Genomic DNA, 44,845 nt, shown 5'->3' on the forward strand with positions numbered 1-44,845 from the left:
CCCCCCCCCCCCCCCCCCCCCCCCCCCCCCCCCCCCCCCCCCCCCCCCCCCCCCCCCCCCCCCCCCCCCCCCCCCCCCCCCCCCCCCCCCCGGGCGGTTACGTGCCCTGGGGCAGGCCGCCCACAACGCCGAGGCGCCGGCCGTTTGAACCGCGGTGTGACCTGAGCCGGAAGGCGCGCCCCGCCGGGCGCGCCTTCCGCGCAATCCGACACCGGTACTCCCATGCTGTAGGGCGCAGGAAGTCCGACCGCCGACCAGAGGGAGCAGCCAGTGACGTCGTCCCCGCCCGAGGAGGGCGCCGGCGCGGAGCGCACGGCCGCCGAGGCCGCCGCCCCGGACCCCGAGCGGCCCGCCCGCCCGCTGGAGATCGCCGTCTTCACCGGCCCCGAATCGGCCTTCTTCGCCACCTCCACCCTGATCCTCGGCGAGCGGACCGCGATCCTGGTCGACGCCCAGCTCACCCGCAGCGCCGGCCGCGAACTCGCCGAATGGGTCGCCGGCAAGGGCCGCCGACTGCTCGCCATCGTCGTCACCCACCACCACCCCGACCACTACTTCGGCGCCGAGGAGGTGCTGAGGCTCTTCCCCGACGCCCGGCTGCTGGCCGCGCCCGCCGTGGTCGACGGCATCCGGCGCACCGCCGCCGCCAAGGTCGCCCAGTGGAAGCCGGTCTACGGCGACGACATCCCGGACCACCCGCTGATCCCCGCCCCGCTGCTGCCGCAGCCGCTCATGCTCGACCGCCAGGTCATCCCCGTGCTGCTGCTCGGCCAGGCCGACTGCGGCGACTCGACGGTCGTCCACGTGCCGAGCATCCGGACGGTGATCGCCGGGGACTTCGCCTACAACGGCACCCACGTCTGGACCGCCGACACCACCCCGGCCCAGCGCACCACCTGGGGCCACAACCTCGGCCGGATCGCCGACCTCGGCGTGGACCGGGTCATCGCCGGCCACCGCGCCCCCGACCAGGGCGACGACGCCGCCCGGGTGCTCGCCTTCACCGGCGAGTACCTCCAGGACTTCGACCGGCTGCTGGCCGAGCACCCGCACGACCCGGAGGCACTGGTCACCGCGATGAACGAGCGGTACGGGGAGCTGACGCTGCCGGCCATCCTGGAACTGGGTGCCGCCGCCAACACCGCCCGGGCGGCGCGAGGGGGCGAGATCGTCGAGGCGGAGATCGTCGAGGACGACATCATCGAGGCGGAGATCGTCGAGGACGAGCTCGTCGAGGAGCCCGAGGAGTCCACGGAGCCCGAGGGGCCCGGGAAGTCCCCGGAGCGCGGGACGGGCGGAGCCGAGTAGGGCGGATACTGGCCGCATGACGCCCTACGACGTGATCGTCCCGGCCGGCGGGGGCGCCCGTCGCCTCGGCGGGGCCGACAAACCCGGGCTGACCGTGGGCGAGACCACCCTGCTCGACCGGGTGCTCGCGGCCTGCGCGGGCGCCCGCACCACCGTCGTGGTCGGCCCCGGCCGGCCGACCGCGCGCACCGGCGTCCGCTGGACCAGGGAGCAGCCGCCGGGCGGTGGGCCGGTCGCCGCCGTCGCCGCCGGACTCGACCTGGTCACCGCGCCGACCGTGCTGCTGCTCGCCGCCGACCTGCCGTTCCTGGACCGGCGGACCGTCGACCGGCTGGTCACCGCCCTCGCCGAGGCAGGCCCGGCCGTCGACGCCGCCGTCCTGGTCGACGCCGGCGGGCGCGACCAGCCGCTCGCCGCCGCCTACCGCACCGCCCCGCTGCGCACCGCGCTGGCCGCCCTCGGCGATCCGGCCGGTCTCCCGCTGCGCCGCCTCACCGGCGGTCTCGCCCGGCAGTTGGTGGCCGACACCGACAACGTCGCCTACGACTGCGACACCTGGGAGGACCTCGAACAGGCCCGGGAGCGCGACCGGTCGTAGGGGCGCCCTCCGGGTCCGTGTTCACGGCCCGCGCGGGTGTCCGTGCGGGAAACGACGCGCGCCGCACACGGGGCGAACACTCCGGGGAAACCGCCGATCAGGCAGCATGGGCGCATGGAGCGCACGCTGGAGGACTGGATCGCCGAGGTCAGGGCCGACCTGGGCATCGACCTGGACGTCGACGTCCGGGGACTGCTCGACCTCGCCCGGGTGGTCGCGCACGGGGTGGCCCGCCCGGCCGCGCCGCTGACCGCCTTTCTGATCGGCTACGCGGCCGCCCAGCAGGGCGGCGGGCCGGAGGCCGTGGCCGAGGCCGCCCGGCGGACCGCCGCGCTCGCCGAGCGCTGGAGCGCCGACGCCGGGCCGGGCGAGCCGTGAGCGCCGTCGGCCAGACCACCGTGGCCGCCCCGCCGACCGGCCCCGGCGTGCTGAGCTGGGCGCAGGCCCGCGAGGCCGCCCGCCGGGCCGGGCTGCGTCCGCTGCCGGCGGTCGGGCTGCCGCTCGCCGAGGCACTCGGCCGCACCCTCGCCGAGCCGCTCACCGCGCTGACCGACCTGCCCGCCTTCGACACCTCCGCGATGGACGGCTGGGCGGTCGCCGGGCCGGGCCCCTGGCGGGTCGCCGGGCGGGTGCTGGCCGGCCGGGCCGCGTCCGCGCCGCTGGCCGACGGCGCCGCCGTCGAGATCGCCACCGGCGCCCAACTGCCGCCCGGCGCCACCGCCGTCCTGCGCCGTGAGCACGGCCGCACGGACGGCACGCTGCTGCACGACTGCGGCCACCAATCGCTGACCACCGGTCAGGACGTCCGCCCGCGCGGCCAGGAGTGCCGCCGCGGCGAGGCGTTGCTGCCCGGTGGCGCCCTGGTCGGCCCGGCCGTGCTCGGCCTGGCCGCCGCCTGCGGTCACGACCGGCTCGCCGTGCGCCGTCGCCCGGTGGTCGAACTGCTCGTCCTCGGCGATGAGTTGCTCGCCTCGGGCGTCCCAGGTCCGGGCCTGGTCCGGGACGCGCTCGGGCCGCTGCTGCCGCCCTGGCTGCGGGCGGCCGGTGCCGAGGTGGCCGAAGTGCGGTCCGTCCGGGACGACTTCGGGCTGCTCCGGGACGCGCTGCGGCACTCCACCGCCGACATCGTGGTCACCACCGGCGGAACGGCGGCCGGCCCGGTCGACTTCCTGCACCGGGCCCTCGCCGAGGCCGGGGCCCGGCTGCTGGTGGACGGCGTGGCCGTCCGCCCCGGACACCCGATGCTGCTGGCCGAACTCCCGTCGGCCGCATGCCCGTCAGCCGGCCCCGCCCGGAGCGGGCTTCCGGGCGGGGACCCAGCCGGGCTTCCGGGTGGGCTTCCGGGCGGGCTTCCGGGCGGGCGGCACCTGGTGGGCCTGCCCGGCAACCCGCTGGCCGCCGTCGCCGGGACGGTCACCCTCGCCCTGCCGCTGCTGCACGCCCGCAGCGGGCGGTCCGCCGTCACCCCGGCCCTCGCACCCACCGCCGTCGGCCTGCCCGGGCACCCGGTGGACACCCGGCTGCTGCCCGTCCGGCACACCGCCGACGGCGTCGTCCCGCTCGCCTTCGACGGGCCCGCGATGCTGCGCGGCCTCGCCCGGGCCGAGGCGCTGGCCGTGGTCCCGCCCGGCGGCGCGGCGGCCGGCGAACCCGTCGAACTGCTGGAGGCGCCGTGAACGGGCCCACCGGGGCGTGCGCGCCCCACGACAGCGGGGAGGTGGCCGCATGAGCAGGATGCGGGGTGCGCCCGCCCCGGGGACCGAGCCGTGGTCGGACGCCGGGATCGTGCTGCCCGCCCGGCGGAGCGCGCCGGCCCTCCGGCAGGTCGGCTCCCGGCTGCTGCTGGCGCTCGCCGTCCTGGTCGCCACGACGCTGATCGTCTACGTCGACCGGGACGGTTACAACGACAACGCGGGCGACGGGGTCAGCTTCCTGGACGCGGCGTACTACGCCACCGTGACGCTGTCCACCACCGGGTACGGCGACATCACCCCGTACAGCGACGGCGCCCGGCTCACCAACATCTTCGTGATCACCCCGCTGCGCGTGGTGTTCCTGATCATCCTGGTCGGGACCACGCTGGAGGTGCTCACCGAACGAACCCGCCAGCAGTGGCGGTTGAACCGCTGGAGGTCCACCGTGCGCGAGCACACCGTCGTCATCGGGTACGGCACCAAGGGCCGCAGCGCCGTCGACACCCTGCTCGGGCAGGGCGTGAAGAAGGACGAGATCGTCGTCGTCGACCCGCAGCGCAAGGTGATCGACCAGGCCGCCCGGCACGGGCTGGTCGGCGTGGTCGGCGACGCCACCCGCACCGACACGCTGCTGCGGGCCGAGGTGCCCACCGCCGCCCGGGTCGTGGTCGCGCCGGAACGGGACGACACCGCCGTCCTGGTCACGCTGACGGCGCGCCAGCTGAACAAGGGCGCCACCGTGGTCGCGGCCGTCCGGGAGGACGAGAACGCCCCGCTGCTGCGGCAGAGCGGCGCCGACGTCGTCGTCACCAGCTCCAGTTCGGCCGGGCGGCTGCTCGGCCTGTCGATGCTCAGCCCGCACGCCGGCGCGGTGATGGAGGACCTGCTCACCTACGGCAACGGCCTGGACGTGGTCGAGCGCCCCGTCACCCGGGCCGAGGCCGGGCACAGCCCGCGCGCGTGCGAGGACCTGGTGGTCGCGGTGGTCCGCGGCCGGCGGGTGCTCAACTACACCGAGCCCGAGGCCGCCGTGCTCCAGCTCACCGACCGGGTGATCGTGATCAAGTCGACCGGCTGACGCAGGCCTTGCCCGCTCCTCGCCATGACGCGCAGTAGGTTCGGGGCATGCATGCGATGACGATTCCCGTACCCGGTGGTCCCGAGGCACTCGTGTGGGCGGAGGTGCCCGACCCGGTGCCCGGCGAGGGCGAGGTCCTGGTCGAGGTGGCGGCCACCGCCGTCAACCGCGCCGACCTGCTCCAGCGGCAGGGCAACTACAACCCGCCGCCCGGCGCCTCGCCCTACCCCGGGCTGGAGTGCGCCGGGCGGATCGTCGCCCTCGGCCCGGGCGTGTCCGGCTGGGCGGTCGGCGACGAGGTGTGCGCGCTGCTGTCCGGCGGCGGGTACGCGCAGCTCGTCGCGGTGCCGACCGGGCAGCTGCTGCCGCTGCCCAAGGGCCTGGGCTTCGAGGAGGCCGCCGCGCTGCCCGAGGTCGCCTGCACGGTGTGGTCCAACGTGTTCCTCACCGCCCACCTGCGGCCCGGCGAGACGGTGCTGCTGCACGGCGGCGCGAGCGGCATCGGGACCATGGCGATCCAGCTGGCCAAGGCGGTGGGCGCGCGGGTCGCGGTGACCGCGGGCAGCGCCGGGAAGCTGGCCCGGTGCGTCGAACTCGGTGCCGACATCGCGATCGACTACCGCGAGCAGGACTTCGTCGAGGTGCTCAAGGAGGCCACCGGCGGGGCCGGGGTGGACGTGATCCTGGACATCATGGGCGCCAAGTACCTGCAGCGGAACGTGGACGCGCTGGCCGTCAACGGGCGGCTGGTGATCATCGGGCTGCAGGGCGGCGTGAAGGGCGAGCTCGACCTCAACGCGCTGCTGCGCAAGCGCGCCGCGGTGATCGCCACCAATCTGCGCGGGCGCCCGTTGGCGGAGAAGGCGGCGATCGTGGCGGCGGTGCGCGAGCACGTGTGGCCGCTGGTGGAGTCCGGGGTGGTGAAGCCGGTGATCGACCGGGTGCTGCCGCTGACCGACGCCGGCGACGGGCACCGGGTGCTGGAGGCGGGGGAGCAGGTCGGCAAGGTCGTGCTGCGGGCCTGATCCTGGTCCGAGGGCCTGCGGCCCGAGGCGGGACGTCCGAAATGCCCTGATCGTCGGATTGTGTGAGGCTGGTTCGGAGCTGTCCCGCCGCCGACCCCGCCGCGCGCGGTCGGCCGTCGGAAGGACCTCCGACCGTGGCCGCACCAACGCACCTCCTCGGGCCGCTGCCCGCCGCGCCGCACCACCGTCGTACCCGCCGTACCCGCCGTACCGGCCCGGGCCGGGCCCAGCGACTGATCGCGGCGGCCGTGCTCGGGCTCACGCTCCCGCTGGCCGCCGCTTCGGCGGCCGCCGCCGTCGGGCCGGCGGCGGCGTCGCCGTCCCCGTTCACCGCTGAGCCCGCCGCCGTGGGCAGGCCGGAGCCAGCGGCCGTTCCGGCGGTCGGGCCGCCGCGGCACCCGCGCCCCGGCCGGGGCGACGGGGTCTACCGGCGCTGGGCGGTGTGGGCGCCCGAGCGCGCCGACAGCGCCCCGGAGCGGGCGCCGGAGCGGGCTCCCGAGCAGAACCCCGAGCAGAACCCTGCGCAGGTTCCCGAGCAGAACCCCGACCAGGTTCCTGACCGGAGCACCGGGCAGGCCGGTGCGGGGGACCAGCCCGAGGCCGACCAGGGCACCCCGGACGCGGCGGCTCCCGGCGCCGACGCCGCACCGGACGCCGCCACCGCGGCCGCCCAAGCCGTCGCCGCCGCCGTCCCCGCCGTCCTGCCCGCCCGCTGGCGGGACGCCTCGACCGTCCAGTTCCCGCTGGGCGCGGGGCTGGGGTTGATCGGCTGCGGCCTGGGGTTGATCGGGTTGCGGCTGCGCCGGGGGTGAGCCGCGGGGTGGGGGCGGCGGCGGGGTAGGTTCCGTGAGGGGTGTGTGCACGCCCCAGGGAGCCGGGGCGTGCCGGGAGCTGAGTATCCGTACGGATTCCGGGGCGGCGCCCGGGGGCGTACCGTCGTCAGCGGTGGCTCAGGACGGCGGTTGTACGGGGGCTTCCGCCCGACCAACCCCAGTGAGAGAGAATGTTGTTCATGACGAATCCGATGAACGAGCGCTCGTTTCAGCAGCCATTCCAGGCCGCGGGCGGGCAGTCGCAGGACGGCCAGAAGGTGCTGATCGTCGGACCGGACGGGCTGCCCGTGGGCCAGGGGTTCGCCGGCTCGGCGGGGGACGAGGACGAGGGCGACCTGCCGCGGGAGCTCCCGGTGACCGAGATGGTCGAGCAGCCCGCGAAGGTCATGCGCATCGGCAGCATGATCAAGCAGCTGCTGGAGGAGGTCCGGGCGGCGCCCCTCGACGAGGCCAGCCGGGCCCGGCTGAAGGACATCCACGCCAGCTCGATCAAGGAGCTGGAGCTCGGTCTGGCCCCCGAGCTGGTCGCCGAGCTGGAACGGCTGTCGCTGCCCTTCACCGAGGACAGCATTCCGACCGAGGCGGAGCTGCGGATCGCCCAGGCCCAGCTGGTCGGCTGGCTGGAGGGCCTGTTCCACGGGATCCAGACCGCGCTGTTCGCCCAGCAGATGGCGGCGCGGGCCCAGCTGGAGCAGATGCGGCGGGCGCTGCCGCCCGGTCTGCACGGCGGCGAGCCGGACGAGGACGAGCCGGGCCAGGGCCGCGGCATCCGCTCCGGCCCGTACCTGTAACGGGCCGCCGACACCGGACGTACCACGACGGTCCGCCCCGGGCCGGGGCGCCGCCGGAGGGCGCCCCGGCGGTCCGGGGGCAGGACCGGCCCTGGACCGATCACCGTCGGCGTCAGCCGGTACCCTGACCCCTGTCGCAGGCCGGTCGCACCGCCGCGGCAGGGGTCCGCCAGGCCCGCGGGCCCGGCCCACCACGCACGGACGAGACCGAACGTCACGGTCGCGGCGCCACGGCCGCGCCGAGGGGGAGCAGAGGACCATGAGCGAGCACGGCAACGCGGCGGTCGGGGGCTCCTCCCTGGGCAACGGCCGCTATGTGCTGCAGCGGCTGCTGGGCGAGGGCGGCATGGCCTCGGTGCACCTCGCGTACGACAGCGTGCTGGACCGGCAGGTCGCGCTGAAGAGCATGCACAACGAGCTGGGCCGGGACGCCTCGTTCAAGGAGCGGTTCCGCCGCGAGGCGCAGGCGGTGGCCCGGCTGGAGCACCCGAACATCGTCACGGTGTACGACAGCGGCGAGGACGTCGCGCCGGACGGCTCCAGCACCCCGTACATCGTCATGCAGCTGGTCGACGGCAAGGGCCTGCGCGAGGCGATCAACGAGGCGGTCGCCCAGTACGGCGCGATGCCGACCGAGGAGGCCCTGCGGGTCGTCGTCGGCGTGCTGAACGCGCTGGAGGCCTCGCACGACATGTCCCTGGTGCACCGCGACATCAAGCCCGGCAACGTCATGTTCGATCGCAAGGGCAACGTCAAGGTCATGGACTTCGGCATCGCCCGGGCGCTGGAACCGGGCGCCACGTCGATGACGCAGACCGGCATGGTGGTCGGCACCCCGCAGTACCTGTCGCCCGAGCAGGCGCTCGGCAAGCCGGTGGACGCCCGCTCCGACCTCTACTCGGTCGGCGTGATGCTCTTCGAGATGCTCACCGGGCAGCTGGTCTTCGACGGCGACTCGGCGTTCTCGATCGCCTACAAGCACGTCCAGGAGGAGCCGCCGGCGCCGTCCACCCTCAACCGGTCGGTCACCCCGGCGGTGGACGCCTTCGTCGCCCAGGCGCTGCGCAAGGACCCGGCGCACCGGTTCCAGAGCGCGGCGGCGATGCGGGACGAGGCGGAGCGGCTGATCGCGGCCGCGAAGGGCGGCGGCAGTGGGCACCCGTTGCAGGCCAGTACGCCGCTGGTGATCAACGAGGGCCCGCGCTCGGTGCACGCGGCGCCGCAGACCCCGCAGACCCCGCACCCCCAGTACCTCCAGCAGTCTCCGCAGCAGCCTCCGCCGCCGCAGCAGCCGCAGTACCGGACCCCGCCGCCGGCCTTCCAGCCGCCGCGTCCACAGGGGCCGCAGACCCCGCACCCCCAGTACCTCCAGCAGCCTCCGCCGCCGCAGCAGCCGCAGTACCGGACCCCGCCGCCGGCCTTCCAGCCGCCGCGTCCACAAGGGCCGCACACGCCGCACCCCCAGTACCTCCAGCAGGCCCCGCCGCAGCGGGCGCACACCCCGCCGCCGCAGCCGATGCCGCCGTACCAGCAGCCGAAGGCGCCCAGCGGCGGCGGCTGCTCGACGGCCGCGGTCGTCATCGTGATCATCGTCGGCGTGCTCGTGCTGGCCGGCATCATCATCGCGATCGTGGTCAACAAGGCGCAGGACACCAAGTCGAAGACCAAGACCGGGCACACCACCGGTGAGCGGCCCGCAGTGGTGCTGGTGGTTGACCTTCCGGTCGACCGGAATGGCCTGCTCTGACGCTTTCCGGCCGGTTCGGGCGTGCCACGGGCCCGCGCCGGAGGCGGTAGCGTTCGGGGATACGAAGCGACAGGGCACCGCGATCCGAGCGAACGCCCGGGGCGAGGAGCGATGGCACAGACGCAGCAGCCGGATGACGGAACGGGTGCCGGAGCTGACGGCCGGACCGGCGGGACGCCGAGGATGCCCGGACCCGGCAGCGACGCCGCGACCAGCGCGTTTCCCCCGGTCGGGCCCGGCGGCCCGCAGACCCCCGGCCGCGGTACGGCCGCGCCGCTGGGCACGGTCGGCGACGGCCGCTACCGGCTGACCTACCGGCTCGGCCGCGGCGGCATGGCCGAGGTGTTCGCGGCCGAGGACGTACGGCTGGGACGGACGGTCGCGGTCAAGCTGCTCCGCGGCGAGCTGGCCCAGGACGACATCGCCCGGCTGCGGTTCACCCGCGAGGCACACGCCGTCGCGGGGCTCAACCACCACTCGATCGTCGCGGTCTACGACACCGGCGAGGAGTACGCCGGGGACGAGTCCACGCCGTACATCGTGATGGAGCTGGTCGAGGGCCGGACCGTCCGCGAGCTGCTGGTGGACGAGGACGCGCCGCCGGTCGACCAGGCGCTGATCATCATCGCCGGGGTGCTGGAGGCGCTGGCGTACAGCCACCGCAACGGCATCGTCCACCGGGACATCAAGCCCGCCAACGTGATCATCACGACCGCGGGCGCCGTCAAGGTGATGGACTTCGGTATCGCCCGGGCGCTGACCGGCACGGCCAGCACCATGACCCAGACCGGCATGGTCATGGGCACCCCGCAGTACCTCTCGCCCGAGCAGGCCCTCGGCAAGCCCGTCGACCACCGCTCCGACCTGTACGCGGCCGGCTGCATGCTGTACGAACTGCTGGCGCTGCGCCCGCCGTTCACCGGCGACACCCCGCTCTCGGTGGTCTACCAGCACGTCCAGGACATGCCGGTGCCGCCCTCGCAGGCCAACGGCCGGGTGCCGGTCGGGCTGGACCAGCTGGTGCTGCGCTCGCTGGCCAAGAACCCGGACGACCGCTTCCAGGACGCCGACGAGTTCCGCGCGCACGTCCAGCACGCGCTGCGCGAGATGCACGGCGCGGGCGGCGCGGGCTGGGCCGGCACCACGGCCGGGCTGGCCGCCGCGGGGCAGGGGAACACCGACGCCACCCAGGTGATCCGGCCCGACCAGACCGCGGCCACCGCGGCCTTCGGCGCGATCGGCCCCGGCGACCAGACCTCGGTGCTGCCCTACCAGGGGATGGGGGGCCCGGGCGGCCCGCACACCCCGTCGACGCCCTACCCGGGGGCCGGCGGCCCCTACGGCGGCGGTGGCGGCGACGACGACGGCGGCTCCGGCCGCCGGCGCGGGCCGTGGGCCTGGGTGGCCGGCGCCGCGGCCGTGCTGCTCGCGGCCGGGGTCGGCATGGCGTTCGCGTTCAGCGGCAACGAACCCGGGAACTCGCACACCGTGCCGCCGACGCCGCTCCCGGCGGTCAGCACGACCGAGCCCAGCACGCCGCCCCAGAGCGGCTCGCAGAGCCCGCCCGCGTCCAACACCGGCAGCCGGCGCCCGACGCAGCCGACCGAGAACGGCAGCAACGGCGGCGGCTACAACAACGGCGGCAGCGGCGGCAACAACAACGGCAACAACAACGGCAACAACAACATGTCGCCGTCGCCGGGTTCGGGCAAGCACTCGACGCCCGCGTCGCCCAGCCAGACCCCCAGCCACACGCAGCCGCCCACCACGGCGCCCGGCACGCCCAGCACGGCGCCGACCACCCCGAGCACGGGAAGCGGCGGCAGCACGGGGGCGGCCACGCAGCCGCCGGCGACCAAGTCGAACCCGCCGGCGACCCAGCCGCCCGCGACCCAGCCGCCGGCGACGCCCTGATCGGGCCGCGCTGACACCGGTCAGTTGGCGAAGGCGTCCAGGACCTGTTCGTACTCCTGGCACCACCACGTCAACTGGCCGGCCGAGGCGGGGTAGAGCGGGTCGGCCCGGTGGTCGGCCCGCTGGTAGCGCCACTGGAGCATCCAGAAGTCGTTCAGCCGCTCCCACCAGACCCGGTGGACGGCGGCGGCCAGGTGTTCGGCGGTGGCGGCTCCGGTGGCCCGGTAGGACTGCGAGTAGTGGCGGACCCGCACCAGGTCGAGGGTGCCGGACGCCCGGTCGTTGAAGAGCAGCGTGGCGGCGCGGACGGCCTCCTCGGCGCGCGGCTGTGGGCCGAGCTTGTCCCAGTCCAGGACGGCCGCGACCGGGCCGCCGTCGGGGCCGTCGCCGTACAGCAGGTTGAGTCCGTGGAAGTCGCCGTGGGTCCAGCCGGTGGGCGGGGCGGTCTGCGGGGCGGGGCGGCGGTGGGCGTGTTCGGCGAGCAGTTCCAGCCTTTCGGTGAGCCTCCGTTCGACCAGCGCGTCCAGGTCGCCGTACGGGCGGTGGGCGCGGGCGTGGCGCCGCAGGTCGCGGGCGAGGTCGGCGCTGTCGAGGGGGTCGGCGGTGCGGTAGCCGGGGGGCTGTTCGAAGGGGGCGCATACGTCGTCGAGCGCGCCGTGCAGTCGGCCGAGCAGCGCGCCGAGCGCGTCGCACTGCGGCGGGGAGAGGTCGGTACCGTGCCGGTGTCGGCCATCCACCCAGGGGAACAGCGCGAACAGCCGGCCGCCGTAGCCGGCCACCGTGCCGGCTCGTTCGGCGCAGGTCAGCGGGGGTGCGACGGGCAGTCCGAGGGCCTGGAGCCCGGCCATCGCCCGGTGGTGGGCGACGATCTTCGGGCGGCTGGCGGTGGCGGCGTCGACGTAGCACTTCAGGAAGTACGCGCCGGTCTCGGTGGTGACCCGGTACCCGCGGTTCAGCAGGCCTTCGGCGACCGGTTCGGCGGTCAGCAGTCCCCCCACCCGATAGCGGCCCAGGACCTCGGCGAGTGCGGCGCGCGGGACGGGCGGACTGAGGGTCCCTATCGGCGGCGCGGAGAGGTCGGGGCGGGCCGGGGAACAGGAGAGGGTCTGGCTGAAAGTCACAGCCAGAGGTTAGGGCCCCCGTGCGGGGGCCCTTGACAAGTCGTCAGTTCTGTGATCGCTGTTCTGATCAGTGCTGCTGGTCCGCCTGGTGCCGCGCCACGAAGGCCGCCGCCTGGGTGCGTCGCTCCATTCCCATCTTGGCGAGCAGACTGGAGACGTAGTTCTTCACCGTCTTCTCGGCCAGGTGCAACTCGTTGCCGATCTGACGGTTGGTCATCCCCTCGCCGATCAGATCGAGGATCCGGCGCTCCTGCTTGGTGAGTTGCGCCAGCCGCTCGTCCTCCTTCTCGCCGCCGTCGCGCAGCCGGGCCAGGACCCGGCTGGTGGCGACCTGGTCGAGCAGCGACTTGCCGGCCGCGACGTCCCGGACGGCGGTGATCAGGTCGGTGCCGCGGATCGCCTTCAGGACGTAGCCGGACGCGCCCGCCATGATCGAGTCGAACAGCGCCTCGTCGTCCGAGAACGAGGTCAGCATCAGGCACTTGATCTCCGGCAGCCGGGACCGGATCTCCCGGCAGACCTCGACCCCGTTGCCGTCCGGCAGCCGGACGTCGAGCACCGCGACGTCGGGGTGGACCGCCGGGATCCGGGTGAGCGCCTCGGCGGCGGTGCCGGCCTCGCCGACCACCTCGATGTCGTCCTCGACCGAGAGCAGGTCGTGCACGCCCCGCCGGACAACCTCGTGATCGTCGAGCAGGAAAACCCTGATTTGTCCGTTATCAGTCACGTCCAAAGCCTCCCATATCACCGTACGGAAGACCTATCGTCCCTGGTGCCGCAGTCAGGCGGTCCGGCCGGGGCGGTCCAAAACCGATACCGAGAACCCCCTTACGTACGGGCTCGCGCCCGGATAACGTGCGCTGGTGTCCTGAAGGCGCCCGAATTGAGAGCTGCGTCACGCGGTCCGTCACCCCCACCCTTCCGACGGCGCGCTGCCCGCGGCACCCTCGGGGTTGTAAGCCCTGAACAAGTAGGACGTCCTAGCGCAAGCGCGCCAAGGGCGGACGCTGGGTAACGTTCTCGTGAGGGACGCCGTCGGAACAGGATCACCACCTGCCCCGCAGTAGGAGCGCACACCCACGCGCGCCCCGCGAGGCGGTGACCGGACCGGTCACCGGCGACCCCGGGCGGCCGGACAGACCGAGGAGTGAACGTGACCGTCAAAAGCACGGCGAGGGCCCGCAAGAAGGCGGCCCCCGGCGTCCCTGACACCCTCCGCGCCACGGGGAAGGACACCCAGCCGGAGCTCGTACAGCTGCTCACCCCGGAAGGCGAACGGGTCGAGCACCCGGACTACCCGCTCACCACCACCCCGGAGGAGCTGCGCGCCCTCTACCGCGACCTGGTGCTGGTCCGCCGGTTCGACGGCGAGGCCACCGCACTCCAGCGCCAGGGCGAGCTGGGCCTGTGGGCCTCGCTGCTCGGCCAGGAGGCCGCCCAGGTCGGCTCCGGCCGTGCCATGCGCACCGGCGACTACGCCTTCCCCACCTACCGCGAGCACGGTGTCGCCTGGTGCCGCGACGTCGACCCGCTCAACCTGCTCGGCATGTTCCGGGGCGTGAACCACGGCGGCTGGGACCCGAACGAGAAGAACTTCCACCTGTACACCATCGTGATCGGCGCGCAGGCCCTGCACGCCACCGGCTACGCGATGGGCATCAGCAAGGACGGCACCGACGACGCGGTCATCGCCTACTTCGGCGACGGCGCCTCCAGCCAGGGCGACGTCAACGAGGCCTTCACCTTCGCCTCGGTCTACAACGCGCCCGTGGTGTTCTTCTGCCAGAACAACCAGTGGGCGATCTCCGAGCCCACCACCACCCAGACCAAGATCCCGCTGTACCGCCGCGCCTCCGGCTTCGGCTTCCCCGGCGTCCGGGTCGACGGCAACGACGTGCTGGCCTGCCTGGCCGTCACCCGCTGGGCGCTCGACCACGCCCGCAGCGGCAACGGCCCGGTGCTGATCGAGGCGTTCACCTACCGGATGGGCGCGCACACCACCTCCGACGACCCCACCCGCTACCGGCCCACCGAGGAGACCGAGGCCTGGAAGGCCAAGGACCCGATCGCCCGGCTCCGCGCCCTCCTGGAGAAGGAGGGCCTGGCCGACGAGGAGTTCTTCACCGCGATCGACGCCGAGAGCGAGCGGCTGGGGCTGCGGGTGCGCGAGGGCGTGCGCGGCATGCCCGACCCGGACCCGACCCTGATCTTCGACCACGTGTACAGCGAGCCGCACGCGCTGGTCGATGAGGAACGGGCCGAGTACGTCCAGTACGCGGCCTCCTTCGAGGCGGGGGAGAACCTCTGATGGCCGGTCAGCTCAGCATTGCCAAGGCGCTCAACGGCGCGCTGCGCAAGTCGCTGGAGAGCGACCCGAAGACCGTCCTGATGGGCGAGGACATCGGCAAGCTCGGCGGCGTCTTCCGGATCACCGACGGCCTGCAGAAGGACTTCGGCGAGGGACGGGTGATCGACACCCCGCTCGCCGAGTCCGGCATCGTCGGCACCGCGATCGGCCTGGCGCTGCGCGGCTACCGCCCGGTGGTGGAGATCCAGTTCGACGGCTTCGTCTACCCGGCCTTCGACCAGATCGTCTCCCAGCTGGCCAAGATGCACGCCCGCGCGCTCGGGAACATCAAGCTCCCGGTCACCATCCGCATCCCCTTCGCGGGCGGCATCGGCGCGGTCGAGCACCACAGCGAGTCGCACGAGGCGTACTTCGCGCACACCGCGGGCCTGCGCGTGGTCAGCCCGTCCAACGCGCACGACGCGCACTGGATGCTGCGGCAGGCCATCGCCTCGGACGACCCGGTGGTCTTCCTGGAGCCCAAGCGCCGGTACTGGGACAAGGGCGAGGTCGGCGACGCCGCCGACCTCGGACTGCACGACGCCCGGATCGTGCGCTCCGGCACCGATGCCACGCTGCTCGCCTACGGCCCGATGGTCAAGGTCTGCCTGGAGGCCGCCGCGGCCGCCGAGGAGGACGGCCGCCGACTGGAGGTCGTCGACCTGCGCTCGCTCTCCCCGGTGGACTTCACCACCCTGGAGGAGTCGGTCAAGCGCACCGGGCGGGCCGTCGTGGTGCACGAGGCGCCGGTCTTCCTGGGCATGGGTGCCGAACTGGCCGCCCGGCTCACCGAACGGTGCTTCTACCACCTGGAGGCGCCCGTCCTGCGGGTCGGCGGCTACCACGCGCCGTATCCGCCGTCCCGCGTCGAGGAGGCCTTCCTCCCCGACCTGGACCGCGTGCTCGACGCCGTCGACCGCGCACTCGCGTACTGATCCGGGGGAGCGAAGATGACCACCGAAGTTCGCTCGCTCCGCGAGTTCAAGATGCCCGATGTGGGCGAGGGCCTGACCGAGGCCGAAATCCTCAGCTGGTACGTCAAGCCGGGTGACACCGTCACCGACGGGCAGGTCGTGTGCGAGGTGGAGACCGCCAAGGCGGCGGTGGAGCTGCCGATCCCGTTCAACGGGGTCGTCGATCAGCTCTTCTTCCCCGCGGGCGCGACGGTCGACGTCGGCACCGTGATCATCTCGGTCGCGGTCGCCGGGGAGGCCGGGGCCGCGGCTCCTGTCGCCGCTGCTGCTGTTGCACCCGTCGCCGCCGCCGCGCCGGCCGAACCGGCCGAGCCCGAGCGGCGCGAGGTGCTGGTCGGCTACGGCCCGCGCACCGGCACCGCCCAGCGCCGGGCCCGGCGCACGACCACGAAGACCGTCACCGCGACGCCGGCTCCGGCCGCGCCCGTCGTGCCGGCCGCTCCGGTCGTGTCGGCCGCGCCCGCCTCGTCCGTCCTGGCCGAACATCCCGCCGGGGAGCGGCCGTTGGCCAAGCCGCCGGTGCGCAAACTGGCCAAGGACCTCGGCATCGACCTGCGCGCGGTCGTCCCGACCGGCCGGGACGGCGTGATCACCCGCGAGGACGTGCACGCCCACGCGTCCGCCCTGGCCACCGCGCAGGCCGCCCCGGCGGCGCCGGTCGAGGCCGGGCCGGTCGCGGCGGCGGTGCCGGCGCCGGTCACCGTGGCGGGCGACGTCCGGGTGCCGATCAAGGGCGTCCGCAAGGCGACCGCGCAGGCGATGGTGGCCTCGGCCTTCACCGCCCCGCACGTCACCGAGTTCGTCCAGGTCGACGTGACCCGCACGATGAAGTTCGTCCGCCGGCTCAAGGAGAGCGGCGAGTTGGGCCGGGACGTCCGGATCAGCCCGCTGCTGCTGGTCGCCAAGGCGCTGCTCACCGCGGTCAAGCGGCACCCCGAGATCAACGCGCAGTGGGACGAGGCGGCCCAGGAGATCGTCATCAAGGGCCAGGTGAACCTCGGCATCGCCGCGGCCACCCCGCGCGGTCTGATCGTCCCCAACATCAAGGACGCCGGCGGCAAGACCCTCACGGGCCTCGCCGTCTCGCTGGGCGAGCTGATCGACACCGCCCGCCAGGGCAAGACCTCGCCGGGCGACATGCAGGGCGGGACCATCACCATCACCAACGTCGGCGTCTTCGGCGTCGACACCGGCACCCCGATCCTCAACCCCGGCGAGGCCGCGATCCTCGCCGTCGGCGCGATCCGGGACATGCCGTGGGTGCACAAGGGCAAGGTCGTCCCGCGTCAGGTGACCACGCTGGCGCTCTCCTTCGACCACCGCCTGGTGGACGGGGAGTTGGGCTCCAAGGTGCTGGCCGACGTGGCCGCGCTGCTGGAGCGCCCGAAGCGCCTGATCACCTGGGGCTGACGGCCCGGGACGTCACGAACGGGAAGCCACGGAGGGGCCTTCCCCCACACCGCCGTGTGGGGGAAGGCCCCTCCGCTTCTGCCCGCCCGTCGGCCGTCGCTGGGGGCGAGGCCGGCGGGCGGCGATCAGGACCAGCCGATGACGGACGCGCGCATGACGTGACTCCCCGGGGTCATGGGTCTGACGGCGTGGCTGGGCGAGGACGACGGGCCCGCTCCGGGCGGGGCGGAAGCGCCCCGGCCCCGCCGGTCGCGCCCCCCGTGCCTTCATCCGTACAGACGTGCATCCTCGCCGGGGGTTGCAGGTGGTTTCAAAGACTTTTCCGTGAGCCCCCGGCGCGGCGTTCGGGATACTTCCGGAATGACTGAAGAGCTGACGGTCCGACCGGAGACGGTGCCGGGCGGGGGCGGGGAGCGTCGGTCGCTGCGGCGGGACGTGTCGGGGCCGGCGCTGCTGGCGGGGTTGGTCTGCATCGCGGTGTCGTTCTCGGGTCCGCTGGTGGTGGTGCTCGCGGCGGCGGCCGCCGGGCGGCTGGACGCGGCGCACACGGCGTCCTGGATCTGGGCGGTGGCCATCGGCAGCGGGCTGAGCGGCTTCGCGCTGAGCTGGTGGACCAGGACCCCGGTGATCACCGCCTGGTCCACCCCGGGCGCCGCGCTGCTGGTGACCAGCCTGGGCGCGTACCCGTACCGGGAGGCGGTGGGGGCGTTCCTGGTGAGCGCGGTGGTGGTGACGCTCTTCGGGGTCACCGGCTGGTTCGGCCGGCTGATCGCGGCGGTGCCGACCGGGATCGTCAACGCGATGCTGGCGGGCATCCTGTTCTCCTTCGGCGCCGGGATCTTCGGCGCCGTGCACGGCGCGCCGGTGCTGGTGGTGGGCAGCCTCGCGGCCTTCCTGCTGGCCAAGCGGCTGGCCCCGCGGTACGCCGTCCCGGTGGCGCTGCTGGTGGGCGGGGTGCTGGCGGCGCTGACCGTCGGACTCCCGCTGCACCTGGGCTCGGGCGGGCCGACCCGGCCGGTGTTCACCGTGCCGGCGTTCTCCTGGGCGGCCACGGTGGGGCTGGCGCTGCCGCTCACGATCGTGGTGCTGGCCTCGCAGAACGCACCGGGCCTCGGGGTGATGCGAGCCTTCGGCTACCGGGCGGACGACCGGCTGCTGATCGGGTCGACCGGTGTGGTGTCGCTGCTGCTGGCGCCGTTCGGCTCGCCGGGGGTGAACCTGGCGGCGATCACGGCGGCGATCTGCTCCGGCCCGGAGAGCCACCCCGACCCGCGCCGCCGCTACGTCGCGGGGATGTCCTCGGGCGTGCTGTACGTGCTGGTGGGCAGCTTCGGCGGGGTGCTGGTGAGCCTGTTCACCGGCCTGCCGAAGGAACTGATCGCGGTGATCGCCGGGGTCGCCCTGCTGGCCTCGCTGCAGGGCAGCCTGGCGGCGGCGGTGGCGGACGAGCGGGGGCGGGACGCGGCGGTGGTGACCTTCCTGGCCAGCGCCTCGGGGATGAGCCTGTTCGGGATCGGCTCGGCCTTCTGGGGCCTGCTGTTCGGCCTCGGCACCCACCTGGTGCTGAACCTCCGCAGGCGCTGACGAGGGGCCTGTCATCGGCTACATTCCAGTCATTGGGATGACTGGTGTGGTGAGGGTCATTCGGCCAGGTCGGTGACTTTTTCGGCGCGCGGTAGGGGTGACACACCCGTCCGGGTACGTCTTCGCTCCACCACCCGGGCTACGCCGGGTGACCGGAACCCCGAGGACGCACCCGCATGCCACCTGGCAACCCTGGCCGTCTCGTTCGGAGTCTGGCCGCGCTCGTGCTGGTGTCCACCGCCGTACTCCCCGCCGCCCTGGAGCTGGTCGGCCCCTCGCCGTTCGGTGTGATCGGGCCGGGCGCCCCCGCCGACCGGGCGGTCCCGCCGCACAGCGCACAGCGCGCCGACCGCCGGCCCGTCACGGCCGCGCCCACCGTCGACATACGCCGCACCGGGGACCCGGCCAACCGGATCACCCTGGTCCTGCTCGGCGACGGCTACACGGCCGCCGAACAGGACCTGTTCCGACAGCAGGTCGACCGGGCCTGGCACGCGCTGATGGCCATCGAGCCGTTCCGCACCTACCAGGGGTTCTTCAACATACGGCGGGTCGAAGTGGTCTCCCCGGTCTCCGGGATAGCCGAGACCGAGAGCCGCGGCCGCAACCCCGCCACCCCGCTCGGCATGCACTTCTGGTGCGAGGGCACCGCCCGGCTGCTCTGCGCCGACGAGGCCGCCACCGCCCGGTACGCGGGCGACAGCTCCGGGCCGCAGTACCTGATAGCCCTGGCCAACTCCACCGAGTACGGCGGCGCCGGTGGTACCGGGGTGACCACCCTGGCCGGCGGCAGCCCGGACGCCGGGCGGATCATCCAGCACGAGATCGGCCACACCGTGGGGGACCTCGGCGACGAGTACGACAGCGCCCCGGACGACGCCGAGTACCCGAACCTCGCCACCCTCGACGCCGACGACATGCGCAAGAAGCAGACCAAGTGGTGGCGCTGGCTGGGCGCGGAGTCCCCGGACGGCGCCGGGACGGTCGGCGCCTACCGCAGCGCCAACGGCCTCTACCGGCCCACCCCCGACTCGGTGATGCGCACCCTGGGCAGCGCCTACAACCTGCCGTCGCGCGAGGCGATCATGGAGGAGCTGTACCGCAGGATCCGGCCCACCGACACCCCGTCGCCGCCGCCCGGCGAGGTGAGCGGGCGGCCCCGGCTGAACGTCCGGCCGGTGCCGCTGACCGGCCCGCGACAGCTGAAGGTCGAGTGGAAGGTGGACGGCGTCGCGGTGACGCCGCAGGCCGCCGACGGCTCCTGGCTGGACACCGACCAGCTGAACCTGGCCCCGGGCCGGACGGCCACCGTCACGGCGACCGTCCGGGACACCACCGACTGGGTGCGGGACGAGGCCTTCCGGGACCGCTACATGACCCGGTCGGTGTCCTGGACGGTGACCGGCTGACGCCCGGTCCGCGGAATCCGTGGAGTCCGCGCCCCGTGGAATCCGTGGTCCGTGGAGTCCGTGGTCCGTGGACGATCGACCGCACCCCGCACTGGGCGTCCCATCATGGGATGACTAGTCTGGTCGCACTATGACCGTGGAGCCCGCCCGCTCAGCCGCACCCCTGTCCGTCCCCGCTCCCCGAACCGCCGACCCGACGCCGCCGGTCGCCCCGACGCCGTCCGCCGCCCCCGCACCGTCCCCGCCCGGCGGGCGCGCGGCCTGGCTGGCCTGGTCCATCGGCGTCAGCGTCTACATCCTCGCGGTGATCCACCGCACCAGCCTCGGCGTGGCCGGACTGGATGCCGCCGACCGCTTCGGCATCGGCGCCTCCGCGCTCTCCACCTTCTCGATCCTCCAGGTGCTGGTCTACGCGGCCATGCAGATACCGGTCGGCCTGCTCGTCGACCGGATCGGGCCGCGCCGGGTGCTGCTGCTCGGCGTCGTCCTGCTGAGCTTCGGCCAACTGGCCTTCGCGTTCAGCTCCTCCTTCGCCCCGGCGCTGGCCTCCCGGGCGGTGCTCGGCTGCGGCGACGCGATGACCTTCATCAGCGTGCTGCGGCTCGCCGCCCGGTGGTTCCCCGCCGCCCGGAACCCGTTCGTGGCCCAGCTGACCGGCCTCGCCGGAATGGGCGGCAACCTGATCACCACCGTGGTGCTCGCACAGGCCCTGCACCGCGAGGGCTGGACGCCCACCTTCACCGCGATCGCCCTGCTCGGCGTCGCGGTCTTCGCGCTGGTCGCGCTCTTCCTCAAGGAGGCGCCGGCGGCGGCCGTACGGCCGGTCGAACACCCGCCCGCGCCGCGGCCGAACGTCGGCCGGCAGGTCCGCGCGTGCTGGCGCGAACCGGGCACCCGGCTCGGGCTCTGGGTGCACTTCACCACCCAGTTCCCCGGCAACGCCTTCGGCCTGCTCTGGGGCCTGCCCTACCTGGTGGAGGCGCAGGGCCTCTCCCGGGCCGCGGCCGGCGGACTGCTGACCCTGCTGGTGCTCAGCAACATGGCCTTCGGCTTCCTGTTCGGCCGGGTGCTCTCCGTCTCGGCGCGGGCCCGGATGCCGATCGTCCTCACCGTCATCACGGCCACCGCCCTCGGCTGGGCGCTGGTCCTGGCCTGGCCCGGCGGACACCCGCCGATCTGGCTGCTGTCCGCCATCATCGTGGTGATGGGCAGCAACGGCCCGGCCTCACTGGTCGGCCTCGACTACGCCCGCGCCAGCAACCCGGTGGAGCGCCTCGGCACCGCCTCCGGGATCGTCAACATGGGCGGCTTCATCGGCACGATGATCACCCTCTTCGGCATCGGCGTCCTCCTGGACGGCCTCTCCCCGGCCGGCACCGACTCCTACTCGGCCGACGCCTTCCGCTGGGCGTTCTGCTGGCAGTACGTCCCGCTGGCGGTCGGCACCGTGATGATCCTGCGCCTGCGCCGCAAGGTCGCGGCGGAGGAGAAGGGGCTCTGACCTGCGAAGGGCGTCGAAACTATTGCTTTGGGTGATGGTTTCCCGCCGCTACAGCCCGATGCCCCGGAGCACCTCGGTGATCTCTGGCGGCCGTCCGTAGAGCTGGACCCGGTCGATCACACAGAGCACCGTGCCCTCCGGCGGCATCATCGGTGTGCGAGCCGGATGCGCCCCCGGTCGGGTCGGCTGCTCGGCGGCTTCGCGCCGCATGCGGATCAGGTCCACGAGCTTCAGTTTGGGGCAGCCGGGGACGATTCGGCTGGCCCGGATTCCGACCCGTTCTTCGCCCGGGCAGGCGAAGTACGCGCCGAACGGTGGTCCGCTGTCCTCTTCCCGGCTCGGCAGGTGAAGGACCATCTCGCCGTGCTGGCAGTGGACCGTTCCGTCCGAGTGGACGGTCAGGTCGGGCCAGTCCTCGTGGTCGATCTCGGCGACGATCCGTACCTGTTGTCCGATCGCCTCGGCCAGGGTCTCCGCCATCCGCCGCTGTTGGGTGGGGATGTCGGCGTCCCCGCGGCGGACGGAGGGGATCAGCTCGTCGGTAACCCATTCTCGGAACGGTCGGGCCGTGCCTTTGTCCGACCGCATGAGGAGGCCGTATAGACCTGCCTCGCTCACCACGCCGAGTAGTGGATTCCCTCGACGATAGGCTTTCTGACCTGTAGGAATCCGGTAACCCTTGTTCCGAACAAGGGTTACCGACCGTAGGTCGACGACACGGTGCTGATGGTGTTCCAGCACCTTGACGGTATCTGTCGGGTTTCCTCGGCCCAGGACTCGGCACACGTCCGCCGTGACGAACCACGGTTGTCCGTCGATCATCACGACTCTGATCGGTTGCCCCGTGACCGGGAAGCTCGACCGGACCAGAGTCATCTGCTGCTGTTCGTCGTCCATGGGGACGCTCCTCCTTCTTCCGGGTGGTGGCGGGATTGCCCGGAACAACGAGGTCGAACGGGTGAGGTGCTGGTGTTGGATTGACGGATGGATGCACGAGTGGTGCCGACCCGGCGCGCACTCGTGCGTGTACGCCGGGTGGCGTGCGCTGTGGTGTGGCTGGGGTCAGATGGTGACCGCGAAGGCGGACAGGACGCGGTCGGCGAGTTCCTGGACCTGTGCCGGAAGGTTGAGGCGGCGGGGGCGTAGGGTTTCTGACCTGCTGAAACGTCGTAACCATCGCTTTTGGCGATGGTTACCGACCACAGGTCGACGGTGCGGTGCTGGTGGGTCTCCAACCTCTTGACGGCGTCGGGCGGATTACGCCGGCCCATGACTCGGCACCCGGCGCGCACTCGTGCGTGTACGCCGGGTGGCGTGCGCTGTGGGGTGGCTGGGGTCAGATGGTGACCGCGAAGGCGGACAGGACGCGGTCGGCGAGTTCCTTGTCGCCGTCGATGGTGACCGGGCCGGGGCGGCCGCGGCCGCAGGCGAGCCGGAGGTAGGTCTCCCAGTCCATGGTGAGCTGGACGTCGGGGGCCAGGCTGATCGACTCGTCGACGGTGCCGCGGCCGGTCGAGTCGACCCGGACGGTGCGCAGGAACTCCACGCGGCCGGTGACGTCCAGAACCATGGCCGTTCCGGCCGGGGCGCCGGCCCGGTGGGCGACGGCCTTGGGCAGCAGCCCGAGCAGGACGTCCCGGGCGATCAGGGCGGCCGGGGAGTCGAGGTTGCCGGGGGTGTCCAGGGCCCGGCGCAGGTCCTGCTCGTGCACCCAGACGTCGAAGGCCCGCAGGCGCAGCAGCTCGTGGTACGGCACGTCGCGGCTGTTCGGGCCGGCCGGCCAGCGCACCGGCTCCAGGGGTGTCTGCTTGGCGTTCCGCAGTGCCCGGGAGCGGCGGATGATCGTGTACTCCAGCTCGCTGGTCATCTCCAGAGCGGTGTGGCAGCGGCGCTTGTCGACCGGCAGTTCGATGTAGCGGGCGAAGTCGGTGGTGACGTGGCGAAGGTCACGCGGCAGGGAGTGGATCGGGCGGGGGTCGCCGAGGAGTTCGGACTCGACCGCGATGATGTGCGAGACGACGTCCCGGACCGACCAGCCGGGGCATTCGGTGGCCCGGTTCCAGGAGCCCTCGGGGAGGGGGGCGACCAGCTCCGATATGGACTCGATGCTCTGGGCCCACGCCTCCGTGTAAGCCTGCACGGTCTGGTTGTCCGTCACGGGAATCTCCGGCCCTCCGTCAGCTTCCTTGCCCTCTGCGCCCGGCCTCCCCGGTCGGCCGGGATGGTCCGGCTTCCAGGCGCACACGCTAACCGCACGTTACGCTGCCGGGAGACAGCTGGGCAGCGCTTTCGGGTGACGATCGTAGGTCTCTTGCCGTGGACGGTGGTACTGTGCGCGCTTCATTGATCCAACTCGGGGTCTCCGACGCCGAGCCGCCCGCCGAACGGCGGGCCCGGGCCGCCGCGCTGGTCCGGGCGCAGCAGGGCGCGGACCTGGTGGTCCTGCCGGAGCTGTGGCCGCTCGGCGGCTTCGCCTACGACCTGTGGTCGGACGGCGCCGAGACGCTGGACGGTCCCACTTCGGACGCGATGGCGGCGGCCGCGCGGGCGGCCGGGGTCTGGCTGCACGCCGGTTCGATCGTCGAGCGCGACCCGGACGGGCCGATCTACAACACCTCGCTGCTGTTCGCCCCGGACGGCGAGCTGGTGCACACCTACCGCAAGATCCACCGCTTCGGTTTCGACAGCGGCGAGGCGGTGGTGATGGGCGCCGGGCAGGAGATCGTCACCGCGGCCACCGACTTCGCCACCCTGGGCCTGGCCACCTGCTACGACCTGCGCTTCCCGGAGCTGTTCCGGGCGCTGCTGGACGCCGGCGCGCAGCTGCTGGTGGTTCCGGCGGCCTGGCCGGCCCGGCGGCGCGAGCACTGGACGCTGCTGGCGCGGGCGCGCGCGGTGGAGGAGCAGGCGTTCGTGCTGGCCTGCAACACGGCCGGGACGCACGCCGGGGTCGAGCAGGCCGGGCACAGCATCGTGGTGGACCCGTGGGGCCGGGTGCTGGCCGAGGCCGGCACGGAGGAGCAGGTGCTGACCGTCGAGTTCGATCCGGCCGAGGTGGGCAAGGCCCGCGAGGAGTTCCCGGTGCTGCGGGACCGCCTGCTGGGGATCCCCGCGCCGGTCCAGCGCTGATCCTGGCCCGCCCCGGCCCGCCCCGGCCCGGTCCGGGCGGGGGAGTCCGGGGGCGCCGGGGCCTCCGGGGGGTTGGTTTGTACCTTCTCGGGGCGGGTTTGAGAAGATGAGCACTCGTCGTGTTCCCCGCCGCTCGTTGGCCGGTCCGCCGAGGGGCGGCCTGATCGGCCCGCCCCAGGAGGTTGCGCGCATGCCCGGCAACGGCGCAGGCGACACCCGTCCCGTCATCCAGCGCAACAGCCTGCGCGAGCAGATCGCCGGTGCGCTGCGCGAGGAGATGATGGCCGGCCGGTTGGCGGCCGGCCGCAACTTCACCGTCAAGGAGATCGCCGAGCTGTACGGCGTCTCGGCGACCCCGGCCCGCGAGGCGCTGGTCGACCTCGGTGCGCAGGGGCTGCTGCGGGCCGAGCACCACCGCGGGTTCACCGTGCCCGAGCTGGGCTGGGACGACTTCCTGGAGATCTTCGAGTCCCGGGTGCTGGTCACCGACAGCTACTACCGCCAGTTCTCCGCACGCAGGGCGCTGCCGGACCTTGCCAGGCTGCCCTCGCTGCGCCGCCGGGCCGACGCGGCGGTCCGGGCCGCCCGGGCCGGGAACCTGGACGTGATGGTGGGCTGCGACCGCCGGTTCTGGCAGGAGGTCGCCGCGCTGATCGGCAACCGCCGGATCGGCGACTACCTGGATTGGCTGCGGGTGCAGTCGTGGATGTTCGCCGCGCCCTACCTGCGGGAGCTGCCCGTTCTGGCCGAGGTCTGCTGGGACCGCCACCTCGACCTGGTCGACGCCATCGGCGCGCGGGACCTGGTCGGCGCGCACCGGATCATCTGCGAGTACAACCTGTACACCGCCCGGCTGCTGGCCGGGCTGGCCGGGCGGCCGCTGGAGTCGGTGACGGTGCTGGGGCTGCTCACCGAACCCCTGGACGGCGATCCTCTGAATAGCGATCCCCTGAATAGCGAACCCCTGGACGGCGAGCCCGGTGGCGGCGGACCCGGTGGCGGCGGGCTCCTGGACGGCGCGCCCGTGCCGCCGGCCCCGTCCGCCGAAGCCCCGCCGGTGGCGGCCGAACTGGCCCCTGGCCAGGCGTTCGACCAGGTCGGGAGGGGCCGGCGCCGGCCGGGCGAGGAGGTCGGCCGGGAGCTCGGCCGCGAACTCGGGCTGGGCCTCGGCCTGGTGCCGCAGCCGCGCTCGGTGCCGTACGGCCGGTTCGGCCGGCGGCTGCCCGAACCGCCCCCGGACGCACCGCAGGGACGGCCCGACCCGCGCCCGGCCCCGGGCCGGTAGGGTGGGCGGTCGTCGAACCGGGCGTCCCGCACAACGGCCGTCCGGGTACCGACCCCGCCCCCGTCGTCGTCCCGCCCTGCGGGCGACCCCGTCGCCCGGAGAGGAACTGCCGGCCATGGCCTGCGACCTCTGGCTCGTCCCGCTCGTGGACGTGCTGAGCCACAGCCCCGACAATCCCTTCAGGGACGATCTCGCCCTCTACAACGCGGTGTTGGCCTCCCGCGGGCTGCCAGAGGTGCCGGTCTACCAGTACGTCCCGGGGCTGAGCGGGGCGGTCGAGCCGATAGCCGCCTTCGACTACGACTCGCTGCACTTCCTGCGCCGTGCCTACCTGCTGGGCCTCACCGGGCTGGACATCACGCCGGTGGACTCGCTCGGCGGCGACTACGAGCAGCTGCTGGAGATGTTCGAGAGCAGTGCCGAACAGTCGCACCTGGTCTGGCACTTCGACCACGCGGGCGCCTACGTGCCGATAGAGTTCCCGGCGCCGCTGGTGGACGACGCGCTGCTCGCCTCCGGCGGTCCGCTCGGCTCCAGCCACGGGCTGCTGCGCGAACTGCAGGCCGTCGCCCCGGCGCTGGGCCTCGACCCGCTCAACCCGCCGGACCCGACCCGGCCGCTCGGCCCGACCGGCCTGGAGCAGCCGTTCGGGCCGCCGCTGGACGACCTACACCCCTTCGCCCGCGAGCGGCACGCCTGGGCGGGCCTGTACGCGGCGGCGACCCGCAGCCTCGCCCAGGGCTCGATGGTGGTCTTCGCCTGAGGCGTCCGGCAGCCTTTTGCCCGAGGCGTCGCCCGCCGCATCCGCCCGGGCGCCGCGTCTGCCCGGGCGCCGTACCCTCCCGCCGCGTCCGCCCGGGCGCCGCACCCTCCCGCCGCACCGGCCCGCCCGCCACGGCAGGCGGCCCGCCTTCCCGCCCGCTACCGCAGCGGCCCCTCCGGCGGCCGCTGGCGCGGCATGGTGGGCCGGGTGCCCGGCGGCGGCAGCACCCGCACCTGGGCGCCCACCCCGCTCTCGCTGCGCCCGCCCCAGGTGCCCGGGGCCTGGGTGGGCAGCTGGGTCATGGACGCGCGGAACTCCAGCATCCACTCCGAGGTCTCGGTGCGGACCATGTCCGAGACGTCCTCGCAGAACCGGCGCAGCACGCCGAGGCAGCGCTCGGCGGCTTCGCCCGCGGTGCCCTCGGTCGGGCCGAGCACCTCGCGCACGCACTCCGACGCCCAGTCGAACTGGAAGGCCTCCAGCCGGCGTTGCAGCGCCTGCGCGGTGCTGACGTCACGCATCCAGCCGGAGGTGAGGCCGAACACCCGGTCGGTGCCGTGGCAGGCGGCGGCGAGCGCCAGGCCGACGTAGCCCCAGCTGGTGCCGTGTGAGACTGCGCCGGTCAGGTCGACCAGCGGCGCGGTCACCCCGCCCACCGCGAAGCCGGCCGTGCCGAACCGCAGCAGGCGCGCCCAGCGGCGCTTCCAGATCCGGTCCTTGCGGTACCACTCGATCGCCTCGACCGCCCGCTCCTCGGACCAGCGGTACAGCTCCTCCAGGCGCTCGGCCGGCTCGCCCCAGTCCCCGAGCGGGAACTGTCGAGTGCTCAGATCGGTCCGTCGGCGGGTGGACGCCTGGCGGGCGATGGTCGCGGCGGGCGGGTCCTCCTCGCCGATCTCCTTGCCCCAGGCACTCTCCTCGGGCTGCATTTCCGGCTGGCTCACCTGTGGGGCTCCCTGTGGCGGGCGGACTGCTGGGTCTGGCGGTCCATCGGCTGACGCGACGTCTGCCGTTGGTTGTCCAACAGCACTTCTTACCGCCAAATGGCTGACCATGGGGTCGCTTCCCCGGTGATCGTTACCGGATTCGGCCACCGGAACCCGGGGTGGAAGGGATGCGGGGGTCGGCGAGATTTCACCCGTCCGAGGGAGGGGCCGGTGACCCGCCGTCCTGACTCGGGCACCCGGTGCGCACCGAGCCGGTCCGAGTTGGAGGTTTCTCCGACATCCTCGGCGTACGGACCGCCCCGACTGGAGGATCGGACGGGACCGGAGAGCGGCCGGAACTGGCCACCGACTACCCTTGCCAAGCGTGAAGGTCCTCGTCATCGGCGGCGGCGCCCGCGAACACGCCCTGTGCCGCTCTCTGTCCCAAGATCCCGCCGTCTCCGAGCTGCACTGTGCCCCGGGCAACGCCGGGATCGCACAGGTGGCGACGGTCCACCCGGTCGACCAGCTGAACGGCGCGCAGGTCGCCGACCTGGCCGTGCGGCTCGGCGCTGCCCTGGTCGTCGTCGGCCCGGAGGCCCCGCTGGTCGCGGGCGTCTCCGACGCCGTGCGCGCGGCCGGCATCCCGGTGTTCGGCCCGTCCGCCGAAGCCGCCCGACTGGAAGGCTCCAAGGCCTTCGCCAAGGACGTGATGGCCGGGGCCGGCGTGCCCACCGCCCGCTCCTACGTCTGCACCACCCCGGCCGAGGCCGCCGAGGCGCTGGACGCCTTCGGCGCGCCGTACGTGGTCAAGGACGACGGCCTGGCCGCCGGCAAGGGTGTGGTGGTCACCTCCGACCGCGCGGCCGCGCTGGCGCACGCCGCCTCCTGCGAGCGCGTGGTCATCGAGGAGTACCTGGACGGCCCCGAGGTGTCGCTGTTCGCGATCACCGACGGCACCACCGTCGTCCCGCTCCAGCCCGCGCAGGACTTCAAGCGCGCGCTGGACGGCGACGAGGGCCCCAACACCGGCGGCATGGGTGCCTACTCGCCGCTGCCGTGGGCGCCCGCCGGGCTGGTCGAGGAGGTCCAGCGGAGCGTCCTGCAGCCGACCGTCGACGAGCTGCGCCGCCGGGGCACCGAGTTCTCCGGCCTGCTCTACGCGGGCCTCGCGCTCACCTCGCGCGGTACCCGGGTGATCGAGTTCAACGCCCGCTTCGGCGACCCGGAGACCCAGGTCGTGCTGGCCCGGCTGCGCACCCCGCTGGCCGCCGTCCTGCTGGCCGCCGCCACCGGCACCCTGGACCAGCTGGAGCCGCTGCGCTGGGACGAGGGCGCGGCCGTCACCGTGGTCGTCGCCTCCGAGGGCTACCCGGCCGCGCCGCGCACCGGTGACCCGATCGAGGGCCTGGCCGAGGCCGAGGCCGACGGCACCGCGTTCGTCCTGCACGCCGGTACCAGGGCCGACGAGGACGGCCGGGTGCTGAGCGCCGGCGGCCGCGTCCTGTCGGTCACCGCGACCGGCGCCGACCTGGTGGAGGCGCGCGACCGCGCGTACGCCGCCGTGGACCGGATCGCCCTCAAGGGCGGCCAGCACCGCACCGACATCGCCCTGAAGGCAGCCACCGAGTAGGGCCTGCCCCGCCTCCGCCCGCAGGGCGCCGCGCACCGTGGGATTTCCCCCCATGGACGCAGCGCCCTGCGGCGTTTCCGGGGCGGGAGTGACTCCGGGGGCCGGCGCACCGTTCGGCGGCCGGATTCCAGCCCATCGGGTGACAGCACCCGCATCCGGCTGACGTAGCCGGGCGCCCGGCCTTATGGTGCGCTGGATCGCAGTGCGACGTGGCCGTGCGCCGGGGTCGCCGCCGGGTAGCGGTGTTCCCACGGGGGGATGCTGGACGGCGTCCGGCCGGGCGGGTGCCCGGGTGCTTCGCACCGGACCGGTCGTGACCGTCCGGAATCCGGGCGGTGTCACCGGGACGAGTGGAAACCGGGGCGATCCGGAACACCCACTCGGGCCGGTGCGTCGAACATGGCAGAAGCGCCACACAGCATGCACTACCGGGGATCGGACGCCTCCGCTTCCCGGTCGGAACTGATCGTTTCGAGTCGGCTCAGGGCCCGTCGCCGGGCGCCCGAGGGCTCCGAAGGGGGTGCCGCACCGTATGGCCGCAGTCGACACCGCGCGCGCTCACGCCCAGGCGGTCCTGCGGGTCCGTGGTCTCGCCCTGGCCGCCGCCGCCATGCCCGCCGCCGTCGCGGTGGTCCTGCTCGCGGGCCGGTTCACCGGGCGGATCGGCGCACCCGGCTCCTCCGACGCCGTCGGGTGGGACGCCGCCCGCTGGGTGGTCTGCGCGGTGGCCGCGCTGACGCTCCTGGTGGCCGGGCTGACCGCCCGCGCCTACCACCGGGCCGTCCCGCCCCGGACCCCGGCCGTTCCGCTGAAACGCGCCGAGGCACCCGAGCTGTACCGGCTGATCGACGAACTCGCCGACCGGCTGGACGTGCCCGCGCCCTCCACCGTGGCCCTCACCCCGGACTGCGACAGCTGGCTGGAGGACGTGCCCCCGGTGCGGCGGGCCCGCCCGTTCCGGGCGCACCCCGAGCCGCCGGGCCCGGTCCTGGTGATCGGCTCGCCGTTCCTGTGGTGGATGCGGGCCGGCGAACTGCGCGCCCTGCTCGCCCCCGTGGTGGCCGGCACCGCCGCCTCCGCCGACCCGGAGATCGCCGCCGCCCGCCGCTTCCTGCGCAGCCTGGACGCCAGCCTGGACTCCGGCCAGGGTGCCGCCCCCGGCCTCGGCGGCGGCACCCTGGCGGGCCCGCCCCGGCCGCCCCGCCGCGGTCCGGCCGCGCTCGCCGAGCGGATCACCCGCGGGATCACCCGCCGGCTGCTCGGCGCCTGCCGAGGCCACGCCGCCGAGTTGGAGCGCTCCGTGGCGAGCTGGGCCTCCGAGCAGGCCAGGACGGTCGACTACGGCCTGCGGATCGCCGCCCAGGAGCAGGTCGGCCTGGCCTACGCGGGCTGGGACCGGCTGCTCACCCGGGTCGCGCTGCCCGCCTGGCGGCTCGGCCGCCACCCCGCCCACCTCAACGCCGGCGTCGTCTCCGCCCTCACCGAGCTGTCCCGGCGCGACCGCCTGGCCGACGGCTACGGCACCCGGCTCGGCGACCGCCCCGCCTGCGACCTGCTGGAGGAGCCCGGCACCGTCGACCGGGCGGTCTCCCGGCTCGCCGCCGAGCTGTTCTTCGGCAGCCCGGCCGCCGGAGGCTGGCACGAGCTGGAGTGGACCGACTACCCGGCCGACGTGGTGGACGCCGGCTGGCGGGCCCGCGCCGCCGCCCTCCAGACCGCCCTGGACCGGCTCGCCCCCCAGGCCCGCCCCGGCTCCCCGACGCTCACCCGGCTGCTGGTCCGGCTCGCCGAGGGCGAGGGGGAGCAGCTGGCCGCCGCGCTGGCCGCCCAGCTGGCCCGCACCACCGCCCCGGCCCCGCTGCTCGAAACCGCCCGCAGCGGCCGTGACCTGCTGGTCGACCACGTCACCGCGATGGTCTGCTGCGCCGCCGTCGACACCGCGGGCGGCGCGCCCGGCCTGGACTGGCTGGACGGTCCGGTGCTGCTGCTGGGCGGGATCCGCCGCACCGACCTGGCCGGGCCGGTCGCCCAGGCCGTCGAGCAGGGCCAGGACGGCCCGCTGCGGGCCTGGCTGGACGCCGCCGACGTCCGTCTGGAGAAACCCGTCCGGTTGTGAGCCGGACAGGCGGCGCTCGGCGCTCCGGCGCGCGCCCCCAAACCGACCGGCGGGCGGCCGTCTCCGCAGGCCGGAGGCCCGGCCGGGGGAGGGCGTGAGATTCCCGGCACCAATTGCGACCGCAGGGTGACGGAGCGCCAGCACTCTGTGGTGTATTAGACCGCACGCACATCCGGGGGGCACGTGCCAACCGGGCGGAAGTGCACCTGGGAGGGGCGCGTGGGCACGGAACTCAACCGCCGCTGGGAGTCCGGAACGCACGCTTACAGCGTCTCCGACCCCTTCGGCCAGGGCCCACTGCCCTGGCTGCGCAGCCCGGACCAGTACCTGGCCGGCGCCGAGGGCGCCGTCCCCTGGTACGTCTCGGTGGACGCGCCCGGCCAGCGGCCGCTGGCGGCCGGCGCCCGGCCCAAGCCGCCGGTCGGCACCCCGCAGAGCGCCAACGACGTGGACCAGCAGATCAAGGGCTTCGCCTCGGCCGGGGTGATCCGCCCCGGCGGTTCGGTGGACTTCCGGGTCACCGTCAACCCGCCCCGCGAGTTCACCGTGGACGTCTGGCGGATCGGCCACTACGGCGGCGACGGCGCCCGCCACATGACGTCCAGCCCGCTGATCGCCGGGCTGGCCCAGCCCGCCCCGCTGGTGGTCGAGCGGACGGTCTCCTGCCACCACTGGTGGCACTCCTGGCGGTTGCAGATCCCGGTGCACTGGAAGCCCGGCGCGTACGTCGCCGTGCTGACCACCGCGGACATGCTGCACCGCAGCCACATCCCGTTCACCGTCCGGGACTTCGAGGACCGGGAGCACGCCGCCGAACTGCTCCTGGTGGTCCCGGACGTGACCTGGCAGGCCTACAACCTGTTCCCCGAGGACGGCCGCAGCGGCGCCAGCCTCTACCACGCCTGGGACGGCCGGGGCGGCCTGGTCGGCGAACCGGAGGCGGCCGTCACGGTCTCCTTCGACCGCCCGCACGCCACCGCCGGGCTGCCGCTGCACGTCGGCCACGCGTACGACTTCATCCGCTGGGCCGAGCGCTACGGCTACGACCTCTCCTACGCCACCGCCACCGACCTGCACGCGGGCCTGGTCGACCCGGGGCGGCACCGGGCGCTGATCTTCCCGGGCCACGACGAGTACTGGTCCGAGCCGATGCGCCGGGCCGTCGAGCAGGCCAGGGACGACGGCACCTCGCTGGTGTTCCTGTCCGCCAACACCATGTACTGGCGGGTCGAGCTGACCGCCGCCGCCTCCGGCGAACCCAACCGGCTGCTCAACTGCCGGAAGCGGCAGAAGGTCCAGCCGGGCAGCCCGGCCGCCGGGGCGCCCGGTTCGGCCAGCGCGCTGTGGCGGGACGCCGGCGAGCCCGAGCAGCAGGTGCTCGGCCTGCAGTACTCGGGCCGGGTCGCCGCGCCCGTCCCGCTGATCGCCCGGCACACCGCGCACTGGCTCTGGGACGGCACCGGCCTGCAGGAGGGCGACGAACTGCCCGGCCTGGTCGCCGGCGAAGCCGACCGCTACTACCCCAAGGTGGCGCTGCCCGAGCACACCGAGCGGGTGCTGCTCGCACACTCGCCGTACCAGGACCTCGCCGGCCGCACCCGCTACCAGGAGACCTCGCTGTACCGGGCGCCCAGCGGCGCGTACGTGTTCGCGGCCGGTACCTTCGCCTGGTCGCCCGCACTGGGCCGCCCCGGCCTCACCGACGAGCGGATCCAGCGGGCCACCGCCAACCTGCTCGACCGCCTCGGCAAGAACGAGGCCTCCTTCGGCCGGGCCTCCCTCACCCGGAACGGGGCCGCCCTCGGCCAGAAACGGGGCCTCGGGGGTTCATGAAAGACTGCGGGGGCAGTGACCTCCCCTTTCGCGCGCCCCACGCCCGCGAACGACCCCTGAGGACTGAGACACCGTGAGCGGATTTGTCACCAAGCCCGAGCCGGTCCAGGTGCCCGGCCTGGTCCACCTGCACACCGGCAAGGTGCGCGACCTCTACCGGACCGAGTCGGGCGAGCTGGTCATGGTCGCCAGCGACCGGATGTCCGCCCACGACTGGGTGCTGCCGAACGAGATCCCCGACAAGGGTCGCGTCCTCACCCAGCTGTCCCTGTGGTGGTTCGAGCGGATCGCCGACATCGTCCCCAACCACGTGATCTCCACCGAGGTCCCGTCCGGCGCCCCCGCCGACTGGAAGGGCCGCACGCTGATCTGCCGCAGCCTGGACATGGTCCCGGTCGAGGCGGTCGCCCGCGGCTACCTGGCCGGCTCCGGCCTGGCCGAGTACCAGGAGAACCGCACGGTCTGCGGCATCGCCCTGCCGGAGGGCCTGGAGAACAGCTCCGAGCTGCCCGCCCCGATCTACACCCCGGCGCTCAAGGCCGAGGTCGGCGAGCACGACGAGAACGTCTCCTACGAGGAGACCGCCCGCCGGATCGGCGCCGACCTGGCCGCCCAGCTGCGCCGCACCACCCTGGACGTCTACGGCCGGGCCCGGGACATCGCCCGCGACCGCGGCATCATCCTGGCCGACACCAAGTTCGAGTTCGGCCTGCTGGACGGCGAGCTGCTGATCGGCGACGAGGTGCTCACCCCGGACTCCTCCCGGTACTGGCCGGCCGACGAATGGCGGCCCGGCCGCTCGCAGCCGTCCTTCGACAAGCAGCTGATCCGCGACTGGCTGGTCTCCCCGGCCTCCGGCTGGGACCGCTACAGCGAGCAGCCGCCGCCGGAGCTGCCGGCCGAGCTGGTCGAGCAGACCCGCGCCAAGTACATCGAGGTGTACGAGCGGCTGACCGGCACCGCCTGGGCCTGACGCCCGGCCGCCCGCGAGCCGTGCCCGTGTTCGGGACCTAGATCCAGCCGTGCTCGCGGGCGATCCGCACCGCCGCGTGCCGGTTCTCGGCGCCCAGCTTCCCGGCCGCCGAGGACAGGTAGTTGCGGACGGTGCCGGGGGACAGCGCCGCCCGTTCGGCGATCTCGGTGATCGAGGTGCCGTCGGCGGCCAGCTCCAGGACGTCCGTCTCGCGCGGGGTGAGCGGGGTCTCGCCCGCGCTGATCGCGTCCGCGGCCAGCTCCGGGTCCACGTACCGGCCGCCGGCCCGGACGGTCCGGATGATGCCGGCCAGGTCGGCCGCCGAGACGGTCTTCGGCAGGAAGCCGCGCACCCCGACCTCCAGCGCCCGCTTGAGGTAGCCGGGGCGGCCGTGGCCGGTGACGATCATGCAGCGGCAGTCCGGCAGCAGCCGGCGCAGTTCGGTGGCCACCTCGATGCCGTCCTTGCCGGGCATCTGGAGGTCCAGCACCGCGACGTCCGGGCGGTGGGCCTGTGCCATCGCCAGCGCCTCCGGGCCGGAGGCGGCCTCGGCGACCACGGTGATGTCCTCCTCCAGAGAGAGCAGCGCGGCCAGCGCGCCCCGGATCAGGTGCTCGTCGTCGGCGAGCAGGACGCGCACGGGTGCGGGGTCGGTCATCGGGCGGTCCTCCGTCGGTGGGTGCGGGTCAGAGCGGGACGGCGGCGAGCATCCGGAAGGTGCCCTGGGCGGCCTCGGGGATGGTGAGCTCGCCGTCGTGGGCGGCCAGCCGTTCGCGCAGGCCGCGCAGTCCGGTGCCGCCGCCCAGCGAGGGGAGCGGGACGGCGGGCACCCCGTCATTCTCCAGCTCCAGGACGGCGCGGCCGTCCTGGAGGTTCAGCCGGATCAGGCAGTGGGCGGCCTCGCTGTGCCGCAGCACGTTGGTGGTGGCCTCGCGGATCACCCAGCCGAGCACCGACTGGATCGGCGGCGGCAGTTGGTCGGCGTTCTCGCCGAGGTCGATCTCGCAGGCGACGTCGGCGCTGCGCAGCACCGCGCGGGCGCCGATCGCCTCGGCGTGCAGGTCGGCGGTGCGGTAGCCGCGGATGACGTCCCGGACCTCGCGTTGCGACTCCTGGGCGATCCGCTGCACCTCGGCCATCTGGTCGGCGGCCTCCGGGCGCCCGCGGCGGGCGAACTGGACGGCGAGTTCGCTCTTGAGCGCGATGGTGGTGAGGTTGCGGCCCATCACGTCGTGCAGGTCGCGGGAGAACCGCAGCCGCTCCTCGGCGACGGCCAGCCGGGACTGGGCCTCGCGGGCGGTCTCCAGCTCCCAGATGATCGCGGTCACCCAGGCGAAGCTGCGGCAGGTGCCGACGAGGAAGGTCAGGCTGATCGCCGCCCCGACTGCCAGTCCGGCCGTGGTGGCGGGGCTCATCCCGGCCAGCAGCATCGCCGGGGCGATCAGCAGGATCAGGCCGAGTCCGGCGGCGAAGACCTGGCGCAGGGGCAGGCCCACGCTGATCGGGCCGATGGCGGCGCACAGCATGGCGATGGCGATCGCCGCGGTGAACGGCGTCCCTCCGGGCTGCCCGGGTTCGGCGGAGGACGGGCCCAGCAGCAGGACGGCCCAGGAACCGGCGACCGAGAGTGCGCTGTTGACGATCAGCCAGCGCAGGTGCTCGGTGGGGCGGTGCAGGTAGTGGTCGAGCGAGGTGCGGAACGCCCGGAGGCAGAGCAGGGTGGAGGCGAGCGAGACGACCACGGTGACCCGGACGGCGTCGACCGACCGGTCGATGTTCGTGACGGAGGAGGCGCTGAGCACCAGGTTCACCGGAACGATGCACCAGGCCACCATGTAGAGCGACCAGCGGAAGTACAGCTCGGCGCGTTGGGGCTTGCCGAAGCCCTTCCATCTGCGGACCGGCCCCTGGACGGCCATCGAATCGCTCCCCGTTTCGATCAAGATCGTGTCGCTACCTTCATATCAGAGGCGGAACGGGGGTCTGACCTTCGCACTTCCGGAGAGGGTGCCCGCCGGGGGCGTCAGCGGCGCGACTCCCAGCGGAAGTAGCGCACCGCGCCCCAGACCGCCAGGCCGAGCCAGACGGCGCCGGTCACCAGGTGCGGGGCGGCGGTGGACCAGGTGCCGGCGAAGCCGGTGGCGGCGGCCGAGCCGTCGCTGCCGGTCCAGCCGATCCGGATCAGCTGGAAGGCCGGGGTGGTGGGCAGCAGGCGGCAGAAGTCGGCCAGCCCGGGGGGCATGATCTCCAGCGGGATGAGCAGGCCGGAGCCGAACTGGGAGACCAGCAGCACCGGGAGGGTGGTGATGCCGGCGGTCTCGACGGTCTTGGTGAAGGCGCTGGAGACGGCGGCCAGTGCGATGAAGACGGCGATGCTCAGGACCAGCCCGACGGCCAGCAGCAGCGGGTTCACCGGCGTGCTGAGCTTGAGAAGGGCGGCGGCGCCGACGCCGACCACGGCGCACATCATCAGGGCGAGGCTCACCGAGGGCACCGCCGTGCCGGCCAGGATCTCGATGTCCCGGGCCTCGCCGGTGCGCAGCCGCTTGAGCACCAGCTCGTTGCGGCGGGCGACGTACGCGGCGGTCAGGTTGTAGTAGACGACGAAGGCGAGGACGCCGCCGATGGTGCCGGTGATCAGCAGCGTGTCGACGTCCAGTCCGGGGTGGGACTCGGCCTGCTGCTTGAGCATGTTGTGCCGGCCGGCGATCAGCAGCAGCGGCAGCAGCAGCGCGGTGAACAGGGCGGCCCGGTTGCGCAGCAGCAGGGTGGCCTCGGCGCGGCCGAGGGAGAGCAGCCGGCGGGCGGTGGTGCTCTGCGGGCCGGCGGCGGTCTTGGCGGCGGTGGCGGTGGTCATCGGGCGGATCCGATCAGGCGGCGGCGGGCGGTGCGGGCGGTGGGGGCGGCGGGCGACCGGGGCGGGGCCTGGTGGGCGGCCTCGGAGGCGATGGCGAGGAAGGCCTCCTCCAGCGAGGCGCTGCGGGCGTCCAGGGAGCCGAGCGCGATCCCGTGCTGCTGGGCCCAGCCGAGCAGTTCGAAGAGGGTGCGCTGGAGGCCGCCGGTCTGCACGGTGACCTTGCGGCCGTCGACGGTGATCTCGGCCCCGGCGAGGACCGGCAGCGCCGTCCCGGTGAACTCGGGGAGTTCGAAGCTGATCCGGGAGGGCCGGCCGGCGATCACCTCGGCGACGGTTCCGGTGGTGACGACCCGGCCGCCGTGCATGATGGCCAGTCGGTCGGCGAGCTCCTCGGCCTCCTCCAGGTAGTGCGTGGTGAGCAGCACGGTGGTGCCCTGGGCGCGCAGTTCGCGGACCAGCCGCCAGACGGCGGCGCGCGCCTCGGGGTCGAGGCCGGTGCTGGGCTCGTCCAGGAAGAGCACCTCGGGGCGGCCGAGCAGGGCCATCGCGAGGTCGAGCCGGCGCCGCTCGCCGCCGGACAACTGCTTGACCCGGACGTCGCGGCGGTGGCCGAGGCCGACCAGCTCCAGGGCCTCGTCGACCGGGCGGGCGCCGCTGGTCATGCCGGCCCAGCTGCGGCCGGTCTCGGCGATGGTGAGGTCGCCGGGGAAGCCGCCCTCCTGGAGCATGATGCCGATCCGCGGGCGGACGGCGGCGCGCTCCCGGTGGGGGTCGTGGCCGAGCACCCGGACGGTGCCGCCGGTGGGGGCGGCCAGGCCCTCGATGAGCTCCATGGCGGAGGTCTTGCCCGCCCCGTTGGTGCCGAGCAGGGCGAACAGCTCACCGCGGCCGACGGTCAGGTCGACGCCGCGGACGGCGTGGTAGCCGGTGGTGCCGGTGCCGTAGTGGCGGTGCAGGTCGGTGACCTCGATCACGCTGTCGCCGGGGCGGAGGGGCTGGCTCGTTTCCATGGCTCAAGCCTTCCGCCTCCCCGGCCGGGCGGGCAGTGCGCGCCGTCATGAGCCGGCGGTGGAGATCCACGGGTCGGCGATGACAAATGTCATGGGCCGGGATCGGCGTGGAACGGGAATGCCGAAAGGCCCCCTCGATCGAGGGAGCCTTTCGTTCTGGAGCGGACGACGAGATTCGAACTCGCGACCCTCACCTTGGCAAGGTGATGCTCTACCAACTGAGCCACGTCCGCAGGTCTTACTATGGAGTTGTGCTGTGCTCGCGCACTGCGAGCGGACGACGAGATTCGAACTCGCGACCCTCACCTTGGCAAGGTGATGCTCTACCAACTGAGCCACGTCCGCACGGTGCCTGGTGGGGCACCCGCCGCCTCTCCGGATCTCTCCGTTGCGGCGACGAGGATTACTCTACAGCATCGTTCGGGGTGGTCGCCCCACCCTTTCGGTCCAGGCGGGCGGGGCGACCGGGGTGCCCGGGGCGGTCAGTTCGCCTCGGCGAACTGCTCGTACACGTGCTTGGGGATGCGTCCGCGGGCCGGCAGCTCCATGCCGCGCGACAGGGCCCAGGCGCGCACCGCGGCCGGGTCCGGGGTGAGCGCGGTGCGGCGGAAGGACTTTCCGGTGCGGCTCTGGCGGCGGCCGGCCGCGACGAACGGAGCGAGGGCCTCCCGCAGCTTTTCCGCGTTGTCCACGGACAGGTCGATCTCGTACGACTTCCCGTCGACGCCGAAGTGGACGGTTTCCGCCGCGGCGCCGCCGTCCAGGTCGTCGGAGAGCGTGACAACTACACGCTGAGCCATGGGTGTCAATCCTCTCGGGCAATTCGGCCGCCGGTCCGCGGGGTGCGTCCGGGGGCCTGATGTGCACCCACTCGCGCAAGCGCATACGGGCAGGCCTGGTGGCCCGCCGGATACGCAGCACTTGCCGCGACAGGTGGCCCTATTCTGCACCCGAAGGGGGTCGAAATCGAAGAGTCCGGCATTCTTTTCCGGATATTCACGTGTCTTCGCCGGAGTGCCGGATACCGGAGTGCGGGACGGGTCGATCTGTCCCGGAGTGCCGTATTCGGGTGTTCTTCGGGTGTTCTCGTTCCGGGGGTCGAATCCGTGGAAACCGCGCGGCCCCGCCGGGGGTTCACGGGCTTGGATCCCTTGCCGCGTAAGGGTCTCGAGTCTACGCGCGTCGCCTGCCCCGGCCAGCAATCCCGCCCGAAACCCCCGGTAGTCTGGAGTTCCCCCGCCTCACCGAAGACACCACCGGGAGTGCCAGTGGCACGCGTCGTAGTCGACGTCATGCTCAAGCCGGAGATCCTCGACCCCCAGGGCCAGGCGGTGCAGCGTGCACTGCCCCGTCTCGGATTCACCGGGATCGCCGACGTCCGCCAGGGCAAGCGTTTCGAGCTGGAAGTGGAGGGCCCGGTCGACGACGCCGCGCTCGCCCGTATCCGCGAAGCCGCCGAGACCTTTCTCGCCAACACCGTGATCGAGGACTTCACCGTCCGCGTCGAGGAGGCGGCGAAGTGACCACCCGCGTCGGCGTCGTCACTTTCCCCGGCTCCCTCGACGACCGTGACGCCCAGCGCGCGGTCCGCCTGGCCGGCGCCGAGCCGGTCGCGCTCTGGCACCGTGACAAGGATCTCCACCAGGTCGACGCCGTCGTCCTGCCGGGCGGATTCAGTTACGGCGACTATCTGCGCTGCGGCGCGATCTCCCGCTTCTCGCCCGTGATGGACACCGTCATCGAGCAGGCGAAGCTGGGAATGCCGGTCCTCGGTATCTGCAACGGCTTCCAGGTGCTCTGCGAATCGCACCTGCTGCCCGGCGCGCTCACCCGCAACGACTCGCTGCACTTCGTCTGCCGCGACCAGAAGCTGCGCATCGAGAACACCGGTACCGCCTGGACCCGGGATTACTCGGCGGGCCAGGAAATCGTCGTTCCGCTGAAGAACGGCGAGGGCCGGTTCGTCGCCGAGGAGCGCGTCCTGGACCAACTGGAGGCGGAGGGCCGGGTGGTGGCCCGTTACGTGGCCCGCGGCGATGCCGCTGACGGATGCGGTAACCCGAACGGTTCGTACCGCGACATCGCCGGCATCACCAACGCCGCCGGCAATGTCGTCGGCCTGATGCCGCACCCGGAGCACGCCGTGGAGCCGCTCACCGGTCCGACCGTCGAGGGCCTGGGCTTCTTCACTTCCGTCCTGAAGCAGCTGGTGAACGCCTGATGAGCCTCGACACCGTCAAGAACGCCGAGCAGACCCCGGACGTCGCCCAGCCCTGGGCCGAACTCGGGCTCAAGGAGGACGAGTACGCGCGCATCCGCGAGATTCTCGGCCGCCGCCCGACCGGCGCCGAACTCGCGATGTACTCGGTCATGTGGTCGGAGCACTGTTCGTACAAGAGCAGCAAGGTCCACCTGAAGCAGTTCGGCGACAAGAAGCCCGACTCGGACGCGATGCTCGTCGGCATCGGCGAGAACGCCGGTGTGGTCGACGTCGGCCAGGGCTACGCCGTGACCTTCAAGGTCGAGTCGCACAACCACCCGTCGTACATCGAGCCCTACCAGGGCGCGGCCACCGGCATCGGCGGCATCGTGCGCGACATCCTGGCGATGGGCGCCCGCCCGGTCGCCGTGATGGACCCGCTGCGGTTCGGCGCGGCCGACCACCCGGACACCCGGCGCGTGCTGCCCGGGATCGTCGCGGGCATCGGCGGCTACGGCAACTGCCTGGGCCTGCCGAACATCGGCGGCGAGGTCGTCTTCGACTCCTGCTACCAGGGCAACCCGCTGGTCAACGCGCTGTGCGTGGGCGTCATGAAGCACGAGGACATCCACCTCGCGCAGGCCTCCGGCGCCGGCAACAAGGTCATCCTGTACGGAGCCCGCACCGGCGGCGACGGCATCGGCGGCGTCTCCGTGCTCGCCTCCGAGACCTTCGACGACACCAAGCCGACCAAGCGTCCGGCCGTCCAGGTCGGCGACCCGTTCCAGGAGAAGCTCCTGATCGAGTGCACCCTGGAGATCTTCCGGGAGAAGCTCGTCAAGGGCATCCAGGACCTGGGCGGCGCGGGCCTGTCCTGCGCGACCTCGGAGCTGGCGAGCGCCGGCTCCGGCGGCATGCGGGTCGAGCTGGACACCGTGCCGCTGCGCGACAACACGCTCTCGCCCGAGGAGATCCTCATGAGCGAGTCGCAGGAGCGCATGTGCGCCATCGTCGAGCCCGGCAAGGTCGACCGCTTCCTGGAGATCTGCGAGAAGTGGGACGTCATCGCCACCGTCATCGGTGAGGTGACCGACGGCGAGCGCCTGGAGATCTTCTGGCACGGCGAACTCGTCGTCGACGTGCCGCCACGCACCGTCGCCCACGAGGGCCCGACCTACCAGCGCCCGTACGCCCGCCCGAGCTGGCAGGACGCGCTGCAGGCCGACGCCCCCACCGGCGAGCGGCTGGCCCGCCCGACCACCGGCGAGGGCCTCAAGGCCGACCTGCTGAAGGTCGCCGGCTCCCCGAACCAGGCCTCCAAGTCCTGGATCACCGACCAGTACGACCGCTACGTGCTCGGCAACACCGTGCTCTCGGTCGGCGAGGACTCGGGCATGATCCGGATCGACGAGGAGACCAACCTCGGCGTCTCGGTCGCCACCGACGGCAACGGCCGCTACACCAAGCTGGACCCGTACACCGGCGCCCAGCTGGCCCTCGCCGAGGCCTACCGCAACGTCGCGGCCGGCGGCGCCAAGCCGCTCGCGATCTCCGACTGCCTCAACTTCGGCTCCCCCGAGGACCCGGACGTGATGTGGCAGTTCGCCGAGGCCACCCGCGGCCTGGCCGACGCCTGCCTGGTGCTCGGCACCCCGGTCACCGGCGGCAACGTCTCGCTGTACAACCAGACCGGCGAGGTCGCCATCCACCCGACCCCGGTGGTCGCGGTGCTCGGCGTCATCGACGACGTCACCCGGCGCACCCCGGTCGCCTTCGCCGAGGAGGGGCAGCTGCTCTACCTGCTCGGCGACACCGCGGACGAGCTCGGCGGTTCGGCCTGGTCGCAGGTGGTCCACGACCACCTCGGCGGTCTGCCGCCCAAGGTCGACCTGGAGCGCGAGCGGCTGCTCGGCGACATCCTGATCGCCGCCTCGCGCGACGGCATGATCGACGCCGCGCACGACCTCTCCGACGGCGGCCTCGGCCAGGCGCTCGTGGAGAGCTGCCTCAAGGGCGGCCACGGCGCGCGGATCATCGTGCCCGAGGGCGCGGACCCGTTCGTGTTCCTGTTCTCCGAGTCGGCCGGCCGCGCCGTCGTGGCGGTGCCGCGCAGCGAGGAGCTCCGGTTCAACGACATGTGCACCGCGCGCGGCCTGCCGGCCACCCGCATCGGTGTCGTGGACGGCGAATCCCTGGACGTCCAGGGCCAGTTCACCGTCTCGCTGGCCGAGCTGAAGGACGCCCACACCGGCGTCATCGAGGCTCTGCTCGCCTGACCCGCGCGGTTCGAGGGGCGGACGGTCCGACGGGGCTGTCCGCCCCTCGGCGTGTGCGGGGCTGTCCGCCCCTCGGCGTATGTTGGGGGCCATGCCCCCCAAGCCCCGTACCTACCAGCCGCAGAAGGTGCGCACCGCGCTCGCGGCGCAGACCGGCGCGCTGCGCGACGCCGTCCGGCAGCTGTGTGAACGCCCGGACGCCGAGCAGTGGTTGGCCCGGCCGACCAGGCTGGGGGAGTGGACGGTCCGCGAGCTGATCGCGCACCTCGCCGTCCAGCTCGACTTCGTCCCCGAGCACCTCGACGATCCGCTGGAGGGGCGGGCACCGTTGGACCTGTCGGGGTGGGTGGCCGCGGTCGGCACGGTCGCGCCGCTGCTCGACGAGCAGGCCCGGGCGAGGGCCGCGGGCGACTTCGGCGGGGACGCGGCCTCGGTGGCGCAGGCCTTCACCCGGGCGGCGGACGCGCTGACCGGTCTGCTGGACCGGCCCGAAGCCGCCGACCCGGTACGGCGGTTCGAGATCCGGCTGGGCTCGATGACACTCGCCGACATGCTGGTGACCAGGCTGGTGGAGACCGTCGTGCACGCCGACGACCTGGCCGCCGCGCTCGGCCTCGACGACTTCCCGCACGACCGCCAGGCCGTCGCCGCCGTCACCCGGCTGCTGGCCGACGCCTTCGCCGACCGCGCGCCGGGCGGCGCGGTCGAGCTGCGGATCCCGCCGTACGCCGTCGTGCAGGCCGTCGAGGGCCCCCGGCACACCCGGGGCACCCCGCCGAACGTGGTCGAGACCGACCCGCTGACCTGGATCCGGCTGGCCACTGGCCGGGCCGACTGGGCCGCCGCGGTGGACGCGGCGGCGGTCTCCGCCTCCGGCGAGCGCAGCGACCTGCGGGAGTACCTGCCGGTGCTCGGGTAGCCGCGCTTCGGGGGGCGTCCTACGGCACCGACGGCCCGCTGAGGTAGGTGCCGTTCTCCGAGTACGGCCAGGCGTTGGGCTCGCAGCCCTTGAGTCCGTAGATCTGCTGCATCATCGCGGGCGCCGGCTTGCCCGGGCCGGGGCAGGTCTCGTGCCCGTGGCCTATCCGGTGGCCGACCTCGTGGTTGATGATCAGCGCCCGGTACTCGTCGAGCGGGCCGCTGAACTGCGGTGAACCGGTGTTCCAGCGCTTGGAGTTGACGAGCACCTGGTTGCCGACGTTGCAGTTCACCTCGCCGTGGGTGTCCAGGCCGGAGGCGCCGCAGATCCGGTCCACGGTGGCCGGCGAGGCGATCTTCACGGTGAAGTCGTACCCGCCGCCGGCGACCAGCTGGAAGCCGTTCTTGCGGTCGTTGGTCCAGCCGCGCCTGTCGCCGAGGAAGCCGTGGATCTGGGCGGCGGCGCCGCCGGCGTCGATGCCTATGCCGTCCTCGACCTCCACCCGGTAGCGGCGCACGGTGCCGCGTCCGACCGGCTGGGCGGTGGCGGCGGCGATGCTGAAGGTGCCCGCGCCCTTGGCCGGGCCGGGGTCGGGCGTGGTGGGGGTGGGTGTCGAGGACGGGGCGGGGGGCTCGCTCGGGGTGTCGGTCGGCGTCGGGGTCGGCGTCGGGCCGGCGGGCGAGGGAGCCTGATCGGTCGGCGGGGCGATCCGCGCCTGGGCGGTCGGCCCGCCGTCGGGCGCGTCGGAGGAGCGGGTCAGCACGACCGCCGTACCGCCCAGCACCGCCACCGCCGTGACCAGCGCTGCGAGCATGCCGGGCCCGAGCCGGCGCGGCGGCCGTCGGCGTCGGCGGCCGCGGGCACTGCCGCTCCTGGCGGCGGATCTGGCTGCGGGCATGATCGACACCCTGACATGGCGAACGGGTGAATGTCCACATACCGGGTATGCAGGCGCCCGGCGGCCGCCGCCGATCCCGGGACGGCGGTTGACCCTGGCGTCCCGGATGGCAGACTGCCTGCATGGCGATTCACCGGAATCTTCTCGACGGCCCCGATCCGACCCTTCTCCCGGAGGACGAGCAGCCCTACCGCATGCTGGCGGAGGAATCGGCCTCACCCACCCAGGTGGCCGCCGACTTCCCGACCTTCTGCCTCGCCTGGGCGATGCTCGCCGACGACGCCTACGCGGCCGGCCGCTACGTCGAGTCCTACGCCTACGCCCGCACCGGCTACCACCGCGGCCTGGACGCGCTGCGCCGCAACGGCTGGAAGGGCCACGGCCCCGTGCCGTGGGAGCACCGCGGCAACCGCGGCTTCCTGCGCTGCCTGGCCGGGCTCGCACGGGCGGCCGGCGCGATCAAGGAGACCGAGGAGGAGGCCCGCTGCTGGCAGTTCCTGAAGGACAGCAGCGCGGAGGCGTACGCGGAGCTGAAGCAGTAGACCCGCACGGCTGCTGAGGCAGCAGACCCACACACGGGTGCGGGGGGGGGGGGGGGGGGGGAAGGGGGGGGGGAAAGGGGGGGGGGGGGGGGGGGGGGGGGGGGGGGGGGCCCCCCTCCGTGTTAGTTGGCTTCCCCTCCCGGAGAAACTC

Annotated in this window: 37 protein-coding genes, 2 tRNA genes and 2 pseudogenes; 28 read left to right on the forward strand and 13 right to left on the reverse strand. The window is 73.7% G+C overall.

Annotation, left to right across the window (positions count from 1 at the left end):
• Positions 1-270: 270 nt before the first annotated feature.
• The 10 genes and pseudogenes from AC07AL_RS24515 (at position 271) to AC07AL_RS24560 (ending at position 10,988) form a co-directional block, all read left to right on the forward strand.
• Positions 271-1,308 carry an MBL fold metallo-hydrolase gene (locus AC07AL_RS24515; RefSeq protein ID WP_363579851.1) on the forward strand — a complete coding sequence of 346 codons (1,038 nt, stop codon included), beginning with the start codon at positions 271-273 and terminating at the stop codon, positions 1,306-1,308.
• 16 nt (positions 1,309-1,324) lie between these two features.
• A pseudogene (mobA, locus tag AC07AL_RS24520) lies at positions 1,325-1,894 on the forward strand (molybdenum cofactor guanylyltransferase); the annotation flags it as partial.
• A gap of 108 nt (positions 1,895-2,002) precedes the next feature.
• A pseudogene (locus tag AC07AL_RS24525) lies at positions 2,003-2,284 on the forward strand (DUF6457 domain-containing protein); the annotation flags it as partial.
• The gene (locus AC07AL_RS24530; RefSeq protein WP_363579850.1) at positions 2,281-3,582 is read left to right on the forward strand and encodes a molybdopterin molybdotransferase MoeA; all 1,302 of its coding nucleotides are present in this window, start codon (positions 2,281-2,283) and stop codon (positions 3,580-3,582) included. The pseudogene AC07AL_RS24525 and the gene AC07AL_RS24530, both read left to right, overlap by 4 nt.
• Before the next feature lie 49 nt (positions 3,583-3,631).
• Entirely contained in the window at positions 3,632-4,678 is a 1,047-nt protein-coding gene (locus AC07AL_RS24535) for a potassium channel family protein (protein WP_363579849.1), read from the forward strand.
• Positions 4,679-4,725: 47 nt separating this feature from the next.
• Entirely contained in the window at positions 4,726-5,703 is a 978-nt protein-coding gene (locus AC07AL_RS24540; RefSeq protein ID WP_363579848.1) for an NAD(P)H-quinone oxidoreductase, read from the forward strand.
• Positions 5,704-5,837: 134 nt separating this feature from the next.
• Entirely contained in the window at positions 5,838-6,515 is a 678-nt protein-coding gene (locus AC07AL_RS24545) for a hypothetical protein (protein WP_363579847.1), read from the forward strand.
• 200 nt (positions 6,516-6,715) lie between these two features.
• Positions 6,716-7,327, forward strand: coding sequence for a bacterial proteasome activator family protein (locus tag AC07AL_RS24550; protein ID WP_350876669.1), 612 nt, complete (start codon positions 6,716-6,718; stop codon positions 7,325-7,327).
• Positions 7,328-7,586: 259 nt separating this feature from the next.
• Positions 7,587-9,074: a protein kinase domain-containing protein gene (locus tag AC07AL_RS24555; protein ID WP_363579846.1), complete on the forward strand. Its 1,488-nt coding sequence runs from the start codon at positions 7,587-7,589 to the stop codon at positions 9,072-9,074.
• A gap of 183 nt (positions 9,075-9,257) precedes the next feature.
• Entirely contained in the window at positions 9,258-10,988 is a 1,731-nt protein-coding gene (locus AC07AL_RS24560) for a protein kinase domain-containing protein (protein WP_363579845.1), read from the forward strand.
• A 20-nt stretch (positions 10,989-11,008) separates the two neighbouring features.
• Here AC07AL_RS24560 and AC07AL_RS24565 read toward each other — a convergent pair whose 3' ends face one another.
• Both AC07AL_RS24565 and AC07AL_RS24570 read right to left on the reverse strand, forming a co-directional pair.
• Complete coding sequence (locus AC07AL_RS24565; RefSeq protein ID WP_363579844.1) at positions 11,009-12,109, reverse strand: phosphotransferase; 1,101 nt, start codon at positions 12,107-12,109, stop codon at positions 11,009-11,011.
• Between the two features lie 67 nt (positions 12,110-12,176).
• A complete protein-coding gene (locus AC07AL_RS24570; RefSeq protein ID WP_350876661.1) occupies positions 12,177-12,836 on the reverse strand; it encodes a response regulator transcription factor in 660 nt (219 codons plus the stop codon).
• A 426-nt stretch (positions 12,837-13,262) separates the two neighbouring features.
• On the opposite strand from AC07AL_RS24570, the gene pdhA reads away from it, so the two are divergent.
• From pdhA to AC07AL_RS24600, 6 genes are all read left to right on the forward strand, one after another.
• The gene (pdhA, locus tag AC07AL_RS24575; protein WP_400804257.1) at positions 13,263-14,417 is read left to right on the forward strand and encodes a pyruvate dehydrogenase (acetyl-transferring) E1 component subunit alpha; all 1,155 of its coding nucleotides are present in this window, start codon (positions 13,263-13,265) and stop codon (positions 14,415-14,417) included.
• Positions 14,417-15,391, forward strand: a complete 975-nt coding sequence (locus tag AC07AL_RS24580; RefSeq protein ID WP_063348502.1) for an alpha-ketoacid dehydrogenase subunit beta — start codon at positions 14,417-14,419, stop codon at positions 15,389-15,391. The genes pdhA and AC07AL_RS24580 overlap by 1 nt, the downstream gene beginning before the upstream one ends.
• 15 nt (positions 15,392-15,406) lie before the next feature.
• Positions 15,407-16,840 (forward strand): dihydrolipoamide acetyltransferase family protein, encoded by a 1,434-nt coding sequence (locus AC07AL_RS24585; RefSeq protein WP_363579842.1) that lies wholly within the window; start codon positions 15,407-15,409, stop codon positions 16,838-16,840.
• A 360-nt stretch (positions 16,841-17,200) separates the two neighbouring features.
• On the forward strand, positions 17,201-18,424 hold the full coding sequence (locus tag AC07AL_RS24590; protein ID WP_363579841.1) for a benzoate/H(+) symporter BenE family transporter: 1,224 nt from the start codon (positions 17,201-17,203) through the stop codon (positions 18,422-18,424).
• Positions 18,425-18,600: 176 nt separating this feature from the next.
• Complete coding sequence (locus AC07AL_RS24595; protein ID WP_363579840.1) at positions 18,601-19,833, forward strand: M64 family metallopeptidase; 1,233 nt, start codon at positions 18,601-18,603, stop codon at positions 19,831-19,833.
• A gap of 130 nt (positions 19,834-19,963) precedes the next feature.
• Positions 19,964-21,334 (forward strand): MFS transporter, encoded by a 1,371-nt coding sequence (locus tag AC07AL_RS24600; protein WP_363579839.1) that lies wholly within the window; start codon positions 19,964-19,966, stop codon positions 21,332-21,334.
• Between the two features lie 48 nt (positions 21,335-21,382).
• On the opposite strand, the gene AC07AL_RS24605 is transcribed toward AC07AL_RS24600, so the two are convergent.
• Positions 21,383-22,231, reverse strand: coding sequence for a BRO-N domain-containing protein (locus tag AC07AL_RS24605; RefSeq protein ID WP_478318179.1), 849 nt, complete (start codon positions 22,229-22,231; stop codon positions 21,383-21,385).
• Positions 22,232-22,670: 439 nt separating this feature from the next.
• The gene (locus AC07AL_RS24610) at positions 22,671-23,492 is read right to left on the reverse strand and encodes a maleylpyruvate isomerase family mycothiol-dependent enzyme (RefSeq protein ID WP_363579837.1); all 822 of its coding nucleotides are present in this window, start codon (positions 23,490-23,492) and stop codon (positions 22,671-22,673) included.
• A 173-nt stretch (positions 23,493-23,665) separates the two neighbouring features.
• Here AC07AL_RS24610 and AC07AL_RS24615 point away from each other — a divergent pair, with 173 nt between their 5' ends.
• From AC07AL_RS24615 to AC07AL_RS24625, 3 genes are all read left to right on the forward strand, one after another.
• Positions 23,666-24,463 carry a carbon-nitrogen family hydrolase gene (locus AC07AL_RS24615; RefSeq protein WP_063348508.1) on the forward strand — a complete coding sequence of 266 codons (798 nt, stop codon included), beginning with the start codon at positions 23,666-23,668 and terminating at the stop codon, positions 24,461-24,463.
• A gap of 190 nt (positions 24,464-24,653) precedes the next feature.
• Positions 24,654-25,748, forward strand: coding sequence for a GntR family transcriptional regulator (locus AC07AL_RS24620; RefSeq protein ID WP_478318181.1), 1,095 nt, complete (start codon positions 24,654-24,656; stop codon positions 25,746-25,748).
• A 115-nt stretch (positions 25,749-25,863) separates the two neighbouring features.
• Complete coding sequence (locus tag AC07AL_RS24625; protein ID WP_350876643.1) at positions 25,864-26,511, forward strand: hypothetical protein; 648 nt, start codon at positions 25,864-25,866, stop codon at positions 26,509-26,511.
• A gap of 158 nt (positions 26,512-26,669) precedes the next feature.
• On the opposite strand, the gene AC07AL_RS24630 is transcribed toward AC07AL_RS24625, so the two are convergent.
• Positions 26,670-27,455, reverse strand: a complete 786-nt coding sequence (locus AC07AL_RS24630; RefSeq protein WP_363579835.1) for an SLATT domain-containing protein — start codon at positions 27,453-27,455, stop codon at positions 26,670-26,672.
• A gap of 367 nt (positions 27,456-27,822) precedes the next feature.
• On the opposite strand from AC07AL_RS24630, the gene purD reads away from it, so the two are divergent.
• The 4 genes from purD to AC07AL_RS24650 all read left to right on the forward strand — a co-directional run bounded on the left by purD (position 27,823) and on the right by AC07AL_RS24650 (position 33,992).
• Entirely contained in the window at positions 27,823-29,070 is a 1,248-nt protein-coding gene (gene purD, locus AC07AL_RS24635) for a phosphoribosylamine--glycine ligase (protein ID WP_363579834.1), read from the forward strand.
• A 532-nt stretch (positions 29,071-29,602) separates the two neighbouring features.
• On the forward strand, positions 29,603-31,186 hold the full coding sequence (locus tag AC07AL_RS24640) for a hypothetical protein (RefSeq protein WP_478318183.1): 1,584 nt from the start codon (positions 29,603-29,605) through the stop codon (positions 31,184-31,186).
• Between the two features lie 219 nt (positions 31,187-31,405).
• Positions 31,406-33,019 (forward strand): N,N-dimethylformamidase beta subunit family domain-containing protein, encoded by a 1,614-nt coding sequence (locus AC07AL_RS24645; RefSeq protein WP_400327217.1) that lies wholly within the window; start codon positions 31,406-31,408, stop codon positions 33,017-33,019.
• A gap of 73 nt (positions 33,020-33,092) precedes the next feature.
• Complete coding sequence (locus tag AC07AL_RS24650; protein ID WP_363579831.1) at positions 33,093-33,992, forward strand: phosphoribosylaminoimidazolesuccinocarboxamide synthase; 900 nt, start codon at positions 33,093-33,095, stop codon at positions 33,990-33,992.
• Between the two features lie 37 nt (positions 33,993-34,029).
• Here AC07AL_RS24650 and AC07AL_RS24655 read toward each other — a convergent pair whose 3' ends face one another.
• The 7 genes from AC07AL_RS24655 to AC07AL_RS24685 form a co-directional block, all read right to left on the reverse strand.
• Positions 34,030-34,650, reverse strand: coding sequence for a response regulator (locus AC07AL_RS24655; protein WP_478318184.1), 621 nt, complete (start codon positions 34,648-34,650; stop codon positions 34,030-34,032).
• Positions 34,651-34,678: 28 nt separating this feature from the next.
• The gene (locus tag AC07AL_RS24660; RefSeq protein WP_363579830.1) at positions 34,679-35,911 is read right to left on the reverse strand and encodes a sensor histidine kinase; all 1,233 of its coding nucleotides are present in this window, start codon (positions 35,909-35,911) and stop codon (positions 34,679-34,681) included.
• A gap of 104 nt (positions 35,912-36,015) precedes the next feature.
• Positions 36,016-36,849 (reverse strand): ABC transporter permease, encoded by an 834-nt coding sequence (locus AC07AL_RS24665; protein WP_363579829.1) that lies wholly within the window; start codon positions 36,847-36,849, stop codon positions 36,016-36,018.
• Positions 36,846-37,859, reverse strand: a complete 1,014-nt coding sequence (locus AC07AL_RS24670; RefSeq protein ID WP_363619438.1) for an ABC transporter ATP-binding protein — start codon at positions 37,857-37,859, stop codon at positions 36,846-36,848. Before AC07AL_RS24670 ends, AC07AL_RS24665 begins: the two co-directional genes overlap by 4 nt.
• A gap of 157 nt (positions 37,860-38,016) precedes the next feature.
• A tRNA-Gly gene (locus tag AC07AL_RS24675) sits at positions 38,017-38,092 on the reverse strand.
• 39 nt (positions 38,093-38,131) lie between these two features.
• Positions 38,132-38,204, reverse strand: a tRNA-Gly gene (locus AC07AL_RS24680).
• A gap of 137 nt (positions 38,205-38,341) precedes the next feature.
• Positions 38,342-38,659 (reverse strand): histone-like nucleoid-structuring protein Lsr2, encoded by a 318-nt coding sequence (locus tag AC07AL_RS24685; protein ID WP_063348519.1) that lies wholly within the window; start codon positions 38,657-38,659, stop codon positions 38,342-38,344.
• Positions 38,660-39,127: 468 nt separating this feature from the next.
• On the opposite strand from AC07AL_RS24685, the gene purS reads away from it, so the two are divergent.
• The 4 genes from purS to AC07AL_RS24705 all read left to right on the forward strand — a co-directional run bounded on the left by purS (position 39,128) and on the right by AC07AL_RS24705 (position 43,254).
• On the forward strand, positions 39,128-39,382 hold the full coding sequence (purS, locus tag AC07AL_RS24690; RefSeq protein WP_045692676.1) for a phosphoribosylformylglycinamidine synthase subunit PurS: 255 nt from the start codon (positions 39,128-39,130) through the stop codon (positions 39,380-39,382).
• Positions 39,379-40,080: a phosphoribosylformylglycinamidine synthase subunit PurQ gene (gene purQ / locus AC07AL_RS24695; RefSeq protein ID WP_363579827.1), complete on the forward strand. Its 702-nt coding sequence runs from the start codon at positions 39,379-39,381 to the stop codon at positions 40,078-40,080. Before purS ends, purQ begins: the two co-directional genes overlap by 4 nt.
• Positions 40,080-42,335, forward strand: coding sequence for a phosphoribosylformylglycinamidine synthase subunit PurL (gene purL / locus AC07AL_RS24700; RefSeq protein ID WP_363579826.1), 2,256 nt, complete (start codon positions 40,080-40,082; stop codon positions 42,333-42,335). The genes purQ and purL overlap by 1 nt, the downstream gene beginning before the upstream one ends.
• A 91-nt stretch (positions 42,336-42,426) precedes the next feature.
• A complete protein-coding gene (locus AC07AL_RS24705; protein ID WP_478318188.1) occupies positions 42,427-43,254 on the forward strand; it encodes a maleylpyruvate isomerase family mycothiol-dependent enzyme in 828 nt (275 codons plus the stop codon).
• Positions 43,255-43,273: 19 nt separating this feature from the next.
• Here the strand turns inward: AC07AL_RS24705 and AC07AL_RS24710 are convergent, their stop codons facing one another.
• The gene (locus AC07AL_RS24710; protein WP_478318189.1) at positions 43,274-44,152 is read right to left on the reverse strand and encodes a DUF3152 domain-containing protein; all 879 of its coding nucleotides are present in this window, start codon (positions 44,150-44,152) and stop codon (positions 43,274-43,276) included.
• A 122-nt stretch (positions 44,153-44,274) separates the two neighbouring features.
• Between AC07AL_RS24710 and AC07AL_RS24715 the strand changes: the two genes are divergently transcribed.
• Entirely contained in the window at positions 44,275-44,694 is a 420-nt protein-coding gene (locus AC07AL_RS24715; protein ID WP_350876615.1) for a DUF3151 domain-containing protein, read from the forward strand.
• The last annotated feature ends 151 nt before the right edge of the window (positions 44,695-44,845 follow it).

The organism is Kitasatospora sp. NPDC043949 (assembly GCF_056435365.1).

Coding starts and splice junctions, on each gene's coding strand:
- AC07AL_RS24535 (WP_363579849.1), top strand. CDS start 3,632: ATGAGCAGGATGCGGGGTGCGCCCGCCCCGGGGACCGAGCCGTGGTCG.
- AC07AL_RS24540 (WP_363579848.1), top strand. CDS start 4,726: ATGCATGCGATGACGATTCCCGTACCCGGTGGTCCCGAGGCACTCGTG.
- AC07AL_RS24550 (WP_350876669.1), top strand. CDS start 6,716: ATGACGAATCCGATGAACGAGCGCTCGTTTCAGCAGCCATTCCAGGCC.
- AC07AL_RS24555 (WP_363579846.1), top strand. CDS start 7,587: ATGAGCGAGCACGGCAACGCGGCGGTCGGGGGCTCCTCCCTGGGCAAC.
- AC07AL_RS24560 (WP_363579845.1), top strand. CDS start 9,258: ATGCCCGGACCCGGCAGCGACGCCGCGACCAGCGCGTTTCCCCCGGTC.
- AC07AL_RS24580 (WP_063348502.1), top strand. CDS start 14,417: ATGGCCGGTCAGCTCAGCATTGCCAAGGCGCTCAACGGCGCGCTGCGC.
- AC07AL_RS24585 (WP_363579842.1), top strand. CDS start 15,407: ATGACCACCGAAGTTCGCTCGCTCCGCGAGTTCAAGATGCCCGATGTG.
- AC07AL_RS24590 (WP_363579841.1), top strand. CDS start 17,201: ATGACTGAAGAGCTGACGGTCCGACCGGAGACGGTGCCGGGCGGGGGC.
- AC07AL_RS24595 (WP_363579840.1), top strand. CDS start 18,601: ATGCCACCTGGCAACCCTGGCCGTCTCGTTCGGAGTCTGGCCGCGCTC.
- AC07AL_RS24600 (WP_363579839.1), top strand. CDS start 19,964: ATGACCGTGGAGCCCGCCCGCTCAGCCGCACCCCTGTCCGTCCCCGCT.
- AC07AL_RS24605 (WP_478318179.1), bottom strand. CDS start 22,231: ATGGACGACGAACAGCAGCAGATGACTCTGGTCCGGTCGAGCTTCCCG.
- AC07AL_RS24620 (WP_478318181.1), top strand. CDS start 24,654: ATGCCCGGCAACGGCGCAGGCGACACCCGTCCCGTCATCCAGCGCAAC.
- AC07AL_RS24625 (WP_350876643.1), top strand. CDS start 25,864: ATGGCCTGCGACCTCTGGCTCGTCCCGCTCGTGGACGTGCTGAGCCAC.
- AC07AL_RS24640 (WP_478318183.1), top strand. CDS start 29,603: ATGGCCGCAGTCGACACCGCGCGCGCTCACGCCCAGGCGGTCCTGCGG.
- AC07AL_RS24655 (WP_478318184.1), bottom strand. CDS start 34,650: ATGACCGACCCCGCACCCGTGCGCGTCCTGCTCGCCGACGACGAGCAC.
- AC07AL_RS24660 (WP_363579830.1), bottom strand. CDS start 35,911: ATGGCCGTCCAGGGGCCGGTCCGCAGATGGAAGGGCTTCGGCAAGCCC.
- AC07AL_RS24665 (WP_363579829.1), bottom strand. CDS start 36,849: ATGACCACCGCCACCGCCGCCAAGACCGCCGCCGGCCCGCAGAGCACC.
- AC07AL_RS24670 (WP_363619438.1), bottom strand. CDS start 37,859: ATGGAAACGAGCCAGCCCCTCCGCCCCGGCGACAGCGTGATCGAGGTC.
- AC07AL_RS24685 (WP_063348519.1), bottom strand. CDS start 38,659: ATGGCTCAGCGTGTAGTTGTCACGCTCTCCGACGACCTGGACGGCGGC.
- purL (WP_363579826.1), top strand. CDS start 40,080: ATGAGCCTCGACACCGTCAAGAACGCCGAGCAGACCCCGGACGTCGCC.
- AC07AL_RS24705 (WP_478318188.1), top strand. CDS start 42,427: ATGCCCCCCAAGCCCCGTACCTACCAGCCGCAGAAGGTGCGCACCGCG.
- AC07AL_RS24710 (WP_478318189.1), bottom strand. CDS start 44,152: ATGCCCGCAGCCAGATCCGCCGCCAGGAGCGGCAGTGCCCGCGGCCGC.
- AC07AL_RS24715 (WP_350876615.1), top strand. CDS start 44,275: ATGGCGATTCACCGGAATCTTCTCGACGGCCCCGATCCGACCCTTCTC.